Genomic DNA, 57,671 nt, shown 5'->3' with positions numbered 1-57,671 from the left:
GACACACCGGTTAAAGTCGGCTAATATAAAAAGTGTCTTATTATACATTTAAATTACAAAAGAGCCACGAGTGTTCAAGAATCGAATGCTCGTGGCTCTTTCAATATCTACTTATCTGCTATTGACGGTTACGCCGGTTGTAAAGGCCCATCGTCATTAGATTTAGGAGGCATATAAGGGTCAAAATTCCGGCTAACTTTCCTGCATCTTCTCCGACCCCTAATTGTGGTAGTTCTGCCTGTTGTTTAGGTCTCGTAACCGTATTCGGCGTAACTTTTTCCTTTTGAGTTGTCTCTATTACCGGCATCTGTGGGTCTTTATTAGTATCCTCATCAATCAGCTCACCATCTTTCGGCGTTTCAGAATCCGGTGTTGGGTCCGGGTCCGGCGTTGGGTCTGGGTCCGGCGTTGGGTCTGGATCCGGCGTCGGGATCTCAATAAAGGATGGTGGAACTACCGGGTGAATATCCCAGCGGTGTGATTCGCCACCAGTAATGTTAACAATGTTAGCAATGATATTGCCGTCGACGTTAACGTGCGCGTTGACTGTTGCATTCGGTGCCAAGATACTGCCCATGAAGCGGCCGGAAGTAATATTAATTACCTTTTCCTGGTTTCCAAAGTTCCAAAGAATGCGGTTAGGGACCGTGTGACCTTCACCATTATTAACTGGCGAATTATTGTCATCGTAGTATAAGTGAACTTGAGTAGCAATATTGATTGTTCCATCAGCGTTTAGGACATTAATAACTACCGTTGGCGCCCCATCTTTACTAGAAAGGCCATAAACCTTGATTGGCTGGCTTCCCGCTAACAAGCTTCCGGGAATATTTACGTAAATGACGTTATCCGTTGCGGTAGCGTTTGAAACATCAATCTTTTGATTATTCATGTCGCTAAAGTCCATCACGACTCCACTGGAGGTCTCTTGGTCAGCGTAGAAGTTTGCCGCTTTAATAAGACGGTTAAAGACGGCCGCAAAGTCAATGTATTGGATATTGCCGTCCTTGAAAACTTCCTCAGGCTTAAGATTATTCATTACCTGACCATTAACGTACACTTTCCCGTCAATTACCTCAACCTTGATATCGTTTCCAAAAATAACGTGGTTAAATTCCGGGTTACGGAAGGACCCCGAGTTAAGAGCGTCCTTTAACTGCTGAATGTAGTAAATATCACCCTTTGAAAGGTGAATCGAATCACCCCGGGTACCAAAACCGCCAAGGATACCAACCGCAATGTTGCCGTTTACGTCACACCCCAGATTAGCCTCGTTAGCAAAGATGTGGAAAAGAGAAGCCAGTAAGAGGACACTCTTAGCGTCTAAATGGTTGATGTCAATCCCATACTTATCCTTGAGGATCGTGTCCGTATGAATTGTATCAACCGTACCAACTTCCTTTTGTGGACTAGTCTGTACCGGGGCTGGCGTGGGACTGGCAACCGGCTGACCCTGGGCCGGGGCGGCTGGTTGGCTTTCGCTAGTTACCGGCTGGTTACTACCCGCGATGTTTACTGCACTGCTCGCGGGTACCTCAACAGGTGTTACTTCAGCTGAGCTCTCCGGCTGACTACTTACAGGAGTACTGCTCGCCACCGGGCTTGCACTCACGGTACTACTGCTAACATCAATGTGATTAGCTGAAGCACTAGGTTCAGTAGTCACAGCGGCAACTGGTTGATTTTGATCCGTCGTATCAGCATTAACAATCCCCACGTAGGCCCAGGAGAGCCCTAGCAGGACAGAGGCCACCCCAATGCTAAGCTTTCGCAAGCCAAAGTGTTGTTTAATCGGGCGGTTCTTTTGCACCATCATTTGAGTATTTTTTCTTGAAAACATGTGTTGATCCTCCTGTGATTAATAATAAAAAGCAGCATTTTTTGAAAGTTACTTTTTATCTATTAGCATCAGTCATAGGGGGAAAACTATTTCTTAAAGCTTTTAGACAAATTGTTTTTCTATGAATATAATACATTAAATGAATATTCGTGCATATACTTCATGAGATAACTAAACACTTCCTTAAACTAATCAAAAAAATCTTTAAAATTAATTTGTTGATAAAATAGCCACTTTGATTAGCCCTTAAATTATTGCCGTTTTAATTCCTTCACTGCTTTCACTGCCCCTTTTATTAACCTCTTCAATATATTCCATATGAATAATTTAATAGCCAATCAGTTAAGAACAGCCACACACCAGCAATGAAAGCGCTTTACCAAATGGTGAGAATTAGGATACAATGGCCTTGTAAGTAGTTGTTAATGTCTCTCATTTAGAAACGAGGTAAGATCTATGGCACAGAAAATTTTTGCCTTCAGTATTCGGAAGGATGAAGAACCGTACGTCAAAGAATGGGCAAACGAACACCCGGATATTGACGTGGACTACACCGATAAGCTACTGACCCCGGGGACTGCCGCACTCGCCAAGGGCGCTGACGGGGTCGTTGTTTACCAGCAACTCGACTACACCCCGGACACCCTGCAGGCCCTTGCCAATGAAGGAATCACCAAGATGTCCCTGCGGAATGTTGGGGTCGACAACATCGACATGGACAAGGCCAAGGAGCTCGGCTTTGAAATCACCAACGTGCCCGTCTACTCGCCAAACGCCATTGCTGAGCACGCCGCCATTCAGACGGCCCGGATCCTCCGCCAGACCAAGGTAATGGACGAAAAGATTGCCAAGGGTGACCTACGATGGGCCCCAACCATCGGTCACGAAGTCCGCGACCAAGTCATCGGGGTAGTCGGCACCGGCCACATCGGTCGGGTCTACATGCAAATCATGGAAGGCTACGGGGCCAAGGTCATCGCTTACGACCCGTTCGAAAACCCTGAGCTGAAAGCCAAGGGCTACTACGTTGACAACCTAGACGACCTCTACCGGCAGGCAACCGTCATTTCCCTCCACGTTCCCGCAACGAAGGAAAACTACCACATGATCAACGCCGACTCCATCGCTAAGATGAGAGACGGCGTCACCCTGGTCAACTGCTCGCGGGGGGCCCTCGTTGATACCGATGCCGTCATCAAGGCCCTCGACAGTGGCAAGATCTTCGGCTTCGTCATGGACACCTACGAAAACGAAGTCGGCATCTTCAACGCCAATTGGGAGGGCAAGGACTTCCCTGACGCCCGCCTAAACGACCTCATCCACCGGCCAAACGTCCTGGTAACGCCACACACCGCCTTCTACACCACCCATGCGGTTCGCAACATGGTGATCAAGGCCTTTGACAACAATCTTGAGCTGGTCAAGGGTGAGAAGGCCGACACCCCCGTTAAGGTCGGCTAATCGCAACCCCACCTATCTACAAAAAAAGGGAGACCGGAATTTTCCGATCTCTCTTTTCGTACGCTCAATACTTAGGCGTTACTTTTCTTCTTTCTTGTCGTCCTTGTCTTCGTCAGCCTTTGGCGTGTATTGGTCGCTGTCGTCTTTTGCAGCGTCCTTAGCGTCAACGATGACTAACTTACCATCTTGCATTTCGGCAACCAGGTGCTTGACGTCAAGGTGGTCAAGGTAGTAATCCGTTACCTTATCACGGATTTCCCGTTCGATAACCCGGCGCAGTGGACGAGCACCCATTGCCTTGTCGTAACCTTCGTCAATCAGGTACTTCTTAGCAGTTGGGGTAACCTTAACGTCCATGTCCTTCTTAGCCAAAGTCTTGTTAACGTCAGCCAGCATCAGGTCAACGATCTTTTGGAGGTTGTCCTTAGTCAGGCTGTGGAATTCAACAATGGCGTTGAACCGGTTCAAGAATTCAGGACGGAAGTAGTTAGTCAACTTCTTGATCAAGTCTTCTTCGTCCTCGTCATTGCCCAGCTTTACCGGTGCGTCGTTGGAGTAGCCGGCGTTAGAAGTTGCAATGATGATTGTGTTCTTGAAGTCGATGGTGTTCCCTTGGCCATCAGTCAGCCGACCATCGTCCAATACTTGAAGAAGGAGGGTAATCACTTGTGGGTTAGCCTTTTCAATTTCATCAAGCAGGATGATGGAGTACGGGTGCCGACGAACCTTTTCCGTCAAGGTGTTGGAGTTGTCATCGTAGCCCACGTAACCGGCAGTTGTCCCAATCAGCTTAGAAACGGCTGTCCTGTCAGAGTATTCAGACATGTCCAAACGGATGATGTCGTTCTTGGAACCGAACATGTCGAGGGCCAATTGCTTAGCCAATTCAGTCTTTCCGACACCAGTTGGTCCAACGAAGAGGAAGCTGCCAATTGGTTGGTCCCCTTCATCGAAGCCGGCCCGGTTCCGCCGGATGGCCCGAGCAACTGCTTCCACGGCTTCGTCTTGGCCGATAACCTTGCCTTCAAGCCGCTTGTCCATGTCCTTCAGACGTTCAACATCGCTGGCCCCAATCTTGGATACCGGGATACCAGTCATTTGTTCAACGGCATTAGCAACGTCTTCTGGAGTTGCCGTAACCTTCTCGTCTTCGGAGTTTTGACCCAGTTGCTTCTTCAGGTCACTAATCTTGTCCTTAGCAGCCTGGGCAGCCTTGTAGTCTTCCTTAGCAGCGGCGTCCTTTTGCTTCTTTTCTTGGGCCTTGATTTCCTTTTCAATCTGCTTTGCATCGTGGGCTGGGTGTTTTGCAGCCAGGTGAGCAGCAGTCATATCAATCAGGTCAATGGCCTTGTCAGGAAGGGAACGTTGTGGCATGTACTGGACGGAGTAGTCCACCGCTGCCTTCAAGACGTCATCTGGCAACTTGACATTGTGGTGACGTTCGTACAGGTCCCGAATACCTTTCAGGATAGCAACCGTGTCAGCCTTGCTTGGGGCGTTAACCGTTACCGGATTAAACCGCCGTGCTAAGGCAGCATCCTTCATAATCGTGTTCCGGTATTCATCCTGGGTCGTTGCACCGATCACGGTAATTTCACCCCGTGACAGTGCTGGCTTGATAATGTCAGCCATCCCTTTAGAACCACTGTCGGAACCAGTAGAACCAGCCCCGATGATTTGGTGGATTTCATCGAAGAAGAGGATGACGTTACCGGCCTTCTTAACTTCGTCAATCAGCTTTTGCATGTTCTCTTCGAAGCTGCCCCGGTATTGGGTTCCTGCTTCCAGACCGGAAATGTCAATACTGATGATTTCCTTATCCTTAATGGCGGCAGGAACGTTACCGTCAACAATTGCTTGTGCTAAGCCTTCGACAACGGCCGTCTTACCAACACCAGCATCGCCGACAAGAACCGGGTTGTTCTTTGTCCGCCGACTCAAGATTTCAGCCGTCTCTTGGATTTCCTTGTTCCGGCCGATTACCGGATCAAGCTTGCCCTGGCGTGCTTCTTCGGTTAAGTTCCGCCCGAGCTTTTGGAGAATGCTTCCCTTACCGTTGGTTGGCTGTTGACCTGGACGGTCGCCTTGTTGTGGAGCGGCACCGCCAGGCAACTTACCCGTTTGCCGATACTGAGCGAATTCTTCTGGTGTTACCTCCCGGCCATTGATCATGTAACGCCGGTTTTCAGAGTTGTAACCATTCATTCCACCCATTAATTGGTTGAAGATGTCATTCATATCGCTGTTAAATGGATCCATTGGATTTTGTGCCATATCGCAGTACCCCCTTGTACTTTTTCTCTTAATTAGTTGTAGTCAGTTTCATTAATTGTCAGTCAAAAAACTAGCGGCTTTCTGACTACAGCGACTCATCATCATCGTGGTATAGATAATGATTCTCTAAATCACGCAGTACTTCCCACATCGCTTTATGTTCGACTTGCGCTAGTGCATCAAGGTCGCGAAGATTTAGCGACGTAGAACTTGATTGTGGTTTGTTAAATGATTTATGCAAAGTCGTGTAGCCATAGCCGGACCGTTTTGATACTTGGTAGATGGTCAGATTATGCACCTCCAGATATCGCTTAATATCGATCCGCATCGCTCTTCACTTCCTTTACATCTATTATTATATCACATCTGTGGTATAACGCAAGTGTAATATAGCAAAAAAGCCCCGATTTAAAATTGAAGTGCAACACTTGATAACTAGACCAATTAGACTAGCTTAAAAGACCATGAAGGCCTATTCTTATTATTAACGACAAAATCAACAGATAAGGATAGGTGTCTTCATGACCCAAACTAAGAATATCATGCCTAAGCATTACCAACAACTCCAATCTTTTGAACGCGGTCAAATTGAGTCCCTGACTCGATTAGGATTTGGCGTTCGTCAGATCGCCAGCCGGCCTCACCGGAGTCCCAGCACCATTTCTCGCGAATTAAAACGCGGGTTAACCACCCAGATTGATTCCCAGAAACATCGGTCATATCAGGGCTACTTTGCCGAGCGCGGGGCGGCTTACTATCGAGAACAGCGGGCCAAGTGTCACCCCAAAGGTTTACTGCAGCGGGCTGCCGTGTTCTTCAAGTCCCTGCCGAAAGCTTTAAAAGCTAAGCCACGAGTTTTCAGTGTCGATACGTATGTCCACTATTTCAAAGCTCATTACCCGGGCTTTCCCTGCCCATCAACGGCTACGGTCTATCGGTATATCGAGGCTGGCAAGCTCCTGGAGCTTCACAACTATGATTTACCCATGAAGCTACGTCGCCGCGTTAAACGCCCGAATCACCGACATGCCCGCCTGAATAAAAAACGGCTTGGACAGTCCATTGAAGACCGGCCCGCAGTGGTTCGGAAACGTCAGGAGTTGGGCCATTGGGAAGGCGACTTAGTGAAAGCCAAACGGGTTGAGTCCGAACCAGCTTTAATGACGTTAACCGAGCGAGTTAGCCGGATGGAAATTATCGTTAAATTGCCTGATTACCGGGCAGAGACTTGCCGGCAAGCCCTCCAAGATACGATTGATGATTACGGTGCAGAAAACTTTCGGACGATCACGTTTGACAACGGCTCGGAATTCGCTAGTTTAAATCAGGTTCAAGGAACGGAAATCTACTTTGCCCATCCATATTCTCCCTGGGAACGGGGCACTAATGAGAATGTGAATGGTCAATTAAGAGAGTCCTTCCCAAAGGGGCATTCCTTTAAAAACCTCTCATTAGTGGATCTGCAGTTGGTTCAAGACACGCTGAATCACCGTCCCCGCCGCTGTTTAAGCTATAGTTGTCCAGCGGATGTTATGCCACAACTGGTTTAACTTTCTAGACCAATTATAAGAATAGGCCATTAGTGTTGCACTTAACTTGACAATTGAGGTATAGCAAAAAAGTGAAATAATTTGAGATTTTTTGCGGATGGAGAAAACGCCCGTGATAGCAAGCATCTCCCGCGGTGGGCCCGAATTAATTTCCGGCTAACCCTTGACAAAGGTTAAAAATAAATTAGAATGATTAACAATCAGTTAATTAAGGAGTTCACTAATGATGAAATCACGGATTCAACAATTGAATCGGGCATATTACTTCTGGTTTAGCGTCATGCTATCCGCTAACCAGCAGTGATTTTGTCATTGGCGGTTTCCGGATGGTCTAACATATCCGGAGCCCTCCTCATCATACTCATTCCAATCTGATGAAAAGACCCGGATATGGTTAATCCACTCCGGGTCTTTTTCGTATTTTCAAGGAGGAATTTTATCATGCCAGCAACTAAACCAAGTCTAATGAACCGTCTGAACAACAACTTCGCCCGTCTCAAGCCTGTCGGCATCCGGGAATTCGATGCCAAGGCCAGCCAGGTCCCAGGCATTATTAAACTAACCCTGGGGGAACCGGACTTCAACGTCCCGGACGCCATGAAGGAAGCCGCCATTAAGAGCATTAACGATAACGACTCCCACTATGCTCCAGGGGTCGGGACCATCGCCCTGCGGAAGGCGATTGCTCACTTCCTGAACGACCGCTACCAGCTCGACTACGATCCGAACGGTGAGATTGCCGTAACCATCGGGGCCACCCAGGGGATCTACGCCGCTTTGGCAACTTTGATTAACCCAGGTGATGAAGTCCTGATTGCCACCCCAACCTTCCCCCTCTACATGGCCATCACCACCATGCTCGGCGGCCAGGTCGTGGAAATCGACACCAGTGCCGACGACTTTGTCCTGACGCCTGACAAGCTCAAAGCCGCCATTGCCGACCACCCAGCTGCCAAGGCTTTAATCTTAAACTACCCATCTAACCCGACCGGCGTCACTTACACGGCCGCCCAAATTGAGGAACTGGCCGGCGCCGTTAAGGACACCGACCTGGTCGTTATCGCCGATGAAATTTACTCCGAGCTAGTCTACGACGGTGGGCACACCTCAATTGCTAAATTCATCCCCGAGCAGACCTTGCTCCTCAACGGGGCATCCAAGTCCCACGCCATGACCGGTTACCGGATCGGCTTCATCGCCGGACCAAAGCAACTGATGGGCCCCGTTAGTGCCCTGAGCGGGATGATGATCACCTCCGCCACCGATTCTGCCATGGCCGCTGCCACCGCTGCATTCGGCACGGAAGCTGGCCACCAGGCGACCCTGACCATGAAGAAGGCATACCAAGAGCGGCGTGACTTCCTGGTTGGCGCCCTCCAGAAGCTGGGCTTTGAACTGGCCACTCCCCGGGGTGCCTTCTACGTCTTCGCCAAGATCCCGGCAGCGTTTGGCACTGACGATGTCGCCTTCGCTACCAAGTTAGCTGAAGAAGGAAAGGTCGCCGTTATTCCGGGCTCCTACTTTGGGGCCGGTGGCCAGGGCTTCCTGCGGCTCAGTTACGCTACTAGTATGGACAACCTGAAGACGGCCGTTGACCGGATTGCTGCTTTTCTAAAGGAGGACTAAATAATGACTAAAATTTTAATGACCAGTGTAAGAGACGATGAACAGGCCGCCATTAAGGCCTTTGCCAAGGAACACGATGTTGAGATCACCACGACCCCCAAGCTGATCGACGACGCGGTTGACATGACAGCGGGGATGGATGGCCTGGTTATCCAGCAACGGAGTAAGGTTGATCCCGCGGTCTACCCCAAACTGAAGGCCAACGGGTTGAAGCAGATCGCCACCCGGACCGCCGGCTTTGACATGGTCGACATCCAAAAGGCCCACGAAAACGGCCTGATTGTCACCAACGTCCCGGCATACTCGCCCCGGTCCGTTGCCGAACACGCCCTCATGCAAATCTTCCGCCTGCTCCGTAAGTCCTACCGCTTCGACAGCCAGGTCGCCCAAAACGACTTCCGCTGGTTCAGTGACGAGCAGGCCTTAGAAATCCACACCGCCACCATCGGCATCATCGGGGTGGGCCGGATTGGTGGTACCCTGGCCAAGCTCCTCAACGCCCTGGGCGCCCACGTCCTCGGCTTTGATGTTAAGCCCAGAGAAGAGATGAAGGGCATCGTCGACTACGTTTCTAAGGAAGACCTCCTCAAGCAAAGTGACGTCATCAGCCTCCACGTGGACCTCAACCCAACCTCCACGGGCCTGATCACTGGTAAGGACCTGGCACTGATGAAGCCGACTGCCGGCCTGGTCAACGCCAGTCGGGGTCCTGTCGTGGTCACGGCGGACTTAGTTGACGCCCTGAAGAAGAAGGAAATCGCGGCCGCCGCCTTAGACACCTTCGAAGGGGAACAAAAGGTCGTCATGACTGACCGCCGGGAGAAGGGCCTTGACGACGTGCCGTTGATCAAGGAGCTTCACGAGATGGACAACGTCATCCTGACGCCCCACATCGCCTTCTTCACCAACCTGGCCGTCAAGAACATGGTCGACTTCTCACTGGAGGACGTCCTCACCGTCCTCGCTGGTAAGAAGTCCCCACACGAAGTTCAACCGGAGAAGTAACAATGGACTGGTATGACAAGGATTTTGACGAACTAACCGTTCACGAACTGTTTAAGATTTATAAGCTCCGGGCCCTGGTCTTCAATACCGAACAGGACAGCGCCTACTACGACCCCGACGACGATGACCCGCAAGCCCGCCATGTTTTCTGCATGGCCGGCCAGGAATTAGTTGCTTATGCGCGCTACTTCACCACGGGTGATCACGTTACCTTCGGCCGGGTCGTGATTGCTAAGGACTACCGTGGACAAGGACTAGGAACGCCACTAATGGACCACATCCTCGCCGGTATCAAGCGGCACTTCCCCGGTAAGGAGATCATTATCCACGCCCAGGTACAAGTCGAAGGATACTACCGGAAATTTGGCTTCAAAAGCTATGGTGACCAGTTCATCGAGGCCGACCGCAAGCACGTTCACATGAAGCATCCCGGACTTTAGAGGTCAGGATATCAGCTTAAAATAGGAAAATCCGCACCACAAATTTTGAATCGTGGTGCGGATTTTTTCCTTTTGCTACATGTGAAAAAACGGTGAGCGCAAGTCAGCATCCTCTTTTCATCTTCTATATCACAGACACATCAATTAACCATCATTACATTTTATAATCATGTTATAATATAGATACAGAAAAAGCAGGCCCGTTAAAAAGACGGTGACCTGGTTACTTTAGATCAATAGAAGATCGTCCGCGAACCGGCCAAAGTTCTATGCGGACGGTCTTTTATTTTCAACAGAATGTGAAAACAAAAGTCAGCAATGCAACTACGAAGATCGGGAAATAACTTTGATTTTCTAGTCCAAGATAGGAAAATCCGCACCACGAATTTTAGAAATCGTGGTACGGATTTTTGGGTGTGAGGAGCTTCTTCTCCAGTTCCTTTATTCTTCCATCTTCGCCCGGACCGCATCGACAACCGACTGCAGGCTAATCTGGGCCATTTCCTGTTCCGCGGCAATCTGTACCTGTCCATACGCCTCGCTAAGGACCGCCGGCATGCTGCGGCCCAGGGGCTGGTTGTGGTTGACTTCCTGGTCAACGTTTAAGAAGTGCTGATGGTCCTCCACCGCCTGGTAGACATCGAGGAGACTGACTTGGTTCGCCGGCCGCGTCAGGCTGATTGCAATCTCGTTCCCCTTGCCCTTGCGGTTTAAGATCCCCGCCTTGACCATCCGGGCGATCAAGCGCCGAATCAAACTGGGATTTGAATTGACACTATCAGCAATTGTTGAGCTGCTAGCACTCCCTAAAATTTCTATGTATACCAAGATGTGTACGGCGTCGCTCAGCCGGTGCGAATATTTCATCTTTATCTCCCCATTTATATTCGTTTAATACCTAAATTATAGGCTATTAATGCGGATGGTCAAAGAAGCATTTTAATTGCACCCGAATTTTTTGTCCGGTAAACTTAAGGCAAATTGATAATCAGGAGGTTTTAATATGAGTACCTACAAAGTTAGAGCAACAAAGACCACCACGGGAATGCAGGTTGCGGCCGGGGCCCGCGGCTTTGAAATTACCTTTGACGAGCCGAACAGTACCAACACGGGGATGAACCCGGTGGAGATCCTCCTCGCCTCATTTGGGGCCTGCCAATCCATCACCGCCACCGAACTCGCCCGGAAGCGACACTTTGACTTACGGGCCTTCTGGGTCGACGTCGAAGGGGACCTCGGCAGAGAAGAGGTCGACGGCCAAAAGCTCTACAAGTTCACCGAGATTCGCTACGAGCCCCACTTGCGCAGCGACGAATCGGACGAAGATATTAAACAGTTCCTGGCAGACGTGGCCAAGAGCTGCCCGGTGGAGAACACCCTGATGCACGGGGCTAAGTTCAAGCAAACCGGCTTTGTTAAGGAATAACAAACTACGGAGCACGGGAAATTTTGGCTCTTCGTCAAGAAGTACTGATAAGATAAATTGAATAATTTCTATGCAGCTCTTGCCTGACCCTGGACATGAGCTGTTTTATTATGCCAATTAATGGCGATATAAGAATTCGGCAGGGAAATCAGGATACGAACGCGGAAGTGGAAGAAGTTACGAAAGCCATAGGCAGTCCGTTTGATAACTTTAATCTTATTGTTTGTACCCTCAACGGGACCATTCGTGTAATGATCATATTTGAAGCTGGCGATGATTTCTTGACGATGGGTTCGCAGAGTGCGTTGGACCTTCTGAAACGCTTGGGGAAGCGCGGTCCATTTGATAGCTAATAGTTGGTTGAGAGCTGACTTACTCCGATGATTAACTGCTAGAATCAGGTCTTGGTAATATTGATAGGCCTGCTTAAGCTCGTCGTCGAAAGCTAATAAACGATGAATAACCTCAATATCAGTTAGCTGGGCGTAACCAAAATTGCGGCGGCGCCAAAAGTTATCATACTTGAGGAGTGCACTAGGGGTTAAGAGCAGTTTCCAAAAATGTTTGAGAGCTCGCCATTGCCGGGAACTTTTTCCGGCACGGTTCATTACTTTAATCCTAGTTTGGTTCAGGGCACGATAAGCTTGAGCTACGACATGGAAGTGGTCCGCGATAATTAAAGCATGCGGAAATAGCTCTTGAATCAAGCGGCGGTAAGGAGTATAGAGATCGACCGTAACAGTTTGAACCGCTAAACGAGCGCGGTGACTATAACGCAGGAAGTAATTGCGAAGAAAGCTACTCCGGCGTGAAAGAATGATATCGAGCGTTCGATGGTTCTCAATGTTTACGAGAATCATGCTCATTCCGCTGGGCGCAAAGCGACCAGAATGAAAGTCATCGAAGGCAATATGACGGGGAAGCCAATGGTAGTTAGGCTTAAAGACATGATCAAGGTGATTAATTACGCGCCTGACGGTCCAGCCCGAAACAGAAAAATCATCGGCGATATCAGTTTGGGATTCATTCTTAACCAGTTGCATCATAATGCGTTGCTTAATACTCGTGGCGATATGGTGACGATATTGGACATCCTCGACCGGAGCTAATTTCGTCACTGTTTGTGGACATTGAGGAGAAGCTGGGCAAATATACTTCTGCTTTTTAATCGACCAAACAGTCGGCTTGTAATGAAGGTCTGCCCCATGATAGTTAACGATTTTAATGCCATTCTTGTACATTAGCCGGCCACAATGAGGACAATGCATGGGGTAGGATTGAACAAGATGGACCACAATATAATCGCCGTGATCGGCAATCGAGTCTTCTTTAGTATTGGTATCAAGTTCAAGATGAGTGTCTTTAATTCCGAGAGCAGTTCTGATAGAATTATCCATGAAAGATGGTCCTTTCTTAAACGAAGACGGGGGTCAGCCATCTTTCGTTTTTTATTTTAAATTTAAACCAAAATAAGCACTGATGTTAAATCCATCAGTACTTAAAATTGTAGAACCGAAATTTTCCCCTACTCCGCTTTTTTTATCACAATATTATTGCAACTATAATACTATATAACATATAATATTAGATGAACGATAGCAAAGGAGGGTCACCATGAAAATAACCATTACTGCCGACCTCCTTGATGGGATGGTCCTCGCGATTCTTGAGCGTCAAGACTATTACGGGTACGCCCTCACCCAGGAGATGCAAAAGGCAATCTCAATTTCCGAATCCACGATGTACCCAGTCCTGCGGCGGCTCAACCAGGGTGGCTATTTGACCACCTACCAGCAGAGCTATCAGGGCCGCAACCGGCGCTACTACCGCATTACCCGCAAGGGCGAGCAGCACTTGAGCCGGGTCCGCAAGCTATGGAACGACTATAAGGAAAGCCTCGACCGGGTGTTTAACGCTAGCGATAAGGGGGAAGAACAATGAACGCACGCGAACAATACATCGAACAGTTAAAAAAATACCTGAAGGGCCTGTCACAGGCGGACCGGGACGACGCCATCGACTTCTACAGCGAGTATATCGATGATGCCGGGTTAACCACTGTTAAGGAAATCGTCGACAAGCTGGGCACGCCCGAGCAGCTGAGTACGGACATCATCGCCAAGACGACCGGCAGCCAGCCGAACGGCCCGGCCAGTCGACCAGTGAATTACGTAAACGACCGGCGGACCCGGACCATCCTCTACATCTGCCTCGCGGTGGTCCTCATTATCTTCTTGGGGCCACTTGCCCTGGGCCTTTTGCTCGGCTTCTTCGGCCTGATCATCGGCGGGCTGGCCTCCATCTTTGGCCTGGGCATTGGGGCCTTCGCGCTGGCCGGATCACTGTTTGCCACCGACGTGTGGGGAGCAATCTTCTACTGCGGGGGCGGGATTGCCCTCCTCGGCCTGCTGATTATCTTCGTGGCCATTGTGGTCTGGGCCATCAAGTGGCTTTGCCGAGGCTGTAAAAATTTCGTCAGGTACCCCAGGAACAAGTCTAAGGAGGGCGCATAATGAAAAAAGCACTTAGTATTGGGGGCATCCTCGTCATCATCGGGGCCATCATGGTGGCTGTGGGCTTCTTTAGCCATCCCCAGCCTTTCCACCCCTTCGACGAGGAGATATTCAACCACGTCAATAAACAGACACTGACTAAGCAACACTTCGACCGGGTCAAGGTCACGGCGGCCTCCGCGGATGTCAAGGTCCGGCAGGGCGACCACTACGGCGCATACTACTACGGCAAGAAGCACGCGGCTTTGCAGACGACGGTCAAGGACGGCCAGCTTATCGTTAGCCAAACCACTGCCGTTAAGACGAAGCACTTTAGCGTCTCCTGGAGTGATGATAGCAACGACCAAATCGTTATCACGGTGCCAAAGAACAAGCAGGTCCGGGACTTGACTATCAAGGGTAATGACGATGTTACCCTAAAGGACACCCGTTTTGCTCGGGTTCACGTCAAGACGCACGGCGGTGACGTCACCGTCAACAACAGTAAGATTAAGGGTGGCACGATTGACTCCGCATCCGGCGACATTCGATCCGCCAATAGTCGGTTAACGGCCACCAAGCTTAATTCCGCCAGTGGCGACACTGACCTCTACAAGGTAACCGTTAACGGTGGGCAGGCCGACCTATCTTCGGGTGACTTCACAGCCCGCAAGCTGACGGTCAATGGCCACTACCTCGTCAATAACCAAGATGGGGATAACGAGGCCCACGCCCTGAACGATCCGGGGGTAATTCTGACTAGCGACGACGGCAACGTCAGTCTGGGCCACCAGGAAAAGGACGATGGTGGAACCCTCGAACGCAACACCGATAATCCTAACCTCATCAGGATGATAACCCAAGACGGGGACAATTCATTTGATTAAACGCAAAAACACGGCTGAGAAAATTCAAATTTTCTCAACCGTGTTTTTTTCACTGCTTAAAATACATCTTCAGCATCTTGGTCAGGGGCTTATACAGGATAAAGTAGAAGCCCAAGTTCCCGGCCGCGTGGTAGAAATCGAACAGCAAACCGTTCAGCCAGTAAACGATGAAGGCCGCGAAGCCCCCGTAGATTGACATCCCAATGCTGACGAAAAAGCCGTACTCAAAACCGAGGAAGCCGGCCAGGATAACCTGGAGAATCAGGTGCTTACGAATTGGCAAGACCTTGGCCAAACCGGCCACCGTCAGCACACAGACCGCGTAGGCAATAATCTGGGGAACGGTCCAGATTCCAAAGCCCAGCACCAGGTTAGAAACAACCATGATCATCATGGCCAGCGATATGCCGAACCCGATCCCTAATACCAGGGTGACAATCATAATCATGTCGGTGACCGGCTGGACGTTGGGAATCGGGATTCGAATGATCCGGAAAACAACGCCAATCGCCGTGAGCATTGACATTAATGTCATCCTTTTGATGCGGTCATGCTCAGTTGTCATCGTTGCTCCCCTTTAGTTGCCTTAATTGCTCATCTTACTGAGGTTGAAGACAACGTGGTCATTGTTTTTAACGTGCTGTTGCATTACCGACTTGTTGCTGGACTTGCCGTTGATCGTGTAGGTCCAGTAGATTTTCTTCTTGTTGTTTTGGCTGTGACCATCGATTGAAGATACCATGTCCTTGTCGGCAATCTTGACCTTCCAGCCCTTCTTGAGGCCGTTCAGGACGGTGGCGTTATCCTTAACCGTGACCTTCTTGTTAGCGAACTGCTTGTTGTTCTTCTTTAAGGTGTAGGTAACCTTGATATTGTTGCTGGCCTGGGCCGGCGTGTTGTTACCCTTAATCCCATTCAAGAACAGAAAAGCTAAGAAAACCGTTACTAATCCTGCAATCCACTTCATCATTTTCATTGTCAAACACTCCTCATTTCTGTGTTACCTTTATGATACCGGTAGGTGTAAGCATTTGCCAGCAAATGGGGATGAGTGGAAATTTATTACCAGAAATAGGCAAGAATTTCACATTAATGCCGGAGAAGACTAAGGCGGGACCCAACATGCGTTATACTAGAATGAAAACACGAGTTTGGATGGTGACAAAATGACGAAATCAGCCCGGAACAAGACAATTGATTTTGACCTTGCACACGCACCCGCGGGCGTTCTTACCCAAATTAAAACAGCGGCAGATGATCTCACAACCATAAAAAAGGTGGTAGACCAGAGCATCAATGGTGATTCGTTTTCCATCCTCCCCCAGTTACCGGATAAGGTGGCCGACCTGGCCCTGGTGGACCCGCCCTACAACCTCAACAAGCAGTATGACGGGCTTCACTTTAAACGCCTGGCGGATAATGACTACCAGACCTACACCCAGCGCTGGATTGACGCCTTGAAGCCAAAACTAAAGCCGGACGCCAGCCTTTACGTCTTCGCGGACTGGCAGACCAGCATCGCCCTGGCGCCGGTTCTGGGCAAGAACTTCATCATCAAGAACCGGATTACCTGGCAACGGGAAAAGGGACGGGGCGCCAAGACCAACTGGAAGAACGGGATGGAAGACATCTGGTTTCTGACCATGAACATCAAAGACTACACCTTCAATGTCAACCAGGTAAAGCAACGGCGACAGGTGGTCGCCCCTTACCGAGAAAACGGTCAGGCAAAAGACTGGCAAGAAACGAAGGTGGGGCGCTTTCGGGACACCATGCCGTCTAACTTCTGGGATGATATTTCGATTCCGTATTGGTCGATGCCGGAAAACACCGGTCACCCTACCCAGAAGCCGGAGAAGCTGTTAGCAAAGACGATTCTCGCCAGTTCTAACCCCGGGGATGTGGTCCTCGACCCGTTTGCCGGGGCCGGGTCAAGTTTAGTTACGGCTAAAAAACTGGGGCGTCACTTTATCGGAATTGAGCAGAGCAAACTCTACACAGCCTGGGGAATTTACCGCCTGATGAAGGCCAATGATGACCGCAGCATCCAGGGCTATACGGATGGTGTCTTTTGGGGCCGCAATACCGGTGCTCTGCAACGCGCTAGTAAAAAGTAACAAAGGGACGAGACAGGAATTTCTCCCATCTCGTCCCTTATTTTATTTGAATCAGTAATTAGTAAATTCCATCGTAAGCCTTTTGGAAGAGCTTGATGACGTCTTCCTTGGTCCCTTTGCGAGGGTTGGAGAAGGCGTTCCCGTCCTTGAGGGCATTTTCGGCCATCAATTCGAAGTCTTCTGGCTTTGCACCAATGGCCTTGATAGAGTCCGGAATACCAATGGCCTTAGCCAATTCACGCATCCCGTCGATGGATTTGTGAGCGGCTTCCATCGTGGTCATGCCAGTGGTGTCGTAGCCCATAATCTCAGCCAATTTAGCAAAGCGGTCTGGGCAGGCGATGATGTTCCATTCTTCAACAACTGGCAGCATCAGTGCACAACAGACACCGTGAGGAGCGTCATATTGACCACCCAGTTGGTGTGCCATGGCGTGAACGTAGCCCAGGTTGGCGTTGTTGAAGGCCATGCCGGCAAGCATTTCCCCTTCAACCATCTTGGTCCGGGCCTCCACGTTGTGACCATTAGCAACTGCTTCTGGCAGGTACTTTTGGATAATCTTAATTGCCTTTTCACATTGGCTATCGGTGATGTCGTTGTGGTCAACGGAGACAAATGGTTCCACCGCTTGGACATAGGCATCCAAACCGGTAGCAGCCGTAGTTGCTTGTGGGATGTCCAGCATCAGCATTGGGTCGTTGAAGGAAACCAGTGGAATGTTTCGCCATGAAACCACAACGAACTTCAGGTGGGTCTCTTCGTTGGTAATAACAGCGTGCCGGGTCAGTTCAGAACCAGTCCCGGCAGTGGTGTTGACCGCCATCAGTGGTGGCAGTGGCTTTCCCAGAGTTTCGATACCGGCAAGCTTGGTAATGTCGTCACCGTTTGTCAGGATAATTCCGATTCCTTTACCACAGTCATGAGCAGAACCCCCACCAACAGTAATGATACTGTCACAATCATTGTCCAGGTAGATTTGCTTACCTTTCTTGATATCCCGAATCTTCGGATTTTCCTCCGCACCATCGAAGACAACGTATTCAACACCCGCCGCCTTCAGGGAGTCCAGGGTTTGGGCAACCGGACCGTTTTCCATATTGACGATATGCCCCCCGGTAACAACCAGGACCTTATGCATGTTAAGCATCTTTGCCCGGTCACCAATCTTCTTGATGACCCCCGGGCCAAAGAAGTTCACACTTGGCATCAGAAAATCAAATTGACGTTCCATTAAATAACAGCTTCTCTCTTTAATTTTTTACGTTCTAATAATTACACATTTCAGGAATCTTTGCAACAATTTTCACGAACTGTTTCCTTTGATTTATTGCATTCTAATGCGGTTTCAAAACGTATTAACGTGGTAAATCTCGATTTTTATCACAAGTTTTAAAGAAAGGGAGTGAGACAGAACTAGCTTGCTAGTCCGTCTTTCGACGCGAAGCTAGCCTGTAAAGAACCCCCGTCGAAGTGAAGCAAGTCTTTAGGAAGCACAAAGAGGGCTCTAGTATTCGGATTTTCCGAACGCTAGAGCCCCTTTGTGTACTACGCTGTAGCATTTTTAACTATATGGGGAACTTATGTCACAGTCCCTTACTTATAAGACATTTTCAAATTCCTGACGAAGCAGGGCCGCCTCATCATCATGGGTATGCAGGCGATAATCGGCCGTGGCCAGGGAGTCACCCGGCATCAAGCTGATTTGCGGGTTGACCGCCAGCTGCTTCATCTTGAGGCCAGTGACTACTAGGCGCATTGCTGCCTGGGCCTGGTTGCCCCCGTGACCGCCAAAGGTAACCAGGCTAACCGGCTTCCCCTGCCATTCCTTGGCCAGGTAGTCAATCGCGTTCTTCAGGGCCGCTGGATAACCCCAGTTGTACTGGGGGAAGAGAAAGATAAAGCCGTCATATGACTGAACTAACTTACTCCACTTCCGGGTCTTGGCATGGGTGTAGAGGCCGGTGAAGGGGATGTGCGGTTCATCCAGCATCGGCAGGTTAACCTTCTTCAAGTCAACCACATCGAAGTGAACCTGCTGACTCTTCATCAACTGGACCCGCAGCCAGTCGGCCACCTGCTTGCTCCGTCGGTTGGGCCGGACACTACCAATCAGAATTGCCACTTTCTTCATATCATAATCACCTCAGCTCCAGTATAGTTCACGAAAAGAGGACCGTCACACCTTACGCTTACTACTTGTGATAAGGCAGGCCGTTGATAATCGTGAAGGCCCGGTAAATCTGCTCACTCAATACTAACCGCATCAACTGGTGGGGCAGGGTGAAGCGGCCAAAGGAAATCTGGGTGTCAGCCCGCTTCAAAACCGCCGGGCTCAGTCCCAGTGATCCGCCAATAACAAAGGTGATGTCGCTGTGACCGTAAGTTGCCAGCTGGTTGATCTCCTTGGCAAACTCCTCAGACGACCGTTCCTTACCCTTAATTGCCAGGGCGTAAACGTACTCCCGGTCCTTAATCTTGTTGAGGATGCGCTCCCCCTCCTTGGCCATTACCTCATCCATCTCGGCCTGGCTCAGGGATTCGGGCGCCTTTTCGTCAGGCACCTCAACAACCTGGAACTTACAAAAGCGGCCCAGGCGCTTGCCATACTCCGCAATTCCCGCCTTAAAGTACTTTTCCTTTAACTTACCGACACCAATTATTTTGATATTCAAGATATCCACCACTTTCCACACGTTTTCCACAAAGTTATCCACAGGCTGATTTGGGGATGAAATATATCTCCGAATGTTCGCTTCTTAATTCACAAATAAACCGTTTTCTGAGAATGGACTTATCCACAGTTATCCACAAAAACAATCGTTCGCTGTTGATAACTATAGTTGTTGATATAGCAGCGTTTAACGGGTACAATGTGGAAAAGTTTTCCACTTATCCACCACTAGCCCCGCTGCCTGTGGATAACTTTCTTATTCGCTAATGTGCCGATTTCACAGCAATGTTTACCAAAATAAAAATTTTCCACTAGTTATCCACCAACTTATCCACAGAAAATATCAACAGCTTTTCTTTCATATTTCTCCCCTAAAATAACACGGCTTGTGGCATTTAAGCAACTTACCGTTGTTAAGTGAATGTTAACCTTTAAATAAACGGGTAACATTCGGTTTTAAAAATGCATTTGCGGATAAAATCCGTCCCGGTTATCGACAAAGTGGGCAAAATAAAAAAGACCCCCTACCGACTTTTGCACAGGCAGGAAGTCATTTTAGTTAGGCGTAACTGTGGGCAATCTTACCAGCGACCGCAGAAACAATCGCTGCTAAGAGGTCGTCAATAAAGGTGTTAACATGTTGGCCGTCGTGGTCGTACTTCGCAATAATCCCCTTCTTGACCCGGTCGAAATAACCAAAGTTGGTCGTCCCAATCGTCCCGTAGATGTTGGCAATCTGCAGGGCCAGGGTTTCATCAACCCCGAAGACACCGGCGTCATTGACGATGATGCTCGACAGCGGCTCCGCAACCTCACCCTTCTCGGTCAGGCGGTCGAGTTCCAGCATGACCATTGCATTGTTAAGGAGCTCCCGCTTGTGGAGGGCGTCCTGCAGGTATTCAGTACACCGTTCCTTGGTTAGCTGGGGCTCAAATTCAATTTGCGACTCGTAGATAATGTCAATTAAGTCATCCAGGTTAACCCCCCGCTCCTTCAAGCGGCTAACGACGAATTCGTAGGCCTTCGTGTCCGGGTATTTAAATTTACGATTGTTCATTTATTTCACCGTCCTATTTCGAAATTAAGTTATTAGCCATTCTACCACTATTAATACGGAAAGCATGGCTTAATGCTCTTTTAGTTTTCCGAATATTACACAGTAATCGCGGAAAAACCAAATAGGCTTGCTCCGCGTCGAAGCGTGCTCCTAGTGTCTAGCGCCGCGAAGCAAGTCCATTGATTACGGAGCACTCTGAAGCTTTTTTCCCAGCTTCTTTCTTGTTTATTCACCATCATCTTCCTGCTGGTTGTCGTCGGTATTGGCGGCTTCCTTGGTCAGGTGGAGGGTGGCCGTTTGCTGGTGACCATTCCGGTAGAAGGTGACCTTCGTGGTGTCACCAACCTTGTACTTGTACAGGGCCGCCCGTAATTCGTTCGTGTTGTTAATCTTCTTGTCACCCAGCTGGGTAATCACGTCGTACTTCTTCAAGCCCGCGTTATCAGCAACCGAGCCGTTAGCAACCTGGAGGATCACGACCCCCTTATTGACGTTGCTTGGCAGCTTAAGGACGGACTGCTGTTGGTCGGTAGTAACGCTGCTCAAGTCGGCCATCCCCAGCCCCAGTACTGGCCGGGAAATCTTTCCCTTCTTGACCAGCTGGTTGATGATGCTAACCACCTCGTTACTTGGGATGGCAAAACCAATCCCTTCAACCGAGGAGCCATCATTATCGGAGGAGAGCTTCATTGAATTAATCCCGATTACCTGGCCGGCCATATTAATCAGGGGGCCACCAGAATTCCCGGAGTTAATTGCCGCATCGGTCTGGATAACGGACGTCAGCGTGCCATCGGTTCCCGCCTTAAGGGTCCGGTTCTTTGCGGACACAATCCCCTTCGTGACGGTGTTGGCATACTCACTACCCATTGGGGACCCAATTGCCAGAACATCCTGCCCGGCCTTGATTGAGTTCGAGTTCCCAAAGGAAGCAACTTCCTTCACGTTGGCTGCGTTGATTTTTAGTACGGCCAGGTCCGTAGCGGAATCCGCCCCCACTAGTTGGGCGTCAACCTTCTTGCCATTGCTCAGAATGACTTGGAGGGCGTTGGACCCCGAAACAACGTGGTTATTAGTAACGATGTACGCCGTGTTGCCGGACTTCTTGTAGATAACCCCGGAGCCTTCACTGGCGGTCTCCAGCTTGTTACTATCACTTGACGACGAGCTGTCCCCGCCCTGGATAGTACCGAAGATTCCCAGCGCACCGTTGCCCTGCTGGACCTTCTGCTTGTTAAGGACACTGACCACCGTCGATTGGACGGAATCATAGGCCTTCGTCGACTGGGTGTTCAGGTTAGCCTTATTGCCGTTTACCTTGGTCCCGCCGGACTTGTTTGACCCCATCGGTACCCGGGTACTAACAGTGGCCTCGTGGTGCTGGATGGCGCCGTTAATGCCGAGCGTCACGCCACCACCGATCAGGCCGGCTAGTAAGCCGACCCCGGCGACCTTTGCCCAAAAGCGGCGACTAACTGGTTTATCATCCTTCATTACTCATTCCTCCATCAGTAAATCTCACTTTTACCCTACCGGAAAGTTATGAAATTTCTTTGAATAAACCGTTACAGGACCATTAATTTGCTTGGTTGCTCCGGCTCAGCGTCATCGAGGCGGAAGTCGTGGTCCACGCCAAAATCGTGTTGCTCCATCATGCTGGCAACGGTGAGGTGGGCCAGGGACCGCATGTTGTTGTGCTGGCTGCGGTGGCCGAGGAAAATCTCCTTGGTCCGCCGGCCGACAACACTCATCAGGGCATCGGCCCCCTCCTCGTTGGATAGGTGGCCCTCATCCCCTAAAATCCGCTGCTTGAGAGGCCAGGAGTACGGGCCCATCCGGAGCATTTCCGTATCGTGGTTACATTCCATCAGGTAAGCGTCCGCATCCTTGATGGTCCCCGCAACCCGGCTGGAGACGTAACCGGTGTCGGTCAGGATGCAGAAAGTTTTGTTGTCGTGGTGCACCTGGTAGAATTGGGGTTCCGCTGCGTCATGGGAAACCGCAAAGCTCTCGATATCCATATCACCAAATTCCTTGACGCTGTTAGGCGCAAAGATAAACTTCTGGTCTGCCGGAATCTTGCCGACCTTGCTGGCCATCGCGTCCCAGGTCCCCTGGTTGGCGTAGACGGCCATCCCGTACCGCCGGGCGAGGACCCCGACACCGTGGCAGTGGTCGCTGTGCTCGTGCGTTACAAAGATGGCCTCAACATCGGCTAGTGAGCGGTTGATTTTATTCATCAACCCCTCAATTTTCTTCCCACTGAGGCCCGCGTCAATCAGGATCCGGTGGTGGTTGGTCTCCAGGTAGGTCACATTGCCGGTGCTCCCGCTTGCTAGAATGCTGTAACGTAATGAATCGGTATCTGTCACCAATAATTTCCCCTTTTTACAATTATTTAATACTATCCATGTTCACGGTGTCCGGTGACGTCTTCATCACCGTACTGTTAAAGGCGTTGACGTTCAGCCGCTGGGTCGTGTCAGACGTCTTCGTCTTGATCTGCACTAGCCAGGTTGGGACGTATACTGCCCGGTCGTGATTATTCGTCGTCAGCAGTTTGGTGTAGCCCAGGATTGCCCAGCGAATCTGTGAATCGTTGGGAATCTGATTATGCCGGTATAGCCAAATAACCGCGTGCTGCTGGCTAATCGCTGTGGCCCGTTGCTGGAGGGTCATCGGGTTCTCAATGTAGCCCTGTGTGTAGCCCGTTACCTGGTTGCCGTTATTAAGGTGGAAACGGACCTGCCCATCATTATTTAAGACTGGCTGGCCCTTAACCATCTGCGTGTAGACAACCGTCTTTTTGTCAGAAAGTTGGGCGTTGTAGCGGTATTTTGTCCCCAACGGCACTTGCCGGGCCGACTTAATTACCTGGTTGAGCCGGTCATCCGGGTGAGTGTGACTAACCTTGATTGGTGAGTCAAATTCACTGTTGAGCTCGCTATCTGAGAAGTGGGCGGTCTGGTTCCGTAGCTTAGTCATCTGCTGCTCAAGTTGGCCCCCATCTCCGGACCGGGTTCCCGAAATGTAGTAACCAGAAGGCTGATGCCTTGAAAGGGACGTATAGGTAATTGAGTCCGCCCGCATTTCCTTAAGGACCGCGGTCTGGTGGCCCTGCTGACTATTTGAAATGGTGAACCGGCTCCCCTGAAAAAGGAGCTCACAGCCCACGATGATATCGAAGGCAAGGAAGGCAAACAGGAAAATCCATTGAATACGTTTAAAATTCATTTTCGTGCCCCCTCACTTAATCAATTCCGTGTAGTTGATCCAGTTACCATGGTACTTCACAAAGTAAGATGGTGTTAACTTAACGACCTTCTTGTTCTTATTATCGGTCTTCCACAGGTAGCCAACCCGCAGGCCCTTAACTTCCCTAAAGTGGGGACTGGCGTGCAGTTGGTCAAAGACGACCGTGCTTGACGGCAGGCGGACTTCCTGCTGGTCAATTGGCAATGGCACCTGGACGGAGTAAATACTCATCTGGCAGTGCTCGGTCCCGCCACGGGTCAGGCGTAACTTGATTGTCCCGTAGCCATCGCTGTTAAAGATTGGAAAGTCATCGACGTAGCTGCGGTAGGTTAACTGCCGCTGGTGGTCGTTAGCCCCGTCAAAGCGGATGTTGCTCAGCTGGACTCCCGTCTTAACGAGACGGCTGTAGAAGTACGAGTACAGTTGTTCGTTGGTTCGCTGGTCGTCGTTATTCAAGAAGGCCTTGTAGTTGACCGTTCCCCGGTCTTGGTTAAAGGTCATCTTCCGGTTGGTTCCGTTCGAGTGAATAACGTTGTCACCGCTATGACTGGTCGTCACGTTGGCGTGCTGGTTGCTGCTCATCAAGTTTGTCGACAGGGTATCAATATTTTGGTTAGTTACCTGGAAGGCAAAGGTCGGTAGGCTGAAGCCCCGCGGGTAGGTCATTACCGTCTGACCATTAATGATTTTATGGTCAACGGGGATCCGGCTTGCATTCTTTGCAATGTTTTGGACCTGGTCGAAGTTGCCCTTACTGAGCCGTAAGCGGTAAATCCCGTAATGGTGGTCACTCAACAGGTAAATTTCCCGCGGTCCCCCTAGGGGAATCACGATGTGGTTGATTTGGTTAACCTGGTCACTATTGATTGACTGGGAGAAGGTCTCGTTAAAGACCACCGTCGGCACCCCATCTGGGTAGCTCATCATCAGTGAGTTGCGCCGCCGCAGGTAAATCAGATAGACATCACTGTTGTTGCTTTTGACGGTCGAAACCCGGCCAAACTGCCAACCATGGATAGTGCCCTTAAGTTTATGAATTAGGTTAACTTGGGGGTTGTACAAAATTGCCTGGTTGCCCCGCCGGTCAGTCTGAACCAAGCTGGTTGGCAGGTAAACATCACCCATTGATTGGGTCGTAAATTGTTGGTTCGAATGAATCAGGTTATCATGCCGGGCGCCCTCGTATTGAAAAGGATTCGTCCAGACCAGTCCAGAAATTAGTAGGCTGATGATTACGACAAGCGCTAAGGCAAATGATAGCCAGTTAGTCCTTAGTTTCTTGAACATCCCAGTCATCCTCCTCTTCATAAGGTACGTATGGCAGTGAGATATAGAAGGTTGAACCCTTACCTTCAACACTGTCGACCCAAATTTGGCCACCGAGCATATTGACAACTTCCTTGGAAATTGCTAAACCAAGCCCGGTACCACCCTGCTTCCGGCTCCGTGCTTTATCGACCCGGAAGAAGCGGTCAAAGATCCGGCCAAGGTCCTTACGCGGAATCCCTAGGCCTTGATCCGAGATACTCAAAATAACGTGATTATGCGTCTCCAGTAAACGAGTCGTAATTACACCACCATCTGGTGAATACTTAATCGCGTTGTTCATGATGTTGTCAATTACCTGGGTGAATTTGTCGGTATCAATTTCCACCCAGAGGTCCTTACTAGTGAAGTAACGCTCAATCGTGTACTTCTTGCTATTTTCGTCATTTTCGTTTTTCTTAATAATCATGTCGAAGCGGTTCAGGATGTAGTTGAAGAGCTCCTTGATATTGACGTATTCCAGGTTCAACTTGGTGGTCCCGGAATCCATCCGCGAAAGGCTCAGGAGGTCGTTGATCATCCGAATCATCCGGTTGGTTTCGTTTTGAATTACCGTCAAGAATTTTGGGGCAATCTCCTTATCCTGCCAGGCCCCGTCACTCAAAGCCTCGACGTAGCTGTGGACACTGGTCAGGGGGGTCCGTAGCTCGTGGGAAACGTTGGAAACGAACTGCTTCCGTTCCCGCTCTTCCTTTTGCTGACTAGTGACATCATGAAGGACACAGACTAGCCCGCTGACAAAGCCCGATTCCCGCTGAATTGGCGAGAAGTAGGCTTTTAAAATCAAGTCGGTCCCCTCGTTGGACATGTCGATAATCATTTCTTCCTGATCCGTGTTAATCAACTGACGGACGGTGTAGTCGTGGCGAATGTCTAAAACGTCAATGATTGACTTCCCAATTAAATCGTCCTCGTGGTCAACACCGAGCAGTTGGAGGGCCATGTTATTAACGATGGTCACATTGCCCCGCCGGTCGGTCGCCAGGACCCCGTCGGACATGTGGGATAGGACGCTGTCAAGCCGCCGCCGTTCTGAATCTGATGACTCCTGGGCCTCCTCAACCCGCACGGAGAGGTTATTAACCGCCCCGGCCAGTTGACCCAATTCGTCATTTCCCATAACCCGGACTTGACCGGAGAAGTCCCCGCGGGCAATTCGTAGCGTCTGCTTTCGCATTTCCTCGATTGGCCGCGTTATTTCCTGGGAAATAAGAATGGCCAAGAAGAGGCTCAGGGCAATGGTGATTAGGGCTGCTGACAAGTAAATCAGGGTAATGCTGTTGATGTTGGAGTATACCCCTTCCAGACTAGCCCGCAGATATACCGCCCCAACAACGTTATTATTGCTATCGTTTAAGGGAATAACGTTAATGTAGTAGCGGTTATGATTGGAACTATCATAAATATTTTCGGAGTGGGTCCGGTTATTGACCAGGGTCGCCTTAATCGTGCCATCGGTGGTTTTTTGGCCCACGATTCCCCGAATATCACTCGTGCTGGTGCTCCGGATAATTCCCTTGCTGTCAATTACCCGAATCTCCGAGATGTTGTTGTTATTGACTTCCGACAGGATCTGCCGCATCTGCTGGTTGGCCTTCTTCTTGTTGGACCGCGAAAGCTGTTCGCTCAACGAATTATCAACGTATGACGGCAGTTCAATAGTTTGTTTAAACGTATTCAGGCTTTGATGCTCCAATTGACGCACAAAAACCGCCCCGACGCATTCCAGCGTTAACATCAACATTAACGCAAACACGAGGGCGATTTTTACCCGAATCGATTGATAAAATTTTAATTTGCTATTCACAACCGTTCAGCCTCTAATTTTGATCAGGATTTGCTAAGTAGTAACCAACACCCCGCCGGGTAATCAACCATTGTGGCTGACTTGGATTATCCTCAATCTTTTCACGAAGCCGCCGGACAGTAACGTCTACCGTCCGGACATCACCGAAGTAGTCGTACCCCCAGACAGTCTGCAGGAGGTGCTCCCGGTTGATGACCTGACCAATGTGTTGGGCCAGGTAGTGGAGCAACTCAAACTCCCGGTGAGTCAGGTTGATATTTTCACCCCGCTTAGTAACGGTGTAGGCTTCAGAGTGGATGGTCAAGTCGCCGACCTTAATGTCACTGTTCTTATCCTCTTCCGCTGGCGCCTTTAGAGTAGCCTGCCGCCTTAAGTTAGCCTTAACCCGGGCAACCAGTTCCCGGTTAGAGAATGGCTTAGTAACATAGTCGTCAGCCCCAAGTTCCAGGCCAAGGACCTTATCCAGTTCCGAGTCCTTCGCGGTCACCATAATGATGGGCATCGTATGCTTGGCCCGGACCCGCTTGGCAACCTCAAGGCCGTCAATCTTCGGTAGCATTAGGTCCAAAATAATCAGGTCGGGGTCTTCAGATTCGACCTTCTCCAAGGCCTCCTCACCATCAAAGGCCACGACGACTTCATAGCCTTCCTTTTCCAAATTAAACTTTATGATATCTGAAATCGGCTTTTCATCATCAACAACAAGAATTTTCTTTGCCATATCAATAATCCCTCCGTTGGGTATAATTGATCAAAAATTTAAAACATTCATTATTAAGCTAGCTCAATTATAGCACAGGTTCCTAAAACTTTTTTAGCAAAGGCCGTTGACAATTCATGGTATTGATGGTAGATTAGTAAAGTACCTTGTTAAGAGGTCATGGGCAGTTAGCTCAGCTGGCAGAGCAACGGACTCTTAATCCGTGGGTCCAGGGTTCGATCCCCTGACTGCCCATCAGAGGTTTACAGAGATTGAGGTTTCCTCAATCTCTTTTTTTGTTTTCCGGGAGGTATTGATGATGGCACAAAAGACGGTCCTTAGTGAAATTCAGGTTACTCTCGACGTAATTGGTGGCAAGTGGAAGCCGTTGATTCTCCACTACCTGGAAACCAACGGGACCAGGCGCTACAGCGAGATCCTTCATTACCTGGAAACGGCGCCAAAGAAGACCTTGACCGCACAGCTAAGGGAGTTGGAAGCGGCCGGAATTATTAGCCGCAACGTCATCCCCACCGTCCCCGTCCAAGTTGAATACGCCGTGACCGCACACGGCCAAACCCTCTTTCCCATCCTCGATGTCATGTGCTCTTGGGGCTATATCAACGGAAAAGGCTACGATATTGAGCACCGCACCTGTGAATATAGTGAGGCTACTAAGCAGGTTAAAGAGGAACGGCTGCGCAAGCTCAACCAGCTCTACGCCGCTGACCACCACCCCACCAACCAGGGTACTTCAAAGTAACCTGGGAAATAAAAAGTGCCGTCTTGTCGACTCAGCACTGGTTAACTATCATGAAAAGTGTAGTTTAACTAGTCAGATTCGAAAGGACGGCTTTTCTTATGAAACAAATTAACCTCGGTGCAACCAGTCTGAAGATCCCGGCAATGGGACTGGGGATCATGCGGATGGAAGCTAAGACCCCGGCCGAAGCGGCCAAGGCGGTCGACACTGCTTTTGATAACGGCATCAACTTCATCGACTCGGCTGATATTTACGGTCAGGGAAAGTCGGAAGAAGTGCTGGGCCAGGCCCTCAAGCTGTCAAATGCTAAACGGACGGACCTTTTCATCCAATCTAAGGTCGGCATCATCGTTGACCCGGCCCGGAGCAACGGTAGCTTTGTCTTCGGCAGCCGCTACGAATTCACCAAGCAGCACATCCTGGAGGCTGTTGATGGGGTCCTGAAGCGGATGGGGACCGACTACTTGGATGGCCTCCTCCTCCACCGGCCAGACCCGCTGATGGACCTGGACGGCATCAAGGAAGCCTTTGACATCCTCCAGGCCAGCGGTAAAGTCCGCTTCTTCGGGGTCTCCAACTTCAACCCCCAACAATTTGCGATGGTCCAGGACAGCATCACCCAACACCTGATGTTTAACCAACTGCAGTTTGGCCTGAAGCACACGGGGATGATCGACTTCGGGATCAATACTAACATTGCTAATGCCGATGGAACCGACCACGACGGCGGCCTCCTCGACTACTGCCGGCACCACCACATCACCATCCAGGCCTGGTCGCCATTCCAGTACGGGAATTTTGAGGGCACCTTCATCGACAACCCGGACTACCCAGAACTGAATAAGAAGCTTGGTGAACTGGCCACCAAGTACGGGGTTGGTAAAAACGCCATCGCTGCCGCCTGGGTCCTCAAGCACCCGGCCCAGATCCAGTTGATCATGGGGACCATGAACCCGGCCCACATCGCCGACAGTGCCAAGGGCGCCGACGTCGACCTGACTAACCAGGAGTGGTACGACCTCTACCTGGCTGCCGGACACCAACTGCCTTAATTGAGGAGGAGTCATAATGTATCAAGCTAACCCCCACCGCTACCAACAGATGACCTATAACCGGGTTGGCAAGAGTGGCCTCAAGCTCTCCGCCATTGGTCTGGGCTTCTGGCACAACTTCGGTAGCGTTGACCCCTACGAAAATCAGAAGGCCATCGTCCACCAGGCGTTTGACCTCGGAATCACTTACTACGATCTCGCCAACAACTACGGCCCGGTCCCCGGCAGTGCGGAGGAAAACTTTGGCCGGATCATGGCCACCGATATGAAGCCCTACAGAGACGAGATGATCATCACCAGTAAGGCCGGCTACGAAATGTGGGACGGCCCATACGGCAACTGGGGATCGCGCAAGAGTATCATCGCCAGTGCCAACCAGAGCCTCAAACGGCTCCAACTGGACTACGTAGACATCTTCTATTCCCACCGGCCAGACCCGGCGACGCCAATTGAAGAGACTGCTGAGGCTCTCGACCAGCTGGTCCGGGAAGGCAAGGCCCTCTACATTGGAATCTCCAACTATGATGGTGCCCAGACCGCCGCGATCACCAAGGTCTTTAAGGACCTCCACACGCCATTTATCATCCACCAGCCCCGCTATAACATGTTTGACCGCCACATCGAGGGTGACTTGTTACCGGTGCTGGAGAAGGAAGGTAAGGGCGCGGTCTGCTTTAGTCCCCTGGCCCAGGGGTTATTAACCAACCGCTACCTCAACGGCATCCCGGCTGACTCAAGGGCTGCCAAGTCGACCAGTCCCTTCCTCCACCCGGATCAGGTTGAGCAAACCATCGATACCGTCCGGCAGTTGAACGAAATCGCCAAGCAGCGGCACCAGACCCTGGCCGAGATGGCTCTGGCCTGGGACCTCCGCCAACCAGTGATGGCATGCGTCCTGGTGGGCGCTAGTCGGCCAAGTCAACTGGTTGACAACGTTAAGGCCCTCAATAACCTCAAATTCACCGCTGACGAGCTGGCCGCCATTGACCAAGTGCTCGCCAGTCAACAATAACCGCATAATAATTAAGGCCACCGCAGGAAAACCGCCGGTGGCCTTATTACTATTTAAATTGATCGTGAACATACTGGGCATAGAGTGGCGTGCTCTCCAGCAATTCCTGGTGGGTGCCGGCGCCCGACACCGTCCCGTGTTCGATAAAGTAAATCTTGTCAGCATCGACAATCGTACTCAGCCGGTGGGCAATCACCAGGGTGGTCCGCCCCTGCATCAAGTCGCCAAGGGCTTTTTGAACCATTGCCTCGGATTCAGCATCCAGGCTGGCCGTGGCCTCGTCGAGCATTAAGATCTTGGGGTCACGGAGGAAGGCCCGGGCAATCGCAATTCGCTGCCGCTGGCCCCCGGAAAGCTTGATTCCCCGCTCCCCAATTTCTGTTTCCAGCTGGTCGGCCATTTGAGAGACAAAGCCATCGGCGTACGCCATCTTGAGGGCCCACCAGAGTTCATCATCACTCACCGACCGGCGGAGTCCGTATGTCAGGTTATCCCGGATGGTGCCCGGCATTACCGCGGCATCCTGGCTGACCAGACCGATTTGTTCCCGCCACTTGGCCAAGTCGAACTGATCAATGTCTTCATCGCCCAGCAGGACCTTACCGGCAGTCGGCTGGTAGAAACGTTCAATCAGGGAGAAGATGGTCGTTTTCCCACCACCAGACGGGCCCGCAAAGGCGATCACCGCGTTGGGTTTCGTCGCAAAACTGATGTCCTTGAGAATCGGCTTACCGGGCTCGTAGGCAAAGTCAACGTGGTCAAACTTCAGTGGCTTTGCCGCGATTTCCTGTTCGGTCTTGTCGCTAACAAATTCCTCGGGTTCGGCCAGCATCTGCTGGATTCGTTCGGTGGCCCCACTTGTCTTGGCCATGTCGGTAAAGAGCTGGCTGACGATGATTACCGGACTGAAAATCTGGAACAGGTACATCAGAAACGATACCAGTGCCCCCATGGTAATCTGGTTGTTCATTACCCGAATGGCCCCATAACCGAGGACCAAAAGGAACATTACCATCATCATCATGTTAGTAACCGGCAAGGTGACGGAATTGACGATGGCTTCCTTGGCCCCAATCCTGTAGAGGTTGCGAATGCGCTGGTTTCCCCGGGTAAGCTCGTGCTGCTCACCATTTGAGGACTTGACCAATCGCACCTCTCCGAGCACGTCGGTGGAGTCGCTGGCGAACTTAGCCAGCTCATCCTGGCGGATCCGACCGATTCGGCGGGACCAATTCATAATTGGCATCATCACCAGGATAATCAGCGGGACGGTGACGAACATCAGGATGGTCATCCTCCAGTCCATCGCCAGCATGATGACCAGGGCGCCGACAAACTGGAGGATTGAGGTCATCGCGTTGGGGAAGGTCGACGCAAGGAGTTCCTTCACCTGTGAGGTATCGTTGACCAGCCGGGAGCTGATTTCCCCGGTCTTGACATTGTCAAAGTACTTTACCGGCATCTTAAGCAGCTTCTGCCACAACTGTTTCCGCAGCTTGGCCACTACGTTCTCACCAAAGATCCCGAGCAGGACTCCTGAAACGGCACTGGTAATCAGTCCAGCAATAAAGATAACCACCGTTAAGATTGCCAAAGTTGGGCTAATACTACGGAAATTATTGATCAGCCGCTGGGCCAGTTGCGGCACAAACAGGTTGGCCGCTGTCGAAATAAAGCCCAGCAGGACCCCGACCACGAGCCGCCCGTATTTCGGGTGGAGGTGGTTGATCAGTCCAAAGAACTCACGAAAATTGAACTTTTTCCTTGGCATTTTGTAAGCCTCCTAACAATTAAGTATCTAACTGTTTTAAACGACTTACATTAAAACACATAGGCATCTAACTGTCAACAAGATAATTTACTTTTCTAGGTCCCGGTTAATTTTCTTCATCGCCGTCACCATTGCGTCGATATCTTCTTCTCGCAGATGATCCACAATCTGTGAGTAGGCCTGGTCAAAGACCGTCTTGATTTTCGCCGTTTTGGCGACGCCGGCATCTGTCAAGAAAATCCGCTTGATGCGGGCTGATTCCTGGTCGTTTTTCCGGACAATATAACCGGCCCGTTCAAGATTCTTCAACATGCTGGTGACGCTGGCGTTGCGGAGGTGGAAATAGTCACCGATTTCCCGTTGAATCAGGCCAGGCTTTTTTTGGATGTACAAGAGGGTCCGGGCCTGTTGCGGTGTTAGGTCTAGTTGTGGCGAAAGGCTAATGTAGAAGTGTTGCATGTTAATCATGTAGGTCCGCAACAGGCGGTTCATCAGCTCAAAACGCTCTTTTTTGCTGGTCATAAAATTACCCCTTACTTTAGAATTTATCCTTACTATTAGCTTATAACAGTTAGATGCCTAAGTAAAATACGAAATAATTTTAAAAAGGCCTTGCAAAAAAGGGGAAAAGTTGATATTATAATTTGTGTTGTCAATATGACATGGGCAGTTAGCTCAGCTGGCAGAGCAACGGACTCTTAATCCGTGGGTCCAGGGTTCGATCCCCTGACTGCCCATCACTAAGCACTCGTTTCGGCGGGTGCTTTTTTTGTCACCAAAAAAGGTGCCAGTCCTCGGCAAGGCCGAATACTAGCACCATATCACTATTATTTTTCATCCAACAAGCGCTGCCGGGCTTCCTTGAGCTCCGCTGCCTCCTGTTCGTTCAGTTCTGGGTACGAGAGGGGCAACTTTTCAATCCGCTTGGTGATAATGTCTGAAACAATCAGGCGGGAATACCACTTGTCGTCCGCCGGGATAACGTACCATGGGTTCTCCTTCGTGGCGGTGGCGTTAATTGCCTTCTCGTAGGCCGCCTGGTACTGGTCCCAGTACTGGCGTTCCCGAATATCCGCCGCCGAGAACTTCCAGTTCTTTTCCGGCCGGTCAATCCGGGACAAGAACCGCTTCTTCTGTTCATCCTTAGAAACGTGCAGGAAGAATTTCAAAACAACATAGCCGTTACGGGTCAGGTACTTCTCGTACTCACGGATATCCTGGTAGCGTTTCTCAAAGAAGTGGTCATCCACGTCCTTTAAGGAGTAAATGCCAGGGAGGTTGCTATTCAGGATAATTTCAGGGTGGACCCGGGACACTAAGACATCCTCGTAGTAAGACCGGTTGAAGACCCCGATGTCCCCACGAAGGGGCAGCTCCCGGGTAATCCGCCAGAGGTAGTCATGGCGCAGTTCCTTAGAAGTGGGCTGCTTAAAGTTGGCGACCTTAAAGCCAACCGGGTTAACTCCCGAGAAAATGTGGGCAATCATACTGTCCTTCCCCGCGGCATCCATCGCTTGGAAAACGACCAGGACGCTGTAGTGCCGCCGGGCGTACATCTTCTTTTGGGCCTCCCGGATCCGCTTCAGATTCTTCTTAACCTGCTTCTTGATCTTCTTCAGCTCATCACTTGAGTCCGTAACAAAGGTCGGCGCCTTCTTAATCTTAAAATCATTACTGGTATACCGATACTGTTTTGTGTCCATCGCAATTCCTCCTTTTCCGTCTTCCTCAATCATATACCAAATAGCCGTCACCCGGGTAATTATATTTTTTTGTTGACAAAAAGTAACTAACTCGGTATAGTATAACCAAGTTTAGAAACGAAGGGAGTAATCATTATGACTAACGCAATTTTTGCCAAGGCTGCTACTTGTTGTGCATGTTGTGCGAACGCCAACATGCTATTTGCGTTACCCTATGATTACTCAGCGGGAAGACGGCAAAGTTAACAACAAGTAGCTTTTCCGTTTTAAATATTTTCCAAGTAAGAGTTCTCAGAGTGCGCGCACTGGGAAATCTTTTTTTGTTGCTAAACGAATTGCGGAATTATGTAAATTAAAGAAAGAGAGCATTAAAAATGCAAGCACTACTTATTATCATCATCGCCGCCGCCATTATGGCCGGCATGATTTACCTCCACCGTCGCCACTGGGGCTTTAACAAGCTCGTCTTCTTGGCCCTGGTCTTGGGAATCATCGGTGGCGCGGCCATTCAACTAATCTATGGTCCCACCAGTAAAACCGCCACGACGGCCATCGATTGGATCAACATCGTCGGCAACGGCTACATTGCCCTGCTACAAATGCTGGTGATCCCCCTGGTCTTCGTTTCCCTCGTGGGCGCCTTCACTAAGCTAAAGAAGCAAACGAACCTGAAGAAGATGACCACCAATGTCTTGGGAATCCTCCTTTCCACCACCGCCGTGGCCTCCTTCATCGGGATCATGAGTGTCCTGGCCTTCAACCTCCAGGGAGCTAGTTTCATCAAGGGGATGGCGGCCAACTCGACGGCCATTGACGCCATTAAGACCCACCAGGCAACATTAAAGGGTTTGACCCTTCCCCAACAGATCACCAACCTTTTACCCACCAACATCTTCGCTGACTTTGCCGGCACCCGGTCTTCCAGTACCATTGCCGTCGTAATCTTCTCCCTGATGGTCGGGGTGGCCTTCCTGTGGCTCCGCGATAACCAGCCGGATGAGGCCCGGATCTTTGCCAAGGGAATCGCCGCCCTGCAGGCAATCGTCAGCCGCCTGGTAAAGATGGTCCTTGAGTTAACCCCATACGGTATTTTCGCCCTGATGGTCAAGGCCACCGCAACCAGTAGTTTTGCCTCCATCGCCAAGCTGGGCACCTTCATCGTCGCTGCCTACGTGGCCATTGCCGTAATGTTTATCGTCCACACCATCATCCTGCTGGTCAACCGCATCAACCCGGTTGCCTACTACAAGAAGGCTTGGCCCGCCCTCATCTTTGCCTTTACGTCACGGACCAGTGCCGGTACCCTGCCGTTAAACGTCAAGATTCAACGGGACTCGCTGGGGGTTAGTTCCTCCGTTGCTAACTTTGCCGCCAGCTTTGGGCTGACAATTGGTCAGAACGGCTGTGCTGGGATTTACCCATCAATGGTTGCCGCAATCATCGCTCCAACCGCCGGAATCAACGTCTTCTCCTGGCAGTTTATCCTGACCTTGATTGCCATTGACGTCATCGCTTCCTTTGGGGTTGCCGGTGTCGGTGGTGGGGCCACCTTTACGACCCTGATGGTCCTCGGGACGTTGAACCTGCCCGTTGCCATCATGGGGGTCCTAATTGCCATTGACCCAATCATCGATATGGCCCGGACCGCCCTGAACGTTAATGATTCCATCCTGGCCGGGGTCGCAACCGCCAAGAACATGGGCGAATTAGACCACGACAAGCTGGGTGACTAGTCCAAGGTTGTGGCTAATGAACTATAATTTCCCAGGAAATATTTCACCCAAAAAAGGGGCACGACTGATTGTCGTGCCCCTTTTTCAGGAGATACTTAGTTTATAAAAGGAGAAGTATTAAATGTTTTCTGGGTGACGTTGGATGTAAACAACCTTCGTGTCAGTGCATTCAAGGATACCGTGCATACCATCAGAACCACCGATACCAGATTCCTTAACACCAGCGTGGTAACCTTGCATAGCTTCGAAGTAGTTCCGGTTGACGTAGGTTTCACCGGCTTGAATTTCGTTAACAGCGTAGGCTGCCCGGTCAAGGCTCTTGGTGAAGATACCAGAGGTCAGGCCCATCGTGCTGTCGTTGCACATGTCAACGGCTTCTTCAAGGGTCTTGAAGGTCATAACTGGCAGAACTGGGCCGAAGATTTCGTCTTGGATAGCGGAACCATCCTGCTTGACATTGGTCAAGATAGTTGGTTCGTAGAAGAAGCCCTTGCCGTCAACTGGCTTACCACCGGTAACAACCTTGGCACCTTCCTTAACAGCTTGCTTTACCTGGCTGTCAACCTTTTCAAGGGCGGCCTTGTTGATCAGTGGACCCATGCCAATCTTAGGGTTCTTAACCGTGTCACCAACAGTAATCTTCTTAACAGCAGCAGTCAGCTTTTCCATGAATTCGTCAGCAACGTTTTCTTGAACGTATACCCGTTGAACGTTGTTGCAAAGTTCACCGTTGTTGTCGAACCGTGAGTTGATGATGTCGTTAACGGCTTCGTCTAAGTCAGCATCGTCACAAACAACAGCTGGAGCGTTCCCACCTAATTCAAGGGAAACTTCACCAACGTGGTCAGCTGCGGCAGCCATGATCCGCTTACCAGCGCCAACAGAACCAGTCAAGCTGGCCATGCCGATCTTAGGGTTCTTGGAAAGTTCGTTCCCAACAACTGAACCTGGTCCAGTAACAAAGTTTACAACCCCGGCTGGGATACCAACCTTGTCACAGAGCTTAGCAAATTCAAGGGCACCAATTGGGGTGTCAGAACTTGGCTTCAATACGATGGTGTTACCAGTTACCAAAGCTGGAGCCATCTTCCGGGCAATCAGGAAGAATGGGAAGTTCCAAGGCAGGATTCCAGCGATGACACCAATTGGCATCCGCTTCAGCAAAATTGTCTCATCCTTGTTGTCGGATTGGATAACTTCACCCTTGTAAGTCCGACCAGCTGCTGCCATGTAGTCAAAGTAGTCGGCGGTGAAGTTTACTTCAGTTTCAGCAAGTGAACGAATCTTACCTTGTTCAACTTGCAGATTCTTGATCCATGGTTCTGGGTCCTTCCGAATTTCTTCGGCCAGCTTGTGGAGGTAGGTTCCACGGGTTGGTGCAGGTACCCGGTGCCAAGTCTTTTCAGCTTCCGTAGCGGCGTCAATTGCTTCACGGGTTTCTTCAACCGTAGCACTAGGAACGGTCCCTAAAACAGATTCATCGTTTGGGCTGATTACAGTAATCTTCTTGCCTGAATCTGTGTCAACAAATTTACCATTAATGTACATCTTGTAGTGTGGTGTAGCCATTTTATTGCTTCCTTTCAAGCGTACTATCTAATGCCTTAAACCAACTTTACTAGGTAAATTATTTGCCTGGCTTGTAGTCCTTGTCGATGATCAGAACTGGCTTGATGGTCTTGCCAGATACAGAGTCAGCGTTGGCTTCGTTGATTTGATCGAAGTCGTAGAACTTTTCGGTCTTGTCGAAGTCGAACATGCCGAGCTTGTAGAATTCAATCAGACGTGGAATGTCAACTTGTGGAATTGAGTCACCCATGTTAACACCAACGATTGTCCGGTCAGCTGGGCAAAGGTCGTTCCAAGTGTTAACGTCGATGTGTTGAGCAGTAACGGCAATGGCAGCCAGAACACCACCTTGTGCTAAGGCTTGGATAGCGTCTTGCATAACCTTAGTAACACCAGTGGTATCAACAATGTAGTCAACACCCTTGCCATCGGTCAGCTTTTGGATAGCCTTAACCATGTCTTCGTCGTTAGTGTTGATAGCGTCAGTAGCACCCAATTCCTTGGCGAGGTTCAGCCGTTCTGGAACACGGTCAATTGCGATAACCTTCGTGCAGCCAGAAATCTTACCAGCCATCATAGCAGCCAAACCAACGGCACCAGTACCAGTTACGGCAATGGTGGAACCTGGTTCAGGCTTCAATGTGTTGAAGACGGTCCCAGAACCAGTTACGTAACCACAGCCCAGAGGTCCAAGCTTCCGCAGGTCAAGGTCCTTAGGTACCTTAACAGCGTTCCGCTCACGAACAACAGTGGTGGTAGTGAATGATGATTGGTCAAACATGTCATCAACTTGGTGGCCATCTTCAGTAAAGTGGGCACTGCCGTCAGGACGAACACCTGACAGGTTGTTAGCAGCGTAGTTCAAGCACTTCGTTGGCTTACCCTTCAAACAGTTGATACAGTTACCACAGCCATAGAATGACAGGATAACGTGATCGCCAGGCTTGAAGTCCTTAACTTCAGGACCAACCTTTTCAACAATCCCGGAACCTTCGTGTCCTAAGATAATTGGGTAACCAATTTCGGCATCACCCTTACGAAGGGCTTCATCGGAGTGGCAAATACCAGTTGCGACCATGTGAATTTGCAGGTCGTCAGCTTGCATATCAGCCAATTCAACGTCGTCACGAATATCAAACTTTGCACCTTTCTTATCTACAACAGCAGCTTTGATTTTCATAACAATACATCTCCTTAGATATATCCAATCGCTTTACAATGTTTACACTATCACAAAGTTTGATAATTTTTAGTTTTTTTTAAAATGAGAGTTTTATTATTTATTGTTACACGCCTACTTAGAGTATGTATTAGGGTTGTCTAAGCTTGTGAAACTTTTTACTTGTCGGATGAAAAGGTTTTCATACGATTGTCGGAAAAGTTATAAATATAAGACAGAAAAAGGGGTTGTGACAAAAAGCCTCTGAATCAGAAGCTCCATTCGGAATTTAACAAAAATTCTGAATGGAGCTTTTTGATTATCTGAATATTTTGAGAAAATGAGCGGCCTTCCGGCCATTTTCTTCATGTTTAATGCCATTAAAGCAATCCCAATTTGTCTTTTGGCTTTCTTAAGACCACGTACTGTGAATCTTTTAAAACCCAAATAAGCCTTCAAGTTACCAAAAACAGTCTCTACATCGTACTTACGACGGGAGTAAGTGTTGGAATTTGAAAGCGACTCGCGAGCTTTCGACTTAAAATATTCCCACTGTGGGTTCACCATAAGGTACTTAGTGTTCCCATGTGGTGTTAATGCCTGAGAAATAATTTGATGATTCTCATCATACTTCTCTGCTTGATATACTTTGAAATCACGACGGAATTTGTATTTATCATTTCGGTATGCGTATCGTTTAAAGTTGAATCGGACGCCCTGTGGGTTTACATAAAAGTCATCAGCCTCATGATATTCCCAGTTCATTACTTTTCGATCATCAGAACGCCACTTACGGCTATTCTCTTTAATCATGGTGCTGTAAGGAATTAAAGCTGTACAATCAGATAGCTCATCTTCGATATACTTATAATTGCGTTCTGATCCGTAACCAGCATCGGCAACAATTTCTCGCCCCAAAACTTCGTTCTGGGCGAGATGAGATAAGAATGGGATTAATGTTCTAGTATCGGTTGGGTTCTGCATGAGTTCATAACCCAGCACGTACTGTGAGCTAGTCATAATTTGAAGATTATACGCTGGCTTTGTTTGACCATTACGCATCGGATCTTCCTTTAAACGCATAAAAGTAGCGTCATAATCGGTTTTGGAATAGCTATTACGTTGGCCAGCAATCTGCGATTGGGCTTGGTATTCAAGATGCTTTTGACGACAATGGTCTAAAGCATGGAGATACTTTTTGGCATGACGTCGTTCCTGCTTGGCCGGATTGGGCGAAACCTTTGCGGTTTCGGCCACCCGTTGGTTTAACTCTTCAATCCGTTGTTCAAGTAAGGCAATAATCGTATCAAGTTGATCAATGTCAAAGCTATCTTCATCAACATCAATCTTAACTTCTGCTTGCTTAATTTCACGAATTAGTTTTTGAGCCTTTTCAACGTTTAATTTGCGATACTTAATGGTGTGTTTCTTCCAAACAAAGGAATACTTATTTGCGTTAGCTAAAATCTTAGTGCCATCAATGAATGAAGCCTCATCGATCATTCCCTGAGCCTTTAAATAGTCATGAAATTCCTTGAAACTACTCTGAATCATATCTTCCAATTCTTGGGAGACAATGAAGCGAGCAATGGTGCGGTAGGTTGGGCGCTGTTCTTGAGTCAACCACATCGCAACAATGTTTTCACGAGCAAAGCGTTCAATTTTCCTAGAGGAAATGATACCATAGCTGTAAGCCAGTAAAACTAACTTTAACAGCATTCGTGGATCATACTCTCTTGGTCGACCCATAATATTGGGTCGCCGCAGCGCTAAGCTTTCAACCAGCCGATTAATATAACGTGCTGGATGATTTAACTCAGGTTCATAAGCAGTAGGTATGTTCAAACTAAGTTGATTCATGTTATAATCAGGTTCCAATGTTTTTGTATCCTTTCGAGGGTATTTTGGAGGCATCGACGGTCAAGTCGATGTCTTTTCTTTTACTAATATTTTAAAGGAAAATGGAGTTAAATGAAATCCGAAAATTTCATCTAACTCCATTAATTATTTGGGACTTATGTCACAGCCCCTTTATCTTATTTTAAATCCTGTTCACTGGGCCTTTGGTGAGCATGCCGAAGTTTTCCAATTTGGTGCTCACGCCCATCATTGACGGTAAACTCATCAACCGCCCCACAGTGGGCACAGCGGACCACAATCTGGTATTGCTGGGAGTCATCATTATTGGTGGCGACCCAGTTCCGTTCCGCAATTACCAGTGGTCCCTGTTGGCACTTGTAACATGGCAGGACCAGTTGCCGGTTCTCGCGAAAACAATCCCCGGTTTTCCCGACCAGGCCGAAGCGGTCCTCGCCGTGAACATTATCGAAGCTGTTATAAAACACCACGATCACTTCCTAGAATTCTTTAGTTGCCTGCCGTTTCAACTTGGCAACCAGGAGGATGATTACCTCAATAGCCAGGATTGACGCCGCACAGATCACGAAGAGGACGTGGTAGGAAGCCGCACCGATTACCAGGCCACCAAAGAGGGGCCCGAATGCCTTCCCAAGTGAGGAGTAGGCATTCAAGATTCCCTGATACTTCCCCTTCACCGCGACGGGCGAAAGGCTGTTCACAATCGCCGGTATCGTCGGGATGGCCGTGGCCTCCCCAATCGTCAGGACCACCATCGCTAAAATGAACCAGCCGTAGGTCTTGGCAACCAAAAGGAGGACAAAGGACAAAGCGATGGTGAACGTCCCAATGTAAACCAACATGTAGGGGTTGTTGTACCAGCGGTTAATCCAGGAGAGGGCTAGTTGGGCCAGGACAATCAGGATTCCGTTAATTGTCCACAGGAGGCTGTACTTGGTCATCGAGATCCCCGTTCGGTCATGAAGACGGAGAGGTTACTGGACCACTGCTCGTACATCATCCAGATTACGCAGAGGCTAATGAAGAAGGTCCAGCAGACCCACAGGTTGGCCTTGGGCATCTTGGCCGCCCGTTGGTCCCCCGTAATATCGACCGTCGGCGTCTTCCCACTAGCCTTATCGTCCCCATCTTTAAAGTGGACAAAGACAATCAGGATGAAGATGAGGTAGAGGACAGTGGTAATCGTAAAGAGGGGCGCAATATTACCATGCGCGTACTGGTAGAGAGGGCCGACAATCGTGGTCCCAATCACCATCCCCAAGTTATTAGCAAAGTAAAGCATGTTGAAGACGTAGCGTCCATCCTGGCCCGTCCGGGTGGCGTAGGAGTTGATCATCGTCATGATCCAGCCGTTGAAAAAGCCAATGGCGGTCAACAGAAAGGCGTAAATTGGCCAGCCGTTGAAGAAGATCATCAACGCAATCACAATGGTGGCCACGATGGAACCGTTGAGCAACAGGTGGCGGGGGTTATAGCGGTCAAATAAGAACCCGCTGATGTAGCTGCCGACCACGTTTGCCCCCGAGTAGAAGAGCAGGATAATCCCGGAAACGGTCAGCGACTCGTGCAATTGTTCATGTATGTAGATAGTGGTAAGGGGCCAGACAAAACTGTTTCCGATACTACTGATGAAGATTCCAACCAGCAGCCACTTCAGTTGAACCCCGTTTTCTTTTTGCATCCGTGACATCTCCTCCCGATTGCAAAGAAAAGGCTGGAAAAAAACACCTTTTTCTCTAGCCTTACTTTCTCCGTATATTCATGTCCCGCCACCAGGGCTAGACAAATAGTTATTACTGGTGGTCTTCTGGAACGTAGGCCACCGACGCAAACTTGTTGTACGACTTGGCAAACAGCAGCTTGACCGTTCCCCGCGGACCAGACCGGTTCTTTTCGATAATGACTTCGACTTCACTGACGTTGGCGGCATCATCGTCGTCCTGTTGGCCAGGGCCACCCCCCTGGTCCTCATCATCGTCTTCGTCGTGCTCGTAATAATCGTCCCGGTAAAGGAAACTAACGATATCGGCATCCTGTTCGATTGACCCAGATTCCCGGATATCGGAGAGGACCGGCCGCTTATCTTGCCGTTGTTCCACTCCCCGTGACAGCTGAGAAAGGGCAATTACCGGGACCTCCAGTTCCTTGGCCAGCTTCTTGAGCTGCCGCGAAATTTCTGAAACTTCCTGTTGCCGATTGTCGGGGTTGCTCCCTTCAATTAGCTGGAGGTAGTCGATTACGATCAGGCCCAGGTTACCTTGTTCCTTAGCCAGCCGCCGGCAACGGGCCCGGATTTCGGCCACCTTGATCCCCGGTGTATCATCGATGAAGATTTGGGCATTCGACAGGGTCCCCATGGCCATGTACATGCTTTCCCACTCTTCGGGCGTCAACTGCCCGGTTCGCAGGTGGTTCGCATTGATGTTACCTTCCGCACACAGCATCCGGTTGACCAGGGACTCAGCCCCCATTTCCAGGCTAAAGATGGCTACCGAGGTCCGTTTGCCATCATCGTCTGTCCGGGTGGCCACGTTCTGGGCGATGTTTAGAGCAAAGGCCGTCTTCCCCACCGCAGGCCGGGCTGCGATGATAACCAGTTCGTCCTTATGGAGTCCCGTGGTCATTTCATCCAGCTGCTTGTAGCCGGTCTTGAGCCCCGTCACGTCGGTCTTTTGCTGGGAGAGCTCATCGATGTGGTTTAAGGACTCATCAAGGACCGTGTTGATTTTCTTAAAGTCCGACTGGTTATTGCCTTCTGAGACCCGCATGATGTCTTGTTCGGCGGAGTCCAGCAGGTCTTCGATTCGTTCATCGTCGGCGTAACCCTTGTTGATGATCTTTGTAGCGGTGTTGATCAACCGCCGCCGGGTCGCCTTATCATGGACAATCTTGGCATAGTAGCTGACGTCCCTAGCGGAGGGGACAGAGGAGGCCAGTTCCGCAATGTAGGCCGGGCCACCAACGTTTTCCGTCTGGTTATCCTTAGCCAAGGCACTGTTCATCATGATCGGGTCGATCGGCTGGTCATCCTCATAGAGGTCAACCATTTTTCCAAAGATCAACTGATGGGCACGCTTGTAGAAGTCATGCGGTTCCAAGTATTCCATTGCATCCGCCAGCGCGTTTTTACTTAAAAAAGCAGCTCCAAGAACTGCTTTTTCTGCTTCAATATCGCGCGGTTCTTCTTGCATTGGTGCATTATCCATGGCGATACCTCTTTTGTCTTAACAATTTACCAACTACTTTTCGGCAATGTGAACCCGAATTTCAGCAGTTACTTCTGGGTGCAGCTTGATTGGCACGTTAACGTAACCAAGGGCCTTGATTGGGGCGGCCAGTTCAATCTTCCGCTTGTCAATCTTGACCTTGTACTGCTTTTCGAGGGCCGTGGCAATTTGCTTAGTGGAAATCGAGCCAAACATCCGGCCATCAGTACCGGCCTTCCCGCTCAGTTCAACAACCGTCTTGTCGTTTTCCAAGACCTTCTTGACCTTCTTAGCTTCGGCCAATTCTTCAGCGGCATGCTTTTCTTCGGCCCGCTTTTGGCCCGCCAACTGGCTCATTGCCGCCTTGGTAGCCTGCTTAGCCAGGCCCCGCTTAATCAGGTAGTTTTGGGCGTAGCCGTCTGGAACTTCCTTGACTTGGCCCCGCTTACCGCGTCCACGAACATCTTGTGTAAAAATAACCTTCATGTCTGTCACTCCTCTGTTTCTTCTGTTTCATCAACTGGGTCCTGTTTCAACAGGCCCAGCAGTGTTTCCTTAACTTGGGCAATTGTCTGACCACTAATCTGGGTCGCCGCGTTGGCGAGGTGGCCGCCACCGCCCATCTTTTCCATAATTACCTGGACGTTAAAGTCGCCCATCGACCGGGCCGAAACGCCAATCACGTTGTCTGACCGGAGGGTAATTACAAACGAAGCGTCCACCCCCGCAATCTGCAGGAGCATGTCGGCTGCCTGGGCCGCCGTTACTGAGTCGTAATAGCGGTCCTCTTCGCCGGCACAAATAGCTACCGCGTTATTAATTTCGGCCCGGGCCAGGAGGTGGTTCCGCTCCATGAAGCTGTGCGAATCCTCCTTCATAAAGGCCTGGATCATCATCCCGTCAGCCCCCGCCGAACGCAGGTAGGAGGCGGCATCAAATGTCCGCGTCCCGGCACTCTTGGTAAATGACTTCGTATCGATCTGGATTCCCGTCAGCATCGTGGTAGCCTCAAGCTTGTTGAGCCCCTTTCCTTCACGTGGCTGGTACTCAAACATCTCGGTAATCAGCTCACAGGTTGAAGAGGCATAGGGCTCGATATAAACCAACAGTGGGTTCTCGGGGAACTCCTCGCCCCGCCGGTGGTGGTCAATGATTACGAGGCGGTTTTGCAGCTTCTCAAAGAGGGCCGGCGAGATTGTGATGCTTTCCTTAGCGTGATCCACCATGACCAACAGGCTATTGCTGGTGGCCTTGTTAATGGCTGCCTCGGGAGAAATCACGTGGTCTTTGATTCCCTGGTAGTTATCGATTTCCCGCATCAGTCGGCGGATGTCAGAGTGCTGGTGCTCATCATCGACCACGATCCAGCACTCCTTGCCGTTCATTTCAGCAATCCGGCGAATTCCTAAACAGGCACCCAGCGAGTCCATGTCGGGGTTCTTATGGCCCATGACGAAGAGCTGGTCCGCCTGATTAAGTAATTCCCGTAAGGCCTGACTAATCATCCGTGCCCGTACCCGGGTCCGTTTCTCCATCGGGTTAGTCTTTCCACCGTAGAAGCGGGCCGGCTTATCCTTAGAGCGGACAACAACCTGGTCGCCTCCCCGACCAAGGGCAAGGTCCAGGTTATTCTGGGCCGTGTCAGCCAGTTTGATCAGGTCGCTTTCCCCATAGGCGATCCCGACACTCAGGGTCACCGGCGAGTTGCGTTGGGACGTGTTTTCCCGGATTACGTCCAAGATCTTAAATTTCTTCTTTTCCAGGGCCTGGAGTGAAGCCTCGTGCCCGATAATCAGGTAGTTATCATCATCAATGATTTTCATCAAAAGGTGATTGGCGGTCGCCCACTTGTTAATCTCCGAGGTAACGTAATTATGGAGGTTGGAGACCGCGGAATCGCTCATCCCTTGAATCAACTCATCGTAGTTATCGAGGTAGATATTCCCGAGGAAAATCTGCTCTCGTTTAAACTGTTTACTGATTTGTTCATACTTCGTGACGTCCATCAGGTAGACCACGTGGTTCTTGTTCTGGACGAGAAACTCAAATTGCCGTCCCTGCCACGATACGACCTGCGCTTTCTGGTCATCCGCATGCTGCAAAACCAACTGCGCGAGCTCTTGATCGACCTCGACAAGCGGCTTGCCAACTACCCGCATCAAGCTAAAATACCGCGCCATGTAAGGGTTAATCCACTCTACCGCGTGCTGGCGGTTAAGGATGATCATCCCCATCGGCATCTCTAAGAGAGCCTCTTGCTGGCCTTGCTTAATCTGGTATAGCAAGTGATTCAGGTACTCATTAGCGTCAATGACGAGCCGGCGCAGCTGCTTCACACTGGTCAGGCCGCCGACGAGGGCGATCACCAGCACAACGACCCCTACTAGCCAGTTAAAGACAAAGGCAAAACATAAACTAATTATGGTTAATAATAGCAAATAGCAGACATTCCAGCGGACCGCTGGGTGTTTAAAATAAAACAGCCAGGTTTCACGACTGAAAAACTTTTGCATAGTAATCCTCCCAAAAAGGACCTAGTCAGCCCATTTTTTTCTTGGATAATCCTATCATATCACATCAACCAGGGGCTCGTCTTGCTTTATAAAATCAGCAGTCTACTAACCCCTTTAATACAAGTATATTACTAATAGCAGTAAAATAATTATGAAACGCTTAAGCACATTTGTGGAGGAAAAATGACCCAGAAACTTAGTAGTCACCAATTTAACATTCTCATTGTCACGTTCGTTTTAATCTCATTCATGCTGGGCTGTAATGAGTTCATGGTTGTCGGGAACCTGTCACTGATTGCGGGCACCTACCACGAGTCTTTAAGCCAGGTTTCCTGGCTGGTGGCGGCTTTTGCCTGGACCTACGCCATTGTGACCCCACTGGTCGCCCTCGGCACCAACCACTATAACAAGTACTCCCTGTTGGTCGGGATGCTGTTAGTCTTTTTGGTGGGGACAATTCTAAGTGCCTGTTCGCCCACCCTAAATATTTTCCTGCTTTCCCAGGTTATCACCGCGTCGGTGGCGGGGATGATTGAGTCAGTTCTTTCCGTTATCGTATACCAGCTGGCTAAGGATCCTAAGCAGCGGTCAATGGCAGTCGCCTATATTTACACCGGCTTTAGCTTGGCCTCCGTGGTCGGAGTCCCGTTGGGTACCATCATTGCCAACCACTGGCGCTGGCAAGATGCCTTTGTGATGGTAGCGGTGGTCACGGCGGTCGCGACCCTGCTGGCCTTTATGGTCCTCCCCCGCAACCTGCCCGGTGAAAAGGGAGACTTTCGTGATCAGCTGCTCCTCTTTAAAGACTACCAAGTGTGGTGGGGAATCTGCTTTGTCATCTGCGCGGCGGCAACCCTCTATGGTTACTACACCTACATCCGGCCCCTAATCCGGCAAACGCTCCACTTCAGCGCCAACCAGCTCAGCCTGATCCTTCTCATCCTCGGGATTGTCGATATCTTTGCCAACCAAGCCTCGGGAAGAATCGCCGCGCGGGGTGGCTTTTTAACTCTTCGCCCGGTCTACATTGTTAACCTGGTCTTACTAGCCCTCTTTAGCACACTGATGGGCAACCAGTGGACCGGGGTCCTGCTCTTAATCCTATTGGGCTTTACCGTTGCCATCTTTGGGTCCCCAATCCAGGTGTACCGGCACTGGGGACTAACCGCCTTGGGCTGGAACTCGCTGGCCTACTGCCTGGTCGCCACCATCCTGACCTTCGCCTTGGCCAAGCATAATCGTAAGCACCATTAATGGAATACAAAAAAGCCCTGGCATTCGAAAAAACGAACGCTAGGGCTTTTTTTACGAATTAGTCTTCAGCAACGAATGGCAAAAGACCCATAATCCGTGCACGCTTGATAGCGATAGTTAACTTACGTTGGTTCTTAGCACTGGTACCAGTGACCCGGCGTGGTAAAATCTTACCCCGTTCGGAGATGAACCGCCGTAATAAGTCAGTATCTTTGTAATCGATGTATTCAATGTGGTTAGCGGCGATGAAGTCGACCTTGCGACGACGACGACCGCCCCGACGTTGTTGTGCCATGAAATTACCCTCCTATCTGGTAAAAGATTTATTTAGAATGGTAACTCATCATCAGAAACGTCAATCTTTTGTTCCCCGTCATTGTTACTGTCGGGTGAGAATGGCGCGTTGCTGGTTGGGGCATTGCTGTTGCCACCAAAGCCACCATTGTCAGGTGATGGGTTCCCTTGAGGAGCATTATTAGTTTGCGGTTGATTACCACCGAATTGCTGGGGTTGACCACCAAACGGTTGATTGTTGCCATTACTAAATGGTTGCTGGCCACCCTGCTGATTCATCCCACTATTCTTCCGGGACTCAAGCAATGCGAAGTTATCAACCACTACTTCAGTAACGTAGACACGGTTACCCTGTTGGTTCTCGTAGTTCCGGGTTTGAATCCGGCCCTCGATACCAACAAGTGAACCCTTGTGTGTGAAGTTGCTAAAGTTTTCCGCGGACTTACGCCAGATGACGCAATTAATGAAGTCAGCATCCCGTTCCCCATTTTGGTTCCGGAACTGACGATCAACGGCGAGGGTAAAGGATACCACTGCCGTCCCGCTTGTAGTGTACCGCAACTCAGGATCTCGCGTTAAACGCCCAGTTAAGACTGCACGATTAATCATAGATCGTTCTCCTCTCTATTAAAATGACAATCTATTAAGCATCAAGCTTAACGATCATGTGACGTAGGATATCGTCACTGAACTTTGAAAGACGGTCAAATTCGTTCAATGCTTCGTCAGAATCAGTAGTCAAGGTAATTACGTGGTAAGTACCTTCAGTGTACTTGTTGATTGGGTAAGCAAAGCGACGAGTATCCCAGTCCTTTGATTCAGCGATGGTTGCACCATTGTCCGTCAGCACCTTGTCAAACCGGTCAACCAGTTCACTCTTAGCTGATTCTTCGATGTCAGGACGAATGATGTAAGTAATTTCATATTTACGTGTTTCCATGAATGTTACACCTCCTTATGGACTCTGGTTCTCCTTAAAGTAAAGAAGAACAAGGAGAGTAGACGTCTGTACGTATACTCACAGATATAAAATATAGCATAAATACAAGTATAAAACAAGCGACGATAACGATAAATCCTGAAAATGCGGTCACTTATTAAATACGCATTTTTCAGGATTTACACCTTTTTATTCCGGATTTTCTTCACTTACTTGGTTATTAGCTTCTTCCTGGTCATCGCTAGTCTGGTCACTGTCGTCATCAGTTTCCTTCTCCACCTTAGCCATGGTGGCAACCTTGGCGCCATTATCCATCTTCATCAAGTGGACACCGACAGCTGCCCGACCGGTTTGTGATACGCTCTCGATGCCGAAGCGGATGATGACACCCTGGTCAGTGACCAGCATGATGTCCTCGTCCCCGTTCACGGTCGTCATCCCGACCAGTGGACCATTCTTCTTCGTCACGTTGACGGTCTTCACACCGAGACCGCCCCGGCCCTTGATTGGGTAATCCTTAGCCGGCGTTTGTTTTCCAAAGCCGTTTTCGCTAATTACTAAAACATTAGAGTCCTTATTCAGCGGAGCCGCGCCAATTACGTAGTCGTCATCACGAAGGCGAATTCCCCGGACACCGGCCGCACTCCGGCCCATTGACCGGACAACATCGGAGTTGAAGCTCAGGGCATAACCGTGGTGGGTTCCGATAATCATCGGTTGACTGTCCTTAATTACGGCAACGTCCATTAGTTCATCCCCATCGTGGAGGTTGATGGCCTTCAGACCGTTGCTCCGGATGTTCTTGAACTCTGGCACCGCCGTCCGCTTAACAGTCCCATACTTGGTCGTAAAGAAGAGGTACTTGTCGTCATCGTTGGTCTTATGGGAGACATTGATAACCGCACTGATCTTTTCCTTGCTGTCGATGTTTAAGAGGTTGATGATTGGAATCCCCTGGGCAGAGCGCCCGTATTCGGGAACCTCGTACCCCTTCATGGAGTAAACCTTTCCAGAATTGGTGAAGAAGAGGAGGAGGTCATGAGTTGAGCTGGAAATCAGCTGCTCGATGAAGTCGTCGTTATGAACGCCCATCCCCTTGACACCCCGGCCACCACGGTGCTGGGACTTGAATTCGTCTACCGGCAGGCGCTTGATGTAGCCGTTATGGGTCAGGGTCACAATGATGTCTTGTTCCTCAATCAGGTCTTCGTCTTCAATGTTGGTAATGTCACCAACCTGCAACTCGGTCCGCCGCTTGTCGCCAAACTTCTTTTGGATTTCCATCAGTTCATCACAAATAATCTGATTGATCCGTTCCTTGTGGGCCAGGATGTCCTTGTAGTCGGCGATGGCGGCCATCAGCTTCTTGTACTCGGCCTCAATCTTTTCCCGTTCCAAGCCGGTCAGCCGGACCAGCCGCATGTCTAAGATGGCCTGGGCTTGCCGGTCAGAAAGGCCGTAGTTGTTCATCAACTGGCTCTTGGCAACCTCACTGGTCTGGGACTGGCGAATGATATTAATGATTTCGTCGATGTGGTCCAGGGCAATCCGTAACCCCTCAACAATGTGGACCCGACTCTGAGCCTTCTTCAACTCAAACTGGGTCCGCCGACGAACGACGCTTTCCTGGTGCTCCAGGTAGTATTCCAGAATCTGCTTCAGACTGAGAATCTTTGGCGCCCCGTTGACAATTGCCAGCATGTTGAAGTTGAAGGTCGTCTGCATCAAGGTCATCTTGTAGAGGTTATTTAGGATGACCTCCGCACTGGCGTCGCGCCGGACATCGATTACGATCCGCATCCCGTCCCGGTCGGTTTCATCGTTAACGTCGGTGATCCCGTCGATTTCCTTGTTTCGAGCCAGTTCAGCAATCCGGCTAATCAGGTTAGCCTTGTTAACCATGTACGGAATTTCGTGAACAATGATTCGTTGCTTACCGTTCTTTTGCTCTTCAATATCAACCTTGGCCCGCACAATGATGCTGCCCCGGCCGGTCTCATAAGCTTTGCGAATGCCCGCTTTGCCCATGACAACCCCACCGGTCGGGAAGTCTGGACCAGGGAGGACCTTCATCAGTTCTGGAATCGTCACGTCCGGGTTCTTCATCAGCATGTGGATAGCACTGATGACCTCACCGAGGTTGTGGGTCGGGATGTTGGTCGCCATCCCGACGGCAATCCCGGAAGCCCCGTTGACCAAGAGGTTCGGGAAGCGGGCCGGTAAGACGACGGGCTCCTTCTCGGTCCCATCGTAGTTTGGTTGGAAATCAACGGTGTCCTTATTGATGTCCCGCAGCATTTCCACCGCGATCTTGCTCATCCGCGCTTCGGTATACCGCATGGCGGCCGCACTATCACCGTCGACCGAACCGAAGTTACCGTGACCATCAACCAGCATGTAACGGTAACTAAAGTCCTGGGCCATCCGGACCAACCCTTCGTAAATGGAGGAGTCACCGTGGGGGTGAAACTTCCCCATGACATCCCCGACAATCCGGGCAGACTTCTTATAAGGCTTATCCGGGGTAACCCCCAGCTCGTTCATCCCGTACAAGATTCGTCGCTGAACGGGCTTCAATCCATCACGAACGTCTGGCAGGGCCCGGGAGACGATAACACTCATGGCATAGTCCAGGAATGAATTCTTCATCTGGCTCGTCAGTTTAACGTCCGTAATTCGATTATTTGACATGTCTTCAGCCAATGTCGTTCCTCCTTTTTCGTACTATCCCCGACTAGAGGTCAAGGTTTTCAACAAACTTAGCGTTTTGCTCAATAAAGTCCCGCCGTGGACCAACCTTGGTTCCCATCAGCATTGGGAAAATCTGGTTAGCCTGTTCAGCGTCGTCTAGTTGAACGCGGAGCAGGTGCCGGTTAGCAGGGTCCATCGTGGTTTCCCACAGCTGTTCGGCGTCCATTTCACCAAGCCCCTTGTACCGTTGAATGACTGGCTTCGGGCTTGGTTGCAGGGAGCTAACGACCTGCTGCAGTTCCTCATCACTTTCGATGTACTTAACAAATTTCCCTTGCCGGACTTGGTATAGCGGCGGCTGGGCAATGTAGACATAGCCGTGGGTGATCATTGGCCGCATAAAACGGTAGATTAAGGTCAAGAGCAGGGTCCGAATGTGGGCCCCGTCGACATCGGCATCGGTCATGATGATCAGCTTGTGGTAGTTGGCCTTGGTAATGTCGAAGTCATCCCCAAAGCCGGTTCCCAGAGCCGTGAAGAGAGACCGAATTTCGTCGTTGGCCAGGACCCGGTCCAGGGTGGCCTTTTCAACGTTTAAAATCTTCCCCCGAATTGGTAGAATTGCCTGGGTCAACCGCGACCGTCCCTGCTTAGCAGAACCACCGGCGGAATCCCCTTCGACGATAAACAGTTCCGAAATGTTCGGGTCCTTACTGGTGTTGTCGGCCAGCTTCCCGGGCAGGTTGGAAATCTCCAGCCCACTCTTCTTCCGGGTAACTTCCCGGGCCCGCTTAGCGGCAACCCGGGCCTTAGAGGCTAATTGTCCCTTTTCGATGATCTGCCGGGCCTCGTCGGGATGTTCGAGTAAGAAGCGGTTAAAGGTGGCCGCAAAAACATGGTCGGTGGCGGTCCGGGCATCAGAATTCCCCAGCTTGGTCTTCGTCTGACCTTCAAACTGCGGGTCCGGGTGCTTGATGGAGACAACTGCTGTCATCCCTTCTCTGACGTCATCACCAGACAAGGTCTCGTTGCTCTTTAAGATTCCCGCCTTGTGACCGTAGTCGTTGATCACCCGCGTCAGAGCCATCTTAAAGCCGGTCTCGTGGGTTCCCCCTTCGTAGGTGTGGATGTTGTTGGTGAAGGTCAAAAGTTCACTGCGGTAAGAGTCGGTGTATTGCAAAGACACTTCAACCGTAATCCCATTTTCCTTCCCTTCAACGTAGATTGGGGGTTCAAAAAGGGTCGTCTTGTCTTCGTTTAGGAAGTCAACATAGTGACGAATCCCACCTTCGTAGTGGAATTCCTTCCGCTTGGGGTTTTCTTCCCGCTTATCTTCAATGGTAATCTTAAGGCCCTTGTTCAAGAAGGCCAGTTCCCGCAGCCGGGTGGTCAAGGTCTTGATATTGTAGGTCGTGGTTTCCCGGAAGATTGCCGGGTCCGGCTTGAAGTGAACGGTGGTCCCGTGTTCGTTTTCCGGAAGGTGGTCGTCAATCACCTTCATCGCCGTCTTAACGTGGCCGTGGTCAAAGTCCATGTAGTAGCGCTTGCCTTGCCGGGCAACCTTAACGTCCAGCTCGGTTGACAGGGCGTTAACAACTGAGGCCCCCACACCGTGGAGTCCACCGGAAACCTTGTAGCCGCCACCGCCGAACTTACCACCGGCATGCAGAACCGTGAAGACCGTTTCCAAAGCGGGTTTACCAGTTTGTTCTTGGATGTCAACCGGGATACCACGCCCGTTGTCTTTGACCGTGATACTGTTGTCCGGGTTGACCTCAACGTTGATTTCGTCACAGAAACCAGCTAAGGCTTCGTCAATCCCGTTATCAACGATTTCCCATACCAGGTGGTGGAGGCCCTGGGCTGAGGTCGATCCGATGTACATCCCGGGACGTTTCCGGACCGCGTCTAGTCCCTTTAAGACCTGAATTTGGCTGGCATCGTATTCACTCGCTAGTTGCGCTTTCGTTTCTTTTTGTTCGTCGCTCACTATGCTTCCTCCTTAATTAATGTACCGTCCTTTATTTTGAAGATCGTCGGTTCGTTGATTAGCTGACGGGCAACATCACTCAGGCTGGTGGTCGTCAGAAATGTCTGAACTTTATTCTGAATCGCCTTTAACAGGTGAGTCTGCCGGACCGTGTCCAGTTCCGACAAGACATCATCCAACAGTAATAATGGGTATTCTCCCGTCTGCGATTTCATCAGGTCAATCTCGGCCAGCTTGACGGATAGTGCCGTGGTCCGCTGCTGTCCTTGGGAGCCAAACGAATGGACGTTTTTCCCGTTAACCATGAAGCGGATGTCATCACGCTGGGGACCATACATTGTGCTCCCCTGGTCGATTTCCTTGGCCTTATTTTCCTTGTAAATCGTCAACAACTGCTGGTAGGCCTGGTCAACTGTCGTCTCATCACCAACCTTGAGCTGGGTCGCGTAGACTAGCCGCAGTTCCTCCTTGTGCAGCGAAATCTGGTAGTGGAGGTCAGCCGCCCACTTCTCCAATTGCTGTAAAAAATGATGCCGGGCAACAATCACCTCGGCACCATACGCGGCCAACTGGTCTGATAAAACGTCCAATAGGACCTGGTCATGCTGTTGACCATATTTCAACTGTTTGAGGTACTTATTGCGCTGGCGCAGGAGGGTCCGGAACTGGCTGGCATCGTATAAGTACTTGCTACTCATCTGACTGAATTCCATATCCATAAACCGACGGCGTAAGGACGGAGCCCCTTTGACCAGTGATAAGTCCTCCGGTGCAAACAGGATGGCGTTCAGGTTACCAATGTATTGAGATAAACGCGCCTGCTCAAGGTGGTTCACCTTGGCCCGCTTACCCTCCTTGGTAAACTGCAGTTCTAAGGGCACCTTCCCGGTTGCCCTTTGCACGACCCCACTGATTGTTGCGGTCTGGGATTGCCAATTGATGAGTTCCCGGTCATTGTTGGTCCGGTGGCTCCGGGTCAGTGACAGCGCATAAATTGCCTCTAACATATTCGTCTTCCCCTGTGCATTCCGGCCAATCAGGACGTTCACTCCCGGCGCAAAATGGACTGTTTGATCCTCGTAATTGCGGAAATGACGCAGGTGCAATTCTGTCAGAATCATTTACTGATTCCTACTTACTTTCAATCTGGAGCTGGTGGCCGTCGGGAAGGGTAACCAGGTCGTCAGGATACAACTTCCGGCCCCGCCGATCATCAGCTTTGTTATTAACTAAAATCGTGTTTTCTTTTAAGTACCACTTAGCAGCACCACCAGTGGGAATCACGCCCTCTTCTTTAAGGACCTGGCCCAAGGTGATGTAAGGGCGGTCGATTACAACTTTTTTAGCTTCCAAAACATTTCACCTACTTTACGCTTTATATTATACCACAATCACAAGCGAAAATGGCCGTCATAGCCCATCTCAGCCAATCAGACTTTTTCGAGGCTTTTTTATCAAAATGGGGGCAAAGTGGCTCAATTTACAAATAAAATTATTTGAGACCGAATTTACCAACGCAAAATGCCCTTGGCCACGAGATGTGGTCAAGGGCATTTTAAATTATTTCACTAATTTTATGTTAGAACGTCCGCACAGGGGTAATCAGGTGAACAAAGTTTTCCGTATCTTCCGTTGGCACCAAGGTAAATGGCCGCAGTGGAGAAGTGAAGGAAATCTTGATGGTGGCCTGGCCAAATGACCGTAAAGCGTCCTTCATGTAGTTCGGGTTAAAGGAAATCTCAAGATCTTGACCATCTAAAGCGGTCGTGGCGACCTCTTCTTCAACCGTTCCGATATCTGGGGAATCACTACTAATCTGGACACGATTCGATCCCGGCTGGATGGTCAACTTAACAACGTCGTTCCGGCTTTCGTGGGACAGCAAGGAAGCACGTTCAATTGATGCCTGGAAGGTACCCGCTTCAACTTCCATCGTTGTATCAGCGGTCGTCGGGATCAGCTGGCTAGTTTCTGGGTAGTTGCCTTCTAGCAGGCGGGAGAAGAAGTGGGTGTTGCCAAAGATAAAAAGAACCTGATTTTCGCTAACCTGCAGCTTGATATCTTCCTTAACGTCACTAACCATTCCCGAAAGCTCATCCAAGCTCTTCCCCGGAATAATGATGTCAAAGTTCATGCTGCTGTCGACATTTTCCAAGGCCACTTTACGTTGTGCTAGGCGGTGACTGTCAGTAGCGACTGCCGTCAGGAGACCATCCTTTAAGGTAAAGTGGACTCCGGCAAGAATCGGTCGGCTTTCCTGTTTAGAAACGGCAATGACCGTTTGACGAATCACTTCGCGAAGAACATCGTTAGGGACGGTAATGGTATTGTCAGATTCAATTTCTGGCAGGTGGGGGAAGTTTTCGGCGTCCTGGCCGTTAATTTGAAACTTAGCGGTTCCGGAGGTAATTTCTGCCTGGAAGCCGTTTGTAATTTCAATAGTTACTTGTTTGTCTGGCAGCTTTTTAACAATCTCGCTGAAGAAACGGGCAGGTAACACAATGGCGCCGGTCTCTTTAACTGTTAAACCGTAATCTTCATTACTAGCATCAATGACGCTTTCAATTGTAATGTCTGAGTTACTGCCAGTAAGAATAATTCGGTCATTGTCAACGACCATCTTTAAGCCCGTTAGGATTGGAATCGTGGTTTTAGATGAAATTGCCCGGAGAACATTATTTAGTTGACTAATGAATGCTGGACGGTTGATTGTGAAATTCATAGAATGACACTCCTTTTGTGCTGTTATATATAAATATATTTTATAGTTTAAAAATAGTAGTCGTAGTAGGACCTGTTAATCCTGTGGAAAAGTCCGTTAAGACTATTATAACAAGCATTTTTACTTGTTGATAACTTGTGGATAAGTTTTGGGATAACTTCTGCACTTATCCACAACTAAGCTTGGAGCTGGTCTTTGAGCTTATGAATATCCTTTTGGAGTTGGGAGTCGTCCTTGGCGGATGCTTCAATTTTATCAATTGCGTGAAGAACGGTCGTGTGATCCTTACCGCCGAATTCCTTACCAATCTTAGGTAGGGAGTAGTCCGTCAGCTCACGCGTCAAGTACATTGCAATCTGCCGGGGCATTACGATTTGCTTGACCCGCTTCTTACCCATAATGTCAGCTTGGGTAATGTTATAGAAGGAGGCCACCTGTTTTTGAATCTCGTCGACCGTAATCTGGTGCTTGGTTGAGTGGCGGAAGTCCTTGAGCGCCCGGGATGCAAGGTGGGGGGTGATAATCTCATTACTAAGGTCGGCATAGACCTGGACCTTGGTCAAGGCCCCTTCAAGTTCCCGGACATTTGTATCAATCTGGCCCGCAATGTAGTTCAAAGTGTCATTGCCAATGTCGATGTGGTCCTCTTCAACCTTACTCCGCAGAATGGCAATCCGGGTTTCCAAGTCGGGTGGCGTAATTTCAACGGGCATCCCCCACATAAAGCGAGAAACCAGCCGGTCTTGCAGTTCAGGGATCTCTCGTGGCATCCGGTCACTAGTTAAAACGATTTGCTTTTGCTGGTCGTAAAGGGTATTGAAGGTATTGAAAAATTCAATCTGCGTTCCTTCCTTGTCAGCAAGGAACTGGATATCGTCAATTAGTAGGAGATCGAGGTTCCGGTATTCTTCCCGGAACTGCTCAGTCGTTCTTTTTTGAATTGAATTAATGAAGTCATTCGTAAATTCTTCGCTGGTAACGTACTTAACACGGGCGTTTTTGTTAATCTTAAGCATGTAGTTACCAATGGCTTCCATTAAGTGGGTCTTACCGAGACCAACACCTCCGTAAATGAAGAGGGGATTCATATAGCCGGGACGTTCCGCAGCGTTAAGGGCGGCAGCGTGGGCAATTTTGTTGCCGTCGCCGACAACGAAGGTCTCAAAGTTATAGTACGGATTTAATGGGATGTTTGATGTTGATCCCGCAACATTTTGTGGGGTTGGTGATTTTGCTTTTTCTCCCGTTAAAACGTAAACAGGCTCAACAGAGCGGCCCAGTTCACGCTGGACGTACTCCTTGAGCTTTTCCGTTAGGTTTTTATTCCAGAAATCCCGGTGCATTGGCGTCGGTAGTTCAATTTCTAGACGATTTTGCGAGAGAGAAATCGGTTTTGCCGGAGCAATAAAATTGTCAAAAGTCACCTGACCGGTGTATTGACGAAAAGAATTTTGGATCGCTTCCCACAGAGAATCGAGCTCAGTCAA

Annotated in this window: 51 protein-coding genes, 2 tRNA genes and 2 pseudogenes (1 of these 55 running past the window's edge); 18 read left to right on the top strand and 37 right to left on the bottom strand. The window is 49.9% G+C overall.

Translation table 11 applies throughout. The annotated features are described in order from the left end of the window. A pseudogene (locus KZE55_RS00275) lies at window positions 1-24 on the top strand (NAD(P)-dependent oxidoreductase); its annotated part reaches 400 nt to the left of the window's first position; the annotation flags it as partial. Between the two features lie 94 nt (window positions 25-118). Here KZE55_RS00275 and KZE55_RS00270 read toward each other — a convergent pair. Next, on the bottom strand, window positions 119-1,840 hold the full coding sequence (locus tag KZE55_RS00270; protein WP_222258366.1) for a collagen-binding domain-containing protein: 1,722 nt from the start codon (window positions 1,838-1,840) through the stop codon (window positions 119-121). Window positions 1,841-2,296: 456 nt separating this feature from the next. Between KZE55_RS00270 and KZE55_RS00265 the strand changes: the two genes are divergently transcribed. Next, window positions 2,297-3,301 carry a D-2-hydroxyacid dehydrogenase gene (locus tag KZE55_RS00265; RefSeq protein WP_222258365.1) on the top strand — a complete coding sequence of 335 codons (1,005 nt, stop codon included), beginning with the start codon at window positions 2,297-2,299 and terminating at the stop codon, window positions 3,299-3,301. 78 nt (window positions 3,302-3,379) lie between these two features. On the opposite strand, the gene KZE55_RS00260 is transcribed toward KZE55_RS00265, so the two are convergent. Both KZE55_RS00260 and KZE55_RS00255 read right to left on the bottom strand, forming a co-directional pair. Beyond that, window positions 3,380-5,575 carry an ATP-dependent Clp protease ATP-binding subunit gene (locus tag KZE55_RS00260; RefSeq protein ID WP_047766892.1) on the bottom strand — a complete coding sequence of 732 codons (2,196 nt, stop codon included), beginning with the start codon at window positions 5,573-5,575 and terminating at the stop codon, window positions 3,380-3,382. 85 nt (window positions 5,576-5,660) lie between these two features. Further along, window positions 5,661-5,903, bottom strand: a complete 243-nt coding sequence (locus tag KZE55_RS00255) for a hypothetical protein (RefSeq protein WP_047766890.1) — start codon at window positions 5,901-5,903, stop codon at window positions 5,661-5,663. A gap of 193 nt (window positions 5,904-6,096) precedes the next feature. Here KZE55_RS00255 and KZE55_RS00250 point away from each other — a divergent pair, with 193 nt between their 5' ends. The 4 genes from KZE55_RS00250 (at window position 6,097) to KZE55_RS00235 (ending at window position 10,196) form a co-directional block, all read left to right on the top strand. Further along, on the top strand, window positions 6,097-7,125 hold the full coding sequence (locus tag KZE55_RS00250; RefSeq protein WP_222258364.1) for an IS30 family transposase: 1,029 nt from the start codon (window positions 6,097-6,099) through the stop codon (window positions 7,123-7,125). 441 nt (window positions 7,126-7,566) lie between these two features. Then, window positions 7,567-8,751 (top strand): aminotransferase class I/II-fold pyridoxal phosphate-dependent enzyme, encoded by a 1,185-nt coding sequence (locus tag KZE55_RS00245; RefSeq protein WP_222258363.1) that lies wholly within the window; start codon window positions 7,567-7,569, stop codon window positions 8,749-8,751. Window positions 8,752-8,754: 3 nt separating this feature from the next. Continuing rightward, window positions 8,755-9,756, top strand: a complete 1,002-nt coding sequence (locus KZE55_RS00240; protein WP_222258362.1) for a D-2-hydroxyacid dehydrogenase — start codon at window positions 8,755-8,757, stop codon at window positions 9,754-9,756. Window positions 9,757-9,758: 2 nt separating this feature from the next. Further along, a complete protein-coding gene (locus KZE55_RS00235; protein WP_222258361.1) occupies window positions 9,759-10,196 on the top strand; it encodes a GNAT family N-acetyltransferase in 438 nt (145 codons plus the stop codon). A gap of 441 nt (window positions 10,197-10,637) precedes the next feature. Here the strand turns inward: KZE55_RS00235 and KZE55_RS00230 are convergent, their stop codons facing one another. Continuing rightward, entirely contained in the window at window positions 10,638-11,063 is a 426-nt protein-coding gene (locus KZE55_RS00230; protein WP_222258360.1) for an Rrf2 family transcriptional regulator, read from the bottom strand. A 136-nt stretch (window positions 11,064-11,199) separates the two neighbouring features. Here KZE55_RS00230 and KZE55_RS00225 point away from each other — a divergent pair, with 136 nt between their 5' ends. Next, complete coding sequence (locus KZE55_RS00225; RefSeq protein WP_222258359.1) at window positions 11,200-11,622, top strand: OsmC family protein; 423 nt, start codon at window positions 11,200-11,202, stop codon at window positions 11,620-11,622. A gap of 68 nt (window positions 11,623-11,690) precedes the next feature. Here KZE55_RS00225 and KZE55_RS00220 read toward each other — a convergent pair whose 3' ends face one another. Next, a complete protein-coding gene (locus tag KZE55_RS00220; RefSeq protein ID WP_222258013.1) occupies window positions 11,691-13,019 on the bottom strand; it encodes an ISL3 family transposase in 1,329 nt (442 codons plus the stop codon). 217 nt (window positions 13,020-13,236) lie between these two features. On the opposite strand from KZE55_RS00220, the gene KZE55_RS00215 reads away from it, so the two are divergent. From KZE55_RS00215 to KZE55_RS00205, 3 genes are read left to right on the top strand one after another with little or no spacing between them, the layout of a single operon-like run. Further along, window positions 13,237-13,563 (top strand): PadR family transcriptional regulator, encoded by a 327-nt coding sequence (locus KZE55_RS00215; RefSeq protein ID WP_047766877.1) that lies wholly within the window; start codon window positions 13,237-13,239, stop codon window positions 13,561-13,563. Further along, window positions 13,560-14,135 (top strand): DUF1700 domain-containing protein, encoded by a 576-nt coding sequence (locus KZE55_RS00210; protein WP_222258358.1) that lies wholly within the window; start codon window positions 13,560-13,562, stop codon window positions 14,133-14,135. Before KZE55_RS00215 ends, KZE55_RS00210 begins: the two co-directional genes overlap by 4 nt. Beyond that, a complete protein-coding gene (locus KZE55_RS00205) occupies window positions 14,135-15,001 on the top strand; it encodes a DUF4097 family beta strand repeat-containing protein (RefSeq protein WP_222258357.1) in 867 nt (288 codons plus the stop codon). Before KZE55_RS00210 ends, KZE55_RS00205 begins: the two co-directional genes overlap by 1 nt. 49 nt (window positions 15,002-15,050) lie before the next feature. Here the strand turns inward: KZE55_RS00205 and KZE55_RS00200 are convergent, their stop codons facing one another. Both KZE55_RS00200 and KZE55_RS00195 read right to left on the bottom strand, forming a co-directional pair. Further along, complete coding sequence (locus tag KZE55_RS00200) at window positions 15,051-15,566, bottom strand: ECF transporter S component (RefSeq protein ID WP_222258356.1); 516 nt, start codon at window positions 15,564-15,566, stop codon at window positions 15,051-15,053. A gap of 21 nt (window positions 15,567-15,587) precedes the next feature. Beyond that, complete coding sequence (locus KZE55_RS00195; RefSeq protein WP_222258355.1) at window positions 15,588-15,977, bottom strand: DUF4430 domain-containing protein; 390 nt, start codon at window positions 15,975-15,977, stop codon at window positions 15,588-15,590. Between the two features lie 190 nt (window positions 15,978-16,167). Here KZE55_RS00195 and KZE55_RS00190 point away from each other — a divergent pair, with 190 nt between their 5' ends. After that, on the top strand, window positions 16,168-17,118 hold the full coding sequence (locus KZE55_RS00190; protein WP_222258354.1) for a DNA-methyltransferase: 951 nt from the start codon (window positions 16,168-16,170) through the stop codon (window positions 17,116-17,118). Window positions 17,119-17,176: 58 nt separating this feature from the next. On the opposite strand, the gene KZE55_RS00185 is transcribed toward KZE55_RS00190, so the two are convergent. The 10 genes from KZE55_RS00185 to yycF all read right to left on the bottom strand — a co-directional run bounded on the left by KZE55_RS00185 (window position 17,177) and on the right by yycF (window position 27,955). Beyond that, the gene (locus KZE55_RS00185) at window positions 17,177-18,349 is read right to left on the bottom strand and encodes an iron-containing alcohol dehydrogenase (RefSeq protein ID WP_222258353.1); all 1,173 of its coding nucleotides are present in this window, start codon (window positions 18,347-18,349) and stop codon (window positions 17,177-17,179) included. Between the two features lie 366 nt (window positions 18,350-18,715). Beyond that, the gene (locus KZE55_RS00180; RefSeq protein ID WP_222258352.1) at window positions 18,716-19,249 is read right to left on the bottom strand and encodes an NADPH-dependent FMN reductase; all 534 of its coding nucleotides are present in this window, start codon (window positions 19,247-19,249) and stop codon (window positions 18,716-18,718) included. Between the two features lie 61 nt (window positions 19,250-19,310). Beyond that, complete coding sequence (gene rlmH, locus KZE55_RS00175; protein ID WP_047769452.1) at window positions 19,311-19,790, bottom strand: 23S rRNA (pseudouridine(1915)-N(3))-methyltransferase RlmH; 480 nt, start codon at window positions 19,788-19,790, stop codon at window positions 19,311-19,313. A gap of 558 nt (window positions 19,791-20,348) precedes the next feature. After that, window positions 20,349-20,846 (bottom strand): phosphatidylglycerophosphatase A family protein, encoded by a 498-nt coding sequence (locus KZE55_RS00170; protein ID WP_047769439.1) that lies wholly within the window; start codon window positions 20,844-20,846, stop codon window positions 20,349-20,351. Between the two features lie 225 nt (window positions 20,847-21,071). Next, complete coding sequence (locus KZE55_RS00165) at window positions 21,072-22,340, bottom strand: S1C family serine protease (RefSeq protein WP_222258351.1); 1,269 nt, start codon at window positions 22,338-22,340, stop codon at window positions 21,072-21,074. 71 nt (window positions 22,341-22,411) lie between these two features. Continuing rightward, entirely contained in the window at window positions 22,412-23,218 is an 807-nt protein-coding gene (locus KZE55_RS00160) for an MBL fold metallo-hydrolase (RefSeq protein WP_047769443.1), read from the bottom strand. 22 nt (window positions 23,219-23,240) lie between these two features. Beyond that, a complete protein-coding gene (locus KZE55_RS00155; RefSeq protein ID WP_047769445.1) occupies window positions 23,241-24,080 on the bottom strand; it encodes a two-component system regulatory protein YycI in 840 nt (279 codons plus the stop codon). Between the two features lie 12 nt (window positions 24,081-24,092). Further along, a complete protein-coding gene (locus tag KZE55_RS00150) occupies window positions 24,093-25,388 on the bottom strand; it encodes a YycH family regulatory protein (RefSeq protein WP_222258350.1) in 1,296 nt (431 codons plus the stop codon). Continuing rightward, window positions 25,366-27,234 carry a cell wall metabolism sensor histidine kinase WalK gene (walK, locus tag KZE55_RS00145; RefSeq protein WP_222258349.1) on the bottom strand — a complete coding sequence of 623 codons (1,869 nt, stop codon included), beginning with the start codon at window positions 27,232-27,234 and terminating at the stop codon, window positions 25,366-25,368. The genes KZE55_RS00150 and walK overlap by 23 nt, the downstream gene beginning before the upstream one ends. Window positions 27,235-27,247: 13 nt before the next feature. Further along, window positions 27,248-27,955 carry a response regulator YycF gene (yycF, locus tag KZE55_RS00140; protein ID WP_222258348.1) on the bottom strand — a complete coding sequence of 236 codons (708 nt, stop codon included), beginning with the start codon at window positions 27,953-27,955 and terminating at the stop codon, window positions 27,248-27,250. Between the two features lie 161 nt (window positions 27,956-28,116). On the opposite strand from yycF, the gene KZE55_RS00135 reads away from it, so the two are divergent. From KZE55_RS00135 to KZE55_RS00120, 4 genes are all read left to right on the top strand, one after another. Beyond that, window positions 28,117-28,189, top strand: a tRNA-Lys gene (locus tag KZE55_RS00135). A 64-nt stretch (window positions 28,190-28,253) separates the two neighbouring features. Beyond that, the gene (locus KZE55_RS00130) at window positions 28,254-28,697 is read left to right on the top strand and encodes a winged helix-turn-helix transcriptional regulator (RefSeq protein WP_222258347.1); all 444 of its coding nucleotides are present in this window, start codon (window positions 28,254-28,256) and stop codon (window positions 28,695-28,697) included. 98 nt (window positions 28,698-28,795) lie between these two features. Continuing rightward, window positions 28,796-29,749 carry an aldo/keto reductase gene (locus tag KZE55_RS00125; protein ID WP_222258346.1) on the top strand — a complete coding sequence of 318 codons (954 nt, stop codon included), beginning with the start codon at window positions 28,796-28,798 and terminating at the stop codon, window positions 29,747-29,749. Window positions 29,750-29,765: 16 nt separating this feature from the next. Continuing rightward, the gene (locus KZE55_RS00120; protein WP_222258345.1) at window positions 29,766-30,761 is read left to right on the top strand and encodes an aldo/keto reductase; all 996 of its coding nucleotides are present in this window, start codon (window positions 29,766-29,768) and stop codon (window positions 30,759-30,761) included. A gap of 49 nt (window positions 30,762-30,810) precedes the next feature. Here the strand turns inward: KZE55_RS00120 and KZE55_RS00115 are convergent, their stop codons facing one another. Both KZE55_RS00115 and KZE55_RS00110 read right to left on the bottom strand, forming a co-directional pair. Continuing rightward, window positions 30,811-32,532, bottom strand: coding sequence for an ABC transporter ATP-binding protein (locus KZE55_RS00115; protein WP_222258344.1), 1,722 nt, complete (start codon window positions 32,530-32,532; stop codon window positions 30,811-30,813). Between the two features lie 87 nt (window positions 32,533-32,619). Beyond that, on the bottom strand, window positions 32,620-33,054 hold the full coding sequence (locus KZE55_RS00110; protein ID WP_222258343.1) for a MarR family winged helix-turn-helix transcriptional regulator: 435 nt from the start codon (window positions 33,052-33,054) through the stop codon (window positions 32,620-32,622). A gap of 142 nt (window positions 33,055-33,196) precedes the next feature. On the opposite strand from KZE55_RS00110, the gene KZE55_RS00105 reads away from it, so the two are divergent. Then, window positions 33,197-33,269 (top strand) — tRNA-Lys (locus tag KZE55_RS00105). A gap of 90 nt (window positions 33,270-33,359) precedes the next feature. Here the strand turns inward: KZE55_RS00105 and KZE55_RS00100 are convergent. Then, window positions 33,360-34,235 carry a PPK2 family polyphosphate kinase gene (locus KZE55_RS00100; protein WP_222258342.1) on the bottom strand — a complete coding sequence of 292 codons (876 nt, stop codon included), beginning with the start codon at window positions 34,233-34,235 and terminating at the stop codon, window positions 33,360-33,362. A 374-nt stretch (window positions 34,236-34,609) separates the two neighbouring features. Between KZE55_RS00100 and KZE55_RS00095 the strand changes: the two genes are divergently transcribed. Beyond that, the gene (locus tag KZE55_RS00095; RefSeq protein WP_222258341.1) at window positions 34,610-35,968 is read left to right on the top strand and encodes an L-cystine transporter; all 1,359 of its coding nucleotides are present in this window, start codon (window positions 34,610-34,612) and stop codon (window positions 35,966-35,968) included. Window positions 35,969-36,085: 117 nt separating this feature from the next. Here KZE55_RS00095 and aldA read toward each other — a convergent pair whose 3' ends face one another. From aldA to KZE55_RS00055, 8 genes and pseudogenes are all read right to left on the bottom strand, one after another. Further along, window positions 36,086-37,537 (bottom strand): aldehyde dehydrogenase, encoded by a 1,452-nt coding sequence (gene aldA / locus KZE55_RS00090; RefSeq protein WP_047769613.1) that lies wholly within the window; start codon window positions 37,535-37,537, stop codon window positions 36,086-36,088. A gap of 58 nt (window positions 37,538-37,595) precedes the next feature. After that, window positions 37,596-38,717 (bottom strand): NAD(P)-dependent alcohol dehydrogenase, encoded by a 1,122-nt coding sequence (locus KZE55_RS00085; protein WP_047769611.1) that lies wholly within the window; start codon window positions 38,715-38,717, stop codon window positions 37,596-37,598. 201 nt (window positions 38,718-38,918) lie between these two features. Beyond that, entirely contained in the window at window positions 38,919-40,610 is a 1,692-nt protein-coding gene (locus KZE55_RS00080; protein ID WP_463674774.1) for an IS1182 family transposase, read from the bottom strand. Window positions 40,611-40,732: 122 nt separating this feature from the next. Beyond that, window positions 40,733-41,041, bottom strand: a complete 309-nt coding sequence (locus KZE55_RS00075; protein WP_222258339.1) for a hypothetical protein — start codon at window positions 41,039-41,041, stop codon at window positions 40,733-40,735. Window positions 41,042-41,053: 12 nt separating this feature from the next. Further along, window positions 41,054-42,255, bottom strand: a pseudogene (locus KZE55_RS00070) (MDR family MFS transporter). 112 nt (window positions 42,256-42,367) lie between these two features. After that, window positions 42,368-43,780 carry a replicative DNA helicase gene (gene dnaB, locus KZE55_RS00065; protein ID WP_222258338.1) on the bottom strand — a complete coding sequence of 471 codons (1,413 nt, stop codon included), beginning with the start codon at window positions 43,778-43,780 and terminating at the stop codon, window positions 42,368-42,370. A gap of 33 nt (window positions 43,781-43,813) precedes the next feature. Next, complete coding sequence (gene rplI, locus KZE55_RS00060; protein ID WP_222258337.1) at window positions 43,814-44,266, bottom strand: 50S ribosomal protein L9; 453 nt, start codon at window positions 44,264-44,266, stop codon at window positions 43,814-43,816. Between the two features lie 5 nt (window positions 44,267-44,271). Further along, window positions 44,272-46,293, bottom strand: coding sequence for a DHH family phosphoesterase (locus KZE55_RS00055; protein WP_222258336.1), 2,022 nt, complete (start codon window positions 46,291-46,293; stop codon window positions 44,272-44,274). Window positions 46,294-46,476: 183 nt separating this feature from the next. Here KZE55_RS00055 and KZE55_RS00050 point away from each other — a divergent pair, with 183 nt between their 5' ends. Next, window positions 46,477-47,547, top strand: a complete 1,071-nt coding sequence (locus KZE55_RS00050; RefSeq protein WP_222258335.1) for an MFS transporter — start codon at window positions 46,477-46,479, stop codon at window positions 47,545-47,547. 58 nt (window positions 47,548-47,605) lie between these two features. On the opposite strand, the gene rpsR is transcribed toward KZE55_RS00050, so the two are convergent. The 9 genes from rpsR to dnaA all read right to left on the bottom strand — a co-directional run bounded on the left by rpsR (window position 47,606) and on the right by dnaA (window position 57,671). Continuing rightward, window positions 47,606-47,842, bottom strand: coding sequence for a 30S ribosomal protein S18 (gene rpsR / locus KZE55_RS00045; RefSeq protein ID WP_003665240.1), 237 nt, complete (start codon window positions 47,840-47,842; stop codon window positions 47,606-47,608). 32 nt (window positions 47,843-47,874) lie between these two features. Then, window positions 47,875-48,450: a single-stranded DNA-binding protein gene (gene ssb / locus KZE55_RS00040; protein WP_222258334.1), complete on the bottom strand. Its 576-nt coding sequence runs from the start codon at window positions 48,448-48,450 to the stop codon at window positions 47,875-47,877. Window positions 48,451-48,484: 34 nt separating this feature from the next. Further along, on the bottom strand, window positions 48,485-48,781 hold the full coding sequence (rpsF, locus tag KZE55_RS00035) for a 30S ribosomal protein S6 (RefSeq protein ID WP_047768345.1): 297 nt from the start codon (window positions 48,779-48,781) through the stop codon (window positions 48,485-48,487). Window positions 48,782-48,970: 189 nt separating this feature from the next. Further along, window positions 48,971-51,472, bottom strand: a complete 2,502-nt coding sequence (gene gyrA, locus KZE55_RS00030; protein ID WP_222259808.1) for a DNA gyrase subunit A — start codon at window positions 51,470-51,472, stop codon at window positions 48,971-48,973. A 43-nt stretch (window positions 51,473-51,515) separates the two neighbouring features. Then, on the bottom strand, window positions 51,516-53,462 hold the full coding sequence (gene gyrB / locus KZE55_RS00025; protein ID WP_396442463.1) for a DNA topoisomerase (ATP-hydrolyzing) subunit B: 1,947 nt from the start codon (window positions 53,460-53,462) through the stop codon (window positions 51,516-51,518). After that, window positions 53,462-54,583, bottom strand: a complete 1,122-nt coding sequence (gene recF / locus KZE55_RS00020; RefSeq protein WP_222258333.1) for a DNA replication/repair protein RecF — start codon at window positions 54,581-54,583, stop codon at window positions 53,462-53,464. The genes gyrB and recF overlap by 1 nt, the downstream gene beginning before the upstream one ends. A gap of 10 nt (window positions 54,584-54,593) precedes the next feature. Beyond that, window positions 54,594-54,815 carry a S4 domain-containing protein YaaA gene (yaaA, locus tag KZE55_RS00015; RefSeq protein WP_222258332.1) on the bottom strand — a complete coding sequence of 74 codons (222 nt, stop codon included), beginning with the start codon at window positions 54,813-54,815 and terminating at the stop codon, window positions 54,594-54,596. Window positions 54,816-55,041: 226 nt separating this feature from the next. After that, window positions 55,042-56,184 (bottom strand): DNA polymerase III subunit beta, encoded by a 1,143-nt coding sequence (gene dnaN, locus KZE55_RS00010; RefSeq protein WP_222258331.1) that lies wholly within the window; start codon window positions 56,182-56,184, stop codon window positions 55,042-55,044. A 176-nt stretch (window positions 56,185-56,360) separates the two neighbouring features. Next, on the bottom strand, window positions 56,361-57,671 hold the full coding sequence (gene dnaA / locus KZE55_RS00005) for a chromosomal replication initiator protein DnaA (protein WP_222258330.1): 1,311 nt from the start codon (window positions 57,669-57,671) through the stop codon (window positions 56,361-56,363).

The sequence above is a fragment of the Limosilactobacillus panis genome (genome assembly GCF_019797825.1).
GTDB lineage: Bacteria > Bacillota > Bacilli > Lactobacillales > Lactobacillaceae > Limosilactobacillus > Limosilactobacillus panis_A.
This window is presented reverse-complemented; position numbering and strand designations above follow the sequence as displayed.

Coding starts and splice junctions, on each gene's coding strand:
- KZE55_RS00270 (WP_222258366.1), bottom strand. CDS start 1,840: ATGTTTTCAAGAAAAAATACTCAAATGATGGTGCAAAAGAACCGCCCG.
- KZE55_RS00265 (WP_222258365.1), top strand. CDS start 2,297: ATGGCACAGAAAATTTTTGCCTTCAGTATTCGGAAGGATGAAGAACCG.
- KZE55_RS00260 (WP_047766892.1), bottom strand. CDS start 5,575: ATGGCACAAAATCCAATGGATCCATTTAACAGCGATATGAATGACATC.
- KZE55_RS00255 (WP_047766890.1), bottom strand. CDS start 5,903: ATGCGGATCGATATTAAGCGATATCTGGAGGTGCATAATCTGACCATC.
- KZE55_RS00250 (WP_222258364.1), top strand. CDS start 6,097: ATGACCCAAACTAAGAATATCATGCCTAAGCATTACCAACAACTCCAA.
- KZE55_RS00245 (WP_222258363.1), top strand. CDS start 7,567: ATGCCAGCAACTAAACCAAGTCTAATGAACCGTCTGAACAACAACTTC.
- KZE55_RS00240 (WP_222258362.1), top strand. CDS start 8,755: ATGACTAAAATTTTAATGACCAGTGTAAGAGACGATGAACAGGCCGCC.
- KZE55_RS00235 (WP_222258361.1), top strand. CDS start 9,759: ATGGACTGGTATGACAAGGATTTTGACGAACTAACCGTTCACGAACTG.
- KZE55_RS00230 (WP_222258360.1), bottom strand. CDS start 11,063: ATGAAATATTCGCACCGGCTGAGCGACGCCGTACACATCTTGGTATAC.
- KZE55_RS00225 (WP_222258359.1), top strand. CDS start 11,200: ATGAGTACCTACAAAGTTAGAGCAACAAAGACCACCACGGGAATGCAG.
- KZE55_RS00220 (WP_222258013.1), bottom strand. CDS start 13,019: ATGGATAATTCTATCAGAACTGCTCTCGGAATTAAAGACACTCATCTT.
- KZE55_RS00215 (WP_047766877.1), top strand. CDS start 13,237: ATGAAAATAACCATTACTGCCGACCTCCTTGATGGGATGGTCCTCGCG.
- KZE55_RS00210 (WP_222258358.1), top strand. CDS start 13,560: ATGAACGCACGCGAACAATACATCGAACAGTTAAAAAAATACCTGAAG.
- KZE55_RS00205 (WP_222258357.1), top strand. CDS start 14,135: ATGAAAAAAGCACTTAGTATTGGGGGCATCCTCGTCATCATCGGGGCC.
- KZE55_RS00200 (WP_222258356.1), bottom strand. CDS start 15,566: ATGACAACTGAGCATGACCGCATCAAAAGGATGACATTAATGTCAATG.
- KZE55_RS00195 (WP_222258355.1), bottom strand. CDS start 15,977: ATGAAAATGATGAAGTGGATTGCAGGATTAGTAACGGTTTTCTTAGCT.
- KZE55_RS00190 (WP_222258354.1), top strand. CDS start 16,168: ATGACGAAATCAGCCCGGAACAAGACAATTGATTTTGACCTTGCACAC.
- KZE55_RS00185 (WP_222258353.1), bottom strand. CDS start 18,349: ATGGAACGTCAATTTGATTTTCTGATGCCAAGTGTGAACTTCTTTGGC.
- KZE55_RS00180 (WP_222258352.1), bottom strand. CDS start 19,249: ATGAAGAAAGTGGCAATTCTGATTGGTAGTGTCCGGCCCAACCGACGG.
- KZE55_RS00170 (WP_047769439.1), bottom strand. CDS start 20,846: ATGAACAATCGTAAATTTAAATACCCGGACACGAAGGCCTACGAATTC.
- KZE55_RS00165 (WP_222258351.1), bottom strand. CDS start 22,340: ATGAAGGATGATAAACCAGTTAGTCGCCGCTTTTGGGCAAAGGTCGCC.
- KZE55_RS00155 (WP_047769445.1), bottom strand. CDS start 24,080: ATGAATTTTAAACGTATTCAATGGATTTTCCTGTTTGCCTTCCTTGCC.
- KZE55_RS00150 (WP_222258350.1), bottom strand. CDS start 25,388: ATGTTCAAGAAACTAAGGACTAACTGGCTATCATTTGCCTTAGCGCTT.
- yycF (WP_222258348.1), bottom strand. CDS start 27,955: ATGGCAAAGAAAATTCTTGTTGTTGATGATGAAAAGCCGATTTCAGAT.
- KZE55_RS00130 (WP_222258347.1), top strand. CDS start 28,254: ATGGCACAAAAGACGGTCCTTAGTGAAATTCAGGTTACTCTCGACGTA.
- KZE55_RS00125 (WP_222258346.1), top strand. CDS start 28,796: ATGAAACAAATTAACCTCGGTGCAACCAGTCTGAAGATCCCGGCAATG.
- KZE55_RS00120 (WP_222258345.1), top strand. CDS start 29,766: ATGTATCAAGCTAACCCCCACCGCTACCAACAGATGACCTATAACCGG.
- KZE55_RS00115 (WP_222258344.1), bottom strand. CDS start 32,532: ATGCCAAGGAAAAAGTTCAATTTTCGTGAGTTCTTTGGACTGATCAAC.
- KZE55_RS00110 (WP_222258343.1), bottom strand. CDS start 33,054: ATGACCAGCAAAAAAGAGCGTTTTGAGCTGATGAACCGCCTGTTGCGG.
- KZE55_RS00100 (WP_222258342.1), bottom strand. CDS start 34,235: ATGGACACAAAACAGTATCGGTATACCAGTAATGATTTTAAGATTAAG.
- KZE55_RS00095 (WP_222258341.1), top strand. CDS start 34,610: ATGCAAGCACTACTTATTATCATCATCGCCGCCGCCATTATGGCCGGC.
- aldA (WP_047769613.1), bottom strand. CDS start 37,537: ATGGCTACACCACACTACAAGATGTACATTAATGGTAAATTTGTTGAC.
- KZE55_RS00085 (WP_047769611.1), bottom strand. CDS start 38,717: ATGAAAATCAAAGCTGCTGTTGTAGATAAGAAAGGTGCAAAGTTTGAT.
- KZE55_RS00080 (WP_463674774.1), bottom strand. CDS start 40,610: ATGCCTCCAAAATACCCTCGAAAGGATACAAAAACATTGGAACCTGAT.
- dnaB (WP_222258338.1), bottom strand. CDS start 43,780: ATGGATAATGCACCAATGCAAGAAGAACCGCGCGATATTGAAGCAGAA.
- rplI (WP_222258337.1), bottom strand. CDS start 44,266: ATGAAGGTTATTTTTACACAAGATGTTCGTGGACGCGGTAAGCGGGGC.
- KZE55_RS00055 (WP_222258336.1), bottom strand. CDS start 46,293: ATGCAAAAGTTTTTCAGTCGTGAAACCTGGCTGTTTTATTTTAAACAC.
- KZE55_RS00050 (WP_222258335.1), top strand. CDS start 46,477: ATGACCCAGAAACTTAGTAGTCACCAATTTAACATTCTCATTGTCACG.
- rpsR (WP_003665240.1), bottom strand. CDS start 47,842: ATGGCACAACAACGTCGGGGCGGTCGTCGTCGTCGCAAGGTCGACTTC.
- ssb (WP_222258334.1), bottom strand. CDS start 48,450: ATGATTAATCGTGCAGTCTTAACTGGGCGTTTAACGCGAGATCCTGAG.
- rpsF (WP_047768345.1), bottom strand. CDS start 48,781: ATGGAAACACGTAAATATGAAATTACTTACATCATTCGTCCTGACATC.
- gyrA (WP_222259808.1), bottom strand. CDS start 51,472: ATGTCAAATAATCGAATTACGGACGTTAAACTGACGAGCCAGATGAAG.
- recF (WP_222258333.1), bottom strand. CDS start 54,583: ATGATTCTGACAGAATTGCACCTGCGTCATTTCCGCAATTACGAGGAT.
- dnaN (WP_222258331.1), bottom strand. CDS start 56,184: ATGAATTTCACAATCAACCGTCCAGCATTCATTAGTCAACTAAATAAT.